Source organism: Dietzia cercidiphylli (genome assembly GCF_039531545.1).
GTDB lineage: Bacteria > Actinomycetota > Actinomycetes > Mycobacteriales > Mycobacteriaceae > Dietzia > Dietzia natronolimnaea.
Window position 1 is genome coordinate 1 of sequence record NZ_BAAAQG010000022.1, and the last position, 51978, is coordinate 51978.

Consider the following 51978-nt stretch of genomic DNA (forward strand, 5'->3'; position numbering starts at 1 on the left):
TTACGCGAAAACAAGCCCGCCGTCACCCGACAGCAGCAGTCACACCGGCCCGTGAATCAGCGGGGCTAGCAAGGGCTCGACCGGTCGATCGCCAGTGCTCTCGTGGTGGATACGCCACGCCTCATCGGAGGACTTTAGGTCCTCGACTGCCAGGGCGAGCATCGTGTTGTCGGCAGATTGCGACTCGCCGAGACTGCGCAGCAGGATGCGGTCCTTGAGCAGGCCCGATTCGCGAACGTCCCCAGCCTTAACCTCGACCAGCCGCATGGTGCGGTCCGCGGCCTGCATGGCAGCGTGGAATCTATCTGGCGTCGCCGAGATGCCGAGCACTACCGGTGCTGGCGGCTGGAAAGTGCCGATGTTCGTGATGCCGCCGCCAACGATGGTGCCGGCGATCGATTTACGGTCGGTGTTCTTAGTACCCGATCCACGATGCGCCTCGTCCCAAATGACCAGGAAGTCTTCGCCGCGTTCTCGGACGGTGTTGGCGATCATGTCCCAGGCGCCATGGGTGCGCTTGTCGTTTTGGGTGCCGTCTGGTCGGACGGCGTGCAACGTGGAGTTCTTTTGCATTGCCTGGATGTGGACGAAATAGATGTGACCAGGTTCAAGCGTGCGGTGGTCAACCTCGCTGATTAGGCGAATACGGTTGATGTCGATTGATCCGCCTGAAGCCTGGGTGATCTTTGAGATCGTCTGCGCGTTGAGCGAACGGTCGTCGGTAATCCACAGAACTGTCATGTTCGGGTTCGGAGTTCGCGAAGGCGTGCCCTTGTAAATCCCCTCGAGCACCGCTGTAGCGATCACAGTCTTGCCAGCCCCAGTAGGTGCCGTCAGACCGACAGCGGTGCGCTCTCGATCGTCGAGGTAGCCGGCTCGGGCCTTGGCTAGGTTGGTGAGCACCGATTCGACCGCAGTGCTCTGGTACGGCTCCAGAGTGAACTTCATCGCACACCACCGGTGACGTTGATGGTGTAGTTCGACAAGTAGTCCTCGTAGAGCTGGACAGTGTCGATCCCGACTGGGAGCCGCTCGACGGCCTGTTGATACTCGGCATCGGAATCGGTGATAACGAAAACGACCGACGGCGGGGTGCCGGTGGTCGCGGCGTTCGTAACCGCCTCGGCGAACGCCGTCAGCGTGTCGACGTCGAACAGAACGCCGTACGAATCAGTCAACGCCCACCCTTCGTCGGGAATCTCGTCAATGCGGGGACCGCGGGCGCCTCCTTCGAGCCACATTAGGGGGGCCACGGATTCGAACTCGTGGCCACGGCGAACCATGCCGGGATCGAGATAAGTGAGGTCGAACATCTCGACGTTAGCGAGCAGCCCGTCCGAGTACTTCGAACCATCGGGGCGCTTGCCGGTGACCACGGTAGATATACGAGGTCGGCAGACGTACTCAAAGACTCCGGAAGCCTCCCACTTGGCGTCCCCCGGGTGGAGCCCGGACTTTCGGAGCTTCTTGGCTTCGGCCACGCCAACCTCGTTGTTGGTTACGAGGATCGATTGGCGGGTGCCACCATCTTCGGCATTTAGCTGCATGGCAGCTTCAGTCGTAGTGCCAGACCCACCGAAGTAGTCGAGAATGACGGCATCCTTGGGAGCTGCCATGCGGAACCAGCGCATGAGCACCTCATGGTCCTTGGGAAAGGGAAAGCGCTTGTCGCCCAACAGAGCTGCGAGGCGGTTTGTTCCAGTGCGGCGGTCGCGGTAGAAGGAGGGGCTCGGCAACGAGTGCATCTGTTCTCGGAGCAGGCGCTTTCTGGTCGGGATACGGTCGCCGTCGAAAATGATGCGTCCGTCCGCGATTAGTTCGGCCATCATTTCGCGGCCTACGGACCATCCGTTCTTGGGCGGTTGATACTCGCGACCTGTCACAGGATCTGTAAGTACATACCTGAGGTTCGGTCGATAAAGCGAGTTTGCGAGGTCGCCCTCCAAGAAGACTTCACCTTCATCGTCAACCCGGTTGAACCGGCGAACGCCAGGCGGTAGATCCTTGCCCTCAGTACGAATGAACTTGCGCAGTGTTTGCTGCGCTTCCTCTGCGGACTTCCCCGCCTGAACGGCCTCACGCGCCACCCGCAACATCTCGGGTGCGAGAGGCTTCGGGTCGAGGAACTGGCCCACTTTGCTGGCGTCTCGACCGTAGACCAACATGTAGTCGAGGCCGCCGCCATGATGCTTGCTCAACGCGGAAACGCCGCCTTGCCAAGAGATGTTGACAATGAAGTTCTGGTCGCCAAGCACTTGATCCAGAAGCATTCTCAATCGGTGATGTTCGTCGTCACCGATCGACACAATGATTACGCCTGTGGGTTTCAGGAGGTCGCGAGCGATCAGAAGACGACGTTCCATGAATGACAACCACTTCGACGACTTGGCACGGTCGTTCTGGTCAACATATCGATCGTTATATATCCAGCTGCCATTTCCGGTGTTGTAGGGCGGGTCGATGTAGATCAGATCTACATTTCCACGGTGCGTGGACCGCAGTGCTTGCAGAGCGTGAAAGTTCTCGCCGTTGATGACGACATGACATGGTGCATCAGCGGACCCGCGTTCTATGCGCTCGACTGACCGGAGGCCCGGGTAAACCGGCTCGCCGAACTCGCGGACCACAATCAGCTCGGAAGTATGTCGCTCACCACCGTCGCCGCTGAGGGCAGCGATTTCGCGTGTGCGGTCGGTGAAGCTGTCTACGACCCAGGTTTCAGAAGACGATTCATCGCGCAACGCGACGCGAATCCCCTTACGGATGGGATGGTCGGGCAGACGAACGGACTCGGGCAGGTGCCTATCGAAGACGAGGCCGAAGCGACGAGATCCACGTAGGAGGTCGACCTCGTGAGCGAGTCGGGCTCGCAGCGTCTCGTCCTCGACGCGGGAAACCAACTGATCCAGCACGTTCGATTCGTCGCTCACATTGCTCCCTGCCGTGCCCTGGCCAACTAATACGCAAGAAGCCTATGAGGTCGTAGCGGCCTGCTCATCGCTGGCCTAGCGCACGAGTGACTAGCAGGGTCTTGTTGCCATAGCTTGTGGTCATAAGTGCTGGTCAGAGCGTCCTCTCTTGCGATCACTGTTAGTGTCACAGCATGTGTGGTCGGTACTCGGTAGCGGTGTCTGGCGCCGCCTTGGTCGATGTTCTTGACCTGGACGGGACGGAACCGGGGTTCGAGTGGGAGCCGGCCTACTCGGTTGCTCCTCGCACGCGGGCGCCGGTGATCCGGGATCGTCTGATCGGCGAACAGCGGGTGAGTGAGGCGTTTATGCCTACGTGGGGGTTGCGTCCGTCGTGGGCGAAGGAAAAGGGTCCGCGGCCGATTAACGCCCGGCTGGAGACTGCTGCGACCAATGGCATGTTTCGTTCGGCGTTCGCCTCTGCGCGGGCCCTGGTTCCGATGACCGGGTACTACGAGTGGCAGGAAGCTCTCGAGGCCGGGAAGAAGGTCAAGAACCCCAGCTATGTGCATGCCCCGGGTGACGAGCTGCTGCTCGCTGCGGGGCTGTTGGCCTTCCACCGCCAGGACGGTGATGAGCAGTGGCGGACGACGTTCACGATCATCACGCGGACGGGTGAGGATGCGGCTGGCGAGGTGCACGACCGCATGCCGGTCTTTGTGACCCCTGCCTCGTGGGACACCTGGTTGGCCCCGGAGAAGCTCGAGAAGGACCAGGTAGGAGACGTGCTGGATCTGCTGGACGTCGAGTCGCGGGCGGTGGCGTCGACTCTTCGAACCCGTCCAGTGTCACGGGCGGTCAACAACGTCCGTACCTTGGACCGCCGCGATGCCGGCCTGATCGAGGCGGTTACTCGCGGTGGTGGTGATCGCTGACGGTTCGCCCCTGGCGGTATCGAGGTTTGCCGTCGGCGCCGTTGCGATAGCGGCGGGGGTTGCGGGCGAGTCTGCGCAGGTCGCGCAGTAGCTCGATTGTGCGCGCCTCCCCCAGCTCGGTGATGGCGTCTCGGTAGGCGCCCTGCTTGGTGGGGTCGACATCTGGGAGGCCGGCCACGACGAGGTGCCACCGTAGGAGTTCGAGGAACTGGTCTTCGCCTGCTTGCTCGGCTGCTCGGCGCAGTGGGCCCAGCAGTTCGTCCATGTGGCGCACCCTAGGTGTCGCCTCCGACAAGGGTCGGTTAGTGCAGGTCCCTTGCGGCGATGAGTCCGGTGATGAAGTCGGTGACGCGGTCGGCCTCGGCATCGGTGAGATCAAACCGTTGGCCCCCGACGATGGTGCGGGCGGGGCCGAGTGGTTCGAGCCCGTAGAGGACTCGAGTGGCGGCAGACAGTGCGGCTCGGTTGGCGATGGATTCGATGGTGCAGTCCAAGGCGTCGGCGATTGCGGTGAGCTGGTCCCGGCTGATGACGGCGGGCGGCGTGGCCTGTCGGTAGGCGGTGGGTTGGGATTGGCCGCGTTCCCAGGCGCTGATCCAGGGGGATTTCACTCCGATGGCCACGGCCAGTTTGAGCTGGGTGAGTCCGGCCGCCATGCGTGCAGCGCGGATGGCGCGGCCGAGTGATCGGGCTTCGTCTGGGGTCACCGGGGCTCCTTGTCTGTGGTGTCGGTGTTGAGGGTGGCCAGGACGGCCCAGTGTCCGTCGCTGCAGGTGACGTCGAGGACGGGGACGGCCGGAGTCGTCCCAGGCTGGATGGTGGCGGTGATGCGGTGGTCGAGGTCGATGTGGGCGTGCAGCTCGGTGGGGCCTGTCCCGACAATGAACGTCATGCCTCCCCCTCTCCCCCACTGGTCGGTCCGTCGGTGAGGTCGGCGCGGCGCGTGGTTTCGCGGCGCATGGCGCGGCCTTGGTCAAGGAGGATCTCGAAGAGGTCGTCGGTGGGCGCTTCGGTGCTGGCACGGGTCAGCTCAGCGGCGGTGCGGGCGAATCGGCGGCGGTAGGCGGCGTCGAGGACGTCGGCCGCGAGGGTGCGCACTCCGATGGCGGGGGTTCCGAGTAGTGCGACGACCTGGAGGGCGTCGGCGAGGAGCCGTCCGTGGTGGCCGGCCATGCGGCCGGCGTTGGTGAGTGCGGCGAGCACTCGCGGGGCGTGGTGGGGTTCGCTTGCCGCGATGAGGTCGGCAATGACCTGGAAAAGGTCGCCGTATCGGGGGTTGAGGAAGTCGCTTGCCTCGAGGTGGCGGGTGATGTGGCGAGCTTCGGTGATGTCGTTGGTGTGCAGCAGGGCGCAGAGGAGTGCGGCTTCGGGGTCGAGTTCGGGGACGGTGGGTGCGTCGTCGGTGGCGGCGAGGTCGTCGACGTCGACCGGGTCGGCGGTGGCCAGCGGGTCCTCGGCGGTCATGGTGTGCATTGTGTGTCCCCTCCCCTACTGGCGGGTGATTCAGGCGGCGGTGCGGCCGAGGTCCTTGATGCGGTCGGGTCGGAATCCGGCCCAGTGGTCGGTGCCGGCGACGACTACGGGGGCCTGGAGGTGGCCGAGAGCCATGACGTAGTCGCGGGCTTCGGTGTCGGTGGTGATGTCGACGAGCTCGTAGTCCAGGCCGGCCTTCTCGAGCGCCTTGATGGTGGCGCCGCACTGCACGCACTGGGGCTTGGTGTACACGGTGATGGCCATGGCGGTGGTCCTTTCGGTCGTGGTGTCCGTCTGCCTCGCGGCGATGGGCGGGGGTTGTGGGTCAGGCGGCGTAGATCGCGCGGCGGATGGTGCCGACGATCTCGGTGTCGTCTTCGTCGGCGACGACGGTGACCCGGTCCTCGTGAACGGTGAGCGGGTTGACCGAGAGGTCGAGGACTGTGGCGAGCGTGGCGGCGGCCTCCCAGGGCTCGGTCGCGGTGACGGAGTAGGTGATGCGGGCCATGGCTGGCTCCTTTCGGGTTCGGGGTGAGTGGCCTTGTGGCCTGCTCTGCTTCTAGTGTACACGCATCATGCGTGTATGGTACGTCTATGGCGCGTTAATGTGCTCTCACCTGCGGGTTTTTCGCGCCACCGCCTCGGCTGTGCCGTTCGCGCATGGCCCCCCTTTCCCTGACACCTGCCGATCTGGTGTGTAGCGAACGGAGTCAAGGAAGGGCACCCGGGCGGCGGTGAAGAATCTGCCCCGAAATAAGCGCAGCGCGGGGCAGATTGTTTGCCGACGACCGGGCGGCGGCGAAGCCGACGCCGACCTTGACACCGGTAGTGGAGCACCAAGACTCGCAGTGGCAGGGAAAGAGGGCTGACCACCGACTACCCGTGGTGGAAGGTCTTGCCCCCGCCCGTCGGGTGGGGCTTGCTAAGCCAGCCGCAGAACGTCTGACCGTGCAATCGAGTTCGCGCGTTGTGACTCGAGCTGCAGGCGGCGAGGGTCGGCCATGAATGCTTTGAGGGCGTTGGCGCTTGGGAAGTCGATTCGTTGAATCTCGATCGGATCGGTAGTTGCTTGGCGTTCGACTTGATCGCGCGAACAGAGTCTTCCGCCGTGATCGGCGATAAGCGGAAGGACTTCGTCCTCGTAGAGGCGAAGGGCGTCCTCCCGGCCGGGGTACGGCCACAGCAGAACGCAGAGCCTGACAGTCACGGACCAATACTATGCGTGTGCTGCGTTTTCACGCCAGGGCCATTTGGCATCGCGCGACGGAAGCCCCCGTGGTGGATCTCGACCCGGTTGCCGCGTTGGGGGCTACGTCGCGGGAGTCACCAGGCGGTGTTGCACGCGGGAGCTGGCCCCAGTCGACTCGCGGCGGTGCGGAAGATAGTGCTCTTAGTGGGTGAGGGTGCGGGTTGCTCGGAGGGTGGCGAGGAGGTCGGTGCGTCCGGTTGGGGTGATGCGGGGTGCGATGACGGCGTGGGGTTCGTCGCCGAGGGCGATGAGATGAGCGTGATGTTGGCCGGTGTTGGCGGCGTGGATGTCGATGGTGGTGGCTGCGGCGTGGTGTGCGGCGAGGTCGAGGGCTTCGGCGTGGCTGCCGGTGGTGGCCAGGGTGTCCTGGTGGAGGAGTTGGCCGGTGGGGGTGGTCGTGGTGATGGTGACGATGTGCATGGGTCTACCTCTTGTAGGTGGTGCGGCCGCCGGCGCGGAAGGGGCTGGTGTCGGAGTGGTAGGGCTTGCCGTCGTTGTATTCGGCGTCGAGGCGGTCGAGCAGCTCCTCGAAGGCGCGGACGGTGAAGGCGACGGCGCTGGGCAGGTCCTCGTCCTTGTCGAGGGCTTCGCAGGTGCCCCAGATGCGTTCGACCAGGTCGGCTGGCAGGCGCATGTTCCAGTTGCGGTATTCGGGGGCGTCGGCCGGCCGTGGGGTGCCCTCCCCTGCTGCGGCTTGGGCGACGAGGCTGTCGGTGGTCTTGCGCTTGCGGACGGGCGGTGTGGCGGCCATGGGTTCAGGTCCTTTCGGCGGTCAGGGTGGTGAGCAGCTCGTGGAAGCTGTCGCGGACGGTGACGGCGGCGATGTCGCGGAGCTCGTCGAGTCCTTGACCGTTGGCGGCGGCTTCGGCGATGAAGGCGCGGCGTGGGATGTCGTGGGGGTGGACGGTGTAGCCGGATTGGGTGGCCCAGTCGCGGATCTCGGTGGCGACGCGGCCGTGGGTGGCGGTGCGGGTGGTGTCGCGCAGGTTGATGAGGATGTCGGGGTCGGGCAGGGGCCGGCTGGGGCGGAGGTCTTCGTTGATCTCGTCGACGAGCTCGCCGGTGTCGCTGATGCCGTTGAAGGAGTCGTTTTCGGGTTCGGTGACCAGGAGGACCCGGTCGGCTGAGTAGAGGGCGTTGATGGTTCCCAGGGACAGGCCGCGGTCGCAGTCGATGATGACGAGGTCGTAGTTGTCGCGGACGGTGTCGAGGGCTTTGTGTAGGACTTTTCCGGGGGCCACTCCCCCGAGCGCCTGCAGGGCTGCGGCGAGTTTGCCGCGGCCGGAGGGGACGATGTCCAGGCCGGGGCGGCGGGTGGTGTGGGTGGCGCCGGCGAGGGTGACGCCTGGGGTGCGGGCGTAGATGTCGGCGAGGGTGTGTCCGTCGGGGTCGCGGTTTCCGAGGATGCGCAGGGCTACTCCCCCTTGGGCGTCGTGGTCGATGACTAGGACGCGCTTGCCGCCTGCGACGGCGGTGTGGGCGAGCATGAGGGCGGTGGTGGTCTTGCCGACGCCGCCCTTGTGGTTGGCGATCGCGATGACCGTGGTCATTGGTGCTTTCCCTTCGTTATGCGTGCATGGTGCGAGTATATCGGCGCATGGTGCGGGTATGTCGCACGTGTGATGCTTGGGTGCGGGGCGTGTCGTGGGTGATGTGCGGGATGGGTGGCCGGCGGGGGGGCGTGGTGCTTAGCGGAGCGGCGCCACGCCCGACCGCCCCGCCGGCCTAGCCGGCGGCCTCCTCGTCCTGGTCTTCGTCGGTGAGGGCGTCGGCGATGAGGTGGACGGCCTCCTGGACCCGGACGGCGGTGGCCTTGATGGTGTCGGCCTGTCCCCCGCTCCAGCTGGCGAGGTAGCCGACGCTGTAATCGCTCGTGTCGAGGTCGTGCAGTGCGGCCACGACGTAGGCGACGGATTCGGCCTCGAGTTCGCGGGTGGCCTGGTCGGGCTCGTTGGTGAGCTTGCCCTCTTCGTCGGTGTGCAAGATCGCGTGCGCGGCCTCGTGGATGGCAGTCTTGGCGGCGTGGGCGTCGGACAGGTCCGCGTCTACGACGATGCGGCGGGTTCCGTCGACGGTGCAGTAGCCGTTGGACTCGCCGGGGATCTGCTCGCGGGTGACGGTCCAGCCCTGGCCGGTCATCCACTCGCTGATGCGCTCGTAGAGGGCGGCGTGGTCGTCGCCCTGGAGCTGGGCGACGGGGGCGGTGAGCTGCTCGACTCCCTCGATGGGGTCGGTCTGGGAGATGTCGAACACGCTGACCACGGGCGGTGGGCACTTAATGGCCTTGCGGGTGGTCTCTCCGGTGGCCTCGTCGGTCTCGGAGACGAGGCGGAACGGCTTGCCGAAGATCCGGATCCCCTTCTCACCTTTGCGGACCTGGCGGCCCTTGGCCTGCCACGCCTTGAATCCGGCGACCTGGGTCGCGTGCGGACACTGCACCTGGATCAGCATCGTGTTGTTGAAGCTGTAGCGGTGGAACGATCCGAGGAAGTCCAGCCACCTGAGCCACTGGCCGGACTGCATGAGGGCGTCGACGGCGGCGGACAGCTCGTCGTGCATCTGCTCGACCTTCTCGGCGCGGGCCGCGCGGGCGGCCTCTTTCTGCTGCGGGGTGTAGGTCTTGCGGGCCATGGCTGGCTCCTTTCGGGTGCGAGGTGAGCGGGTGGTCCCGGCTCTGTCTTCTATTGTACACGCATCATGCGTGCATGGTACGTCTATGGTGCGTTAATGTGCTCTCACCTGCTGCGGGTCCGCCGGGCCCGGCCCGCCGATTGGCGGGCCGGGGACTATGGCTAGAGGTGCAGCTGGTCGGTGCACCCGGTGCAGCGGCTGCCGCTCTGGCCGGAGGTGATGACCTCGGCGCAGTTGGTGCAGCGGCGGGCGGGGTGGACGAACGCGGCGCGGCCGTTCTCGTAGTGCCACAGCACTTCGGTGCCGTCGGGATTGGTCACGAGCCGGATTTCGGCCGCGATAGTGCGGCCCTCGTCCGGGACCTCGAGATCGAAGGTCTCGAGCAGGGTGCCTGGCTTGGTCATGGTGGTCCTTTCGGGTGCGGGGTGAGCGGGTGGTCCCGGCTCTGTCTTCTATTGTACACGCGTCATGCGTGTATGGTACGTCTATGGTGCGTTAATGTGCTCTCACCTGCGGGTTTTTCGCGCCACCGCCTCGGCTGTGCCATTCGCGCAGTGTCCCCCTTTCCCTGACACCTGCCGATTTTCGTGCGCAGCGAACGGGGTCAAGAGAGGGCACCCGGACTGCTGCGACGAATCCGCCCCGAAATAAGCGCAGCGCGGGGCGGATTGGTCGTGGCCGGCCGGGCGACGGCGAAGCCGGCGCCGACCTTGACCCCGGAAGTGGAGCACGCACAATCGCGGTGGCAGGGAAAGAGGGCCGCCCACCAGTGCCCACCCAGAGGCCGGGCCACCGTCGCTTGGACGGTAGCCCGGCATCGGGAGGGGTCTTACAGCTCGTCGGTGTCGACGTGGTCGCCGCAGGCGCGGCGCTCGACGGGGGACAGGGCGTAGCCCTGGTCCTCGATGAACCGGAGGTAGGCCACAGTGCGGCGGTCGATGTGTCGCCAGGAGCCCTTGTGGGTGTTGACCTCGTGGGCGATCAGGCACATGGCCAGGCTGGTCATGGTGGCTTTAGCGGTGGTCATCGCCTCGGTGTCCGGGACCGTCAGGTAGGTCTCGCGCTCGCCTCGCAGTCGGTCCGCGGAGAGCAGGTGCGGGCTGGTGGTAATGGTGGCGGCGACGAACGCGGCGCTGTTCTTCGGCGCGGCCTTGCGGGCGCAGAAGGTCTTGAGCCAGTCGCGGCGGACCTGCTCGGCGGCAAGCCACGCCTTGTTTGCGGCGATGACGTCGCGTCGTTCGGCCCGCTTCTGCTCGCGCTCTTCCTCAGTCGGTTCGCCCTGGGACGCGGTGCTCCACGGGGTTTTCCACCCTCGGGCGGCGAGGTCGTCGCAGTACCAGCGGGCCTGGACTACCAGCGCTTCGTGGACCTGGCTCCGGATGATCGCGTCCTCGGGCCGGTCCTCCTCGTCGTCCTCGTAGATCTCGTACGGGTCGACCGGCTCCCCGGTGGCCGTGAGGACGGTGGTGAAGTCGGCATCAAGCCGGACGGCGAGGTGGTCGCCAGGGTTGTCGGGGTCGATGGTGACCTTCTCACCGGTCTCGACGTCGACCAGCCTGTCGACCCACTCGCCCTTGGAGTCGTAGGCGGGCCAGCCCTCGAGGACGGGCACACCCTTGGTCTCCCACTGGGCGCGGGCCTCGGCCAGGGCGGCGGCGATCTGCCGCTGCTGACGCAGGCGAGCGGCCTGGTGCTCGAACTGGCCGGTGGCGGCGGCACGGACGAGGCTGTCGACGGCGCGGTCATCGTCGGCGAACTCGGCAACGACGGCGGCTTGGGTGATGGTCAGGTCGTAGCGGTCGAGAGTGTCGGTGTCGGGCATGGTGGTGGCCGCGTCGACGGTGGAGCGGTCGACGCGCAGGCGCTTGCTGATCTGGGCGGGGGAGATGCCAAAGGCGGCGAGCTGGGCGATGGTCTCGGCCTGCTCGCGGGTGGTGAGGTTCTGTCGCTGCTGGTTCTCGTCCCACTGGGCCGCGATCAGGTCAGTCTTGCCGTCTAGGTCGTCTGCCGGGGCAGAGGTGACGATGACGGGGACCTGGTCGAGTTCGGCAGCCACGGCGGCGAGGGTGCGGCGGTGGCCGTGCTTGACGACCAGGTCGTTGTTGTCGTCGCGGTAGGCGTTGATCGGCTCAAGGAGGCCGTGTTCGCGGACGCTGGCGACCAGGTCGTCGGAGGCTTTGGCGTCGCGGATGTTCGAGACGAGGGTCAGCTCGGAGGGGCTGACGTGGATGAGGTTCATCGTGGTGTCCACGGTGGTCCTTTCGGGTACGGGGTGAGCGGCCTTGTGGCTGCTCTGCTTCTAGTATACACGCGCCATGCGTGTATGGTACGTCTGAGGTGCGTTAATGTGCTTTCACCTGCGGTTATGGCGCTGGGGCGTAGACGATGTGGGGGACTCCTTGGTGGGTGTAGTAGCCCTCGGTGTAGGTGCCGGTGTCGGAGGGTTCGTCGTGTCCGATCGCCCACACTTGGGCGGCGAGGTCTGCGGCGTCGAGCTCGCCGTCGGGTGAGTGGTGGGGGGTGACGATTCCGCTTCGGGGGCCGATGGTGACGCGGCGGGCGCGGTGTTCTCCGGCACGGGCGAGGTTGACGGTGTCGCGCATGAGTTCGCGCAGGTTGGTCGAGCGCAGTGGTTCGGCGGTGGTCATGCGGCCAGAGTGGCACGGTTCGTGGGCGTCGGCGGCTTCGGTGGACACCTGGGCGCGGGTGTTGTGGGGGAGGGGTGGGGTGTGAAATGCGCTGGAGGGGGTCGCCAGGCGGGCGACCCCCTCCAGCGGCCGGTTAGGGCATCAGGACGTCGAAGTGGGTGAGGCGGACGCCGTTCTTGCCGTTGCTGGTGAACCGTGCGGAGATCGCGCGGGCGCGGGGGCCGATGGTGAGGACTGCGGCGACGTAGTGCACGGCCATATGCGGCGTGACCTGAACGGTATCGACCCGGGGTTCGATGAGGGTTGCGCGGTCGGTGTCGTTGGTGCGGGCCTGGCGGGCGACTGCGGCGCGGTTGATCGCTGCGGCTCCTGCCTCGGTGGCGATCTGGTCGAGGTTGGTTACGCGGCTGCGCTGGCGGTTGTAGACGGCGACGGCGACGTTGATGGCGCGGTCGATCTCGCGGCGGACGCGAGCGTCGACGGTGACGGGGCGCTCGGCGGGTGCGCCGTGGTTGCGGTCGACCTGCTGGGCGATGTCCTGGTGGGCGGTGGCCTCGATCTGCTCGGTGAGCCAGTCACTGGCCACGAGCGGGGTGACGCCGTAGTGGCGCATCTCGGCGTAGGCGGCGGCGATCCCCTCGGCGCCGGGGACGGTGAACGTGGGCGACGTGAGCATGGTCGCTCCTTTCGGGTTCGGGGTGAGTGGCCTTGTGGCCTGCTCTGCTTCTAGTGTACACGCATCATGCGTGTATGGTACGTCTATGGCGCGTTAATGTGCTCTCACCTGCGGGTTTTTCGCGCCACCGCCTCGGCTGTGCCGTTCGCGCAGGGCCCCCCTTTCCCTGACACCTGCCGATCGTGTGGGCCGCGAACCGGAGTCAAGAGAGGGCACCCGGACGGACGCGGGGAATCTGCGGCGAAATAAGCGAGCGCAGCGAGCGCGTCGCAGATTGGTCGTGGCCGGCCGGGCGACGGCGAAGCCGGCGCCGACCTTGACGCAGGGAGCGGAACACAAAGACTCGCAGTGGCAGGGAAAGAGGGCCACCCACCGGTTCGCCCCACCACCGGGCAGTGCCGGCGTCCACGGCCAGGGATCTACGCCTCGGGAGTCTGCGGGCGGTGTTGCACGCGGGAGCTGGCCCCAGTCGACCCGCGGCGGCCGGGCAGATAGTGCTCTTAGGTGGTGACGGGCAGTGCTTCGGATCGGATGCTGATGCCGATGTTGCGGGCTTTGGCGCCGCTGAGTTGGGGGTGGTTCTGGCCGTGGCTGTCGGTGTAGATGGTGGCGGCCAGGTCGTGTTCGTCGGCGTCGATGATGACGTCGTCGCCGATGGTGAGGCTGGTGTGGGCGTTCTCGGCGAGTTGTTTGCGTAGCTCGACGTCGTAGACGACCTCGCCGGTGAAGGTGCGGGCGGTGGGGTTGTAGGCGCGGTGTCGCACTTTGATGGTGAGCACGCTGCTGCCGGATTTGAGCTGGTTGAGGGTGCCGATTTCGATGACGTTGCCGTCGATGACCATGGCTGGTCCTTTCGAGTGTGGGGTGACTGTTCGTCTGCGACTCAGCTTAGCTGGGCCCGTACCTGGTGGTGATTGTCCTGATGTGTTCAGGCCGGTAGCCGCACCACTGGAGTTCTGGGGTGATGATGACTGGCAGGGCGGTCACCCAGTCCTGCTCGGTGAGTCCCTCGAGTGCGTCCGGGTCTTCGTCGATGTCCACGTACAAGAACGCAACACCGGCTTGATCCAGGAGCTTTTTGGTCCTTATGCACGGCGGACAGGACTCGCGTCCGTAGAGCGTGACGAGCAAGCCGGTCATGGCTGGGACAGCACCCCCGACGTAGTCGTAGTGCGGCACTCGGACAGTTCAGGAGAGGCCGTGTGCATGGGGCAAGAGTACGACCGCTCGGAGTCAGTGGACGCTGGTGACATCACAGTGGGGGAGCAGACCGAGGGGCGTGGCTAGGCCGGCGCTCTCGCGCTGGCGTCGCGGCGGTCGGGCCCACCGGAGGGGAGTGGCGACCGCGGGGGGCTGCTCGACGAGGAGGACGAGGATGGGTGCGGTGCCGCGGAGCAGGGTGTGGGCGAGGGCGCTGCCCGCGAGCCTCAGCGTGAGTGAGACGTGCGCGAAGAACGTGGAGCCCGCGGAGAGTCCGCGCTGTCTCTGCGTGGCTCTCGGCGTGCCAGCAGGCGCGCTCACCGCAGATGCGGGCGGCCAGCTCCTGGGCCCTCGTCAGCGCACCTGTACGACGGGACGCGGCGTCCAGGTCCAGAGTGGAGGCGGCGGACCAGAGCGTTCCGCGGCCGGTGCCCGCCCGGGTAGCGAGCCCGGCGTCCTCGAGCTGCCGGAGGAGGTGGAGGACCCCGTGGGTGGCGTCCCCGGGAGGGAGGCCCAGGAGAGCAGCGAGTTGGCGGGTGGGGGAGGCGGGGTGGCGTAGCAGGGTGAGGAGGGTTCGCCGGCTGGTGTGGCGGAGGAGTCCCCAGAGGGGGTGCTGCAAGGGCACCGCAGGGCTTGTGACGTCATGGTCGGTTTCCCCCCGGTAAGTGGTCGCGGGGACCGCGAGGTCATACCGGGTGGCTTCCCGCGGGGTGGTGGAGCTCCACGGGTGGCTCACGACAAGCAGCCCTCGCTTAACCAGGGCCGCGAGCCTGTCGGACGCTGCGCCGTCGGACAGGTGGAGTGCGAGCTGCAGATCTCGGCGAGCGATCGGCCGGCTCGCCAGTCCGTACCCGTCGCTGAACCGGTCGATGACCACGGCGGCAGCTGCCTGGAGGTCGGCATCACCCCACCAGCGGATCTCCTCGCGTGCTGCGTCGAGGGTGCGGCGGTCTGACTCGGGGATCTCAGGGCGGAATGCTCGCGCACGCCGAGCGATCGCAGCCCAGTGCTGCCGACAGGCGGACCAGTCAGAAGTCCGGTCGTCCCGGCGGGACACCTCGTCACGTTGACGAAACTTCCCGAAAGCAGCAGTGCGCTGGTACCACCACAGCGCGGCGGTCGCCGAGCGGATGCCGTGACGCCAAAGAACCCACGCGGCGTCCGTGGCGGCCGCTGACCGGTCGCGGCGGGTGTCGTCGTTGAGGATCGCCCAATCCTCGGGCGTGAACTGTGCGCGCCGGCGCCACGCTCGAGGTGCTTCGGTCACCAGGCGCGTGCCGTCGTCAACCGGCAACGGCAGGGGAATGGCTGAGGGAGCCGGCTGTCGACGACGCAGCCGCTGTGGCGCGGATCCCCGCGCGTCGCGAGGAAGCGATGCCTGGACAGCTCGGATTACCGTGCGAACGTCAGTCGCTTTCCCGGTCTCGAGGTCGACGAGCTGCGCGGGACGCCCCTCGGGTTTGAGGCTTACGCTGCCCGGCAGTCGAATGGCCTTGCCCTCACGGTGGTCGATCGCCGCGGCCGGCAGCCGATGGTGCTCACGGATGAGAGCGACACGTCGCAGGAGCTCGTCGCGGCCGTGCCTGGTCGCCGGAATACACCAGAGGTGGAGACAGTCGTCGCGCCCGGAGGCGACCGCGGCGACGACCACGGTCGCAGTATCCGCAGCCGCCTGACGAATCTCGGGGACTACTAGTTCGGCGCACTCGTCGATGTCGAGGGCGACCAGCTCTGGACGTGGCTGGGCGACGATGGCCCATGTTGCGGCTTCAGTGCCGAGGCGAGCGCGGCGCACGAGCTGGTCGGCGTTGCCGCTACCGACCTGGATCGCTTGGTTGTCGCCCTGGGTCGGAGCGAGAGCCCATGCGCGGACGGTTGAGTCCGCCAGGAGAGCTGCGAGCTCCGCGAGGGCCGCAGTATCGACGACGGTAATGGTGGTTGGAGGGTCTGGCTCAGTCGAGACGAGTTCCGGCGCGGCGGTGCTGGACACGTCCACAGGGTGTGAGCTACCCTCAGAACAGCTTCGCACGCAGTTCTGCCTTTCAGGTGGGGCACCAAAAACCGGTTCGAGCTGGTAACTCTTTCCGGTCACACTCTCAAGATCGCCCTTCGGTTGCCTCCGGGGGGCGATCGCTTTTGTGTGGGTGCGCTATGCAGTTGATCGTGTGCGCGTGTTCTGTGCGCTAAGCGATGTCTGCGAGCGGCGGCTCCTCTAATTGGTGGCGTGGGAACAGGGCATCAGCGGGGGTCTCTCGGATCTCGTCAGTCCGGCCGACGTGCGCGGCCAGGACATCTGCGACGTACTGGGATACCGATGTGCCAGCGTCGGCAGCCCGACGCTGAACCTCATCGTGGACGTCGCGCGCGAGACGCGTACCGACGAGTCGTCGATCACCCTTGTGTGGCTGTGCCATGACCGCATTCCTACCGGTATCTGTAACTGTTATGGCGGACGACACGCCGCTGATGGCCATGGCGACACTATAAACCGGTGTCGGCGTTTCTCGCATACCCTGCTTGGGTGCGAATCTTCATTGACACTGACTGCGGCGTTGACGACGCCCTGGCCCTGGCCGTGCTGGTGAGCCGTCCCGAGGTCGAGATCATCGGCGTGACCACGACTTCGGGGAACACCTCAGCCGTGCAAGCGGCGAAGAATGTTGCCGACGTGCTCGCGGTGATGCGACACCATATACCGGTGATTGCCGGTCCTGTGCCGGGTCCCACCTTCACGCCCCGCCTGGTCCACGGCCCTGATGGGCTGGGCGGCCACGGTTCAAGGCCGGATCGACCAGGCGATCCGCACGCCGCGCCCAAGGCGATCCTCGAGTTCTGCGAATCGGCGGGGTCGGAGGATGTCCTGCTCTGTCTAGGTCCGATGACCAATCTAGCTGCGGCAAAGCCGCAATCGAGCCCGCGCATTGTTGCTGTCGGTGGCGCCGGCATCGTCGGAGAGTCGGACCCGGGCCGAGATCCCAACTCGGAGGTAGACATTGCCGCGAGTACATGGGTCGTCGAGAATCTCGGCGTGGATTGGGTGACGATCAACGCTGGGGAGCACATATGGCTCAGAGAGTCGGAGTTCGGTTCGACCACGGCCAGCGGGCGCTTTCAGCGGTCGATTCACGAGGCCTACGGGTGGCATTGTGCGCAGCGGGCAGGGCGGCAGGTGTGGTCTCCGTCGGCTTACGACACGATTGCCGCTCTTGCTGCGGTCGGATCTGAGTTGGGGAAATGGGAGTGGGTGACCCCCACCTTCGTCGGCTCCTCAATGTGGGGAACGCCAGGGGGCGATCACCGGATGCTGACGGTTCCAGCCGATGAGTCCTGTGCTGGGGTCGTTCGGTCCGCCGTATCGAAAGCGCTGGCATGAACAGACGCGAGCTGTTCATGGCTCGTCGTCGAGCGCGGCGGGCACTGCGCGGCATTCGCTGCGCGCGGCCGTGGACTCGAGAGTCCTTGCTGGGGGAGATCTCTCGACAGCGGGGGAGACCCGTGACAGTCGAGCAGATGGAGGGAGCGCTGAGTACGGAGGCGTGCGGCCTGCTGGTCCAGTTCGATTCTGCGGACCACATCATTCTTGGTGCCGGCACACCGCAGTGGCACCAAGACGCCGTGACGGCCCACGAGATCGCCCACCTGCTCCTGGGGCATCGGGGAGACCTCGCCACGCCGGACGCGGCCCACGGAATGGACGCGTACTTTCCGGATCTGGACTTGAGCGAGGTTCACCGCCTGCTTAAACGCGAGAACCACTCTTCGCTAGAGGAGTACGAAGCGGAGTTCCTCGGCACACTCATCCTTGCGCGTATGACCACCGGGATCGAGGTCGAGAGGCAGTTGCGCCAAGCCCAGGAAACGTCTGGTGGGCGGGAGCTATGGCGCGCCTTTGGGGTGGATAACCATGCGTAATCTGCTGCCAGCCTGGCTCGATTTCACGCTACTTGCGATCACCTGGGCGGCGATCTTGTGGCGGGTGTACACGGCACGCAGCGGTGGAGCACCCCGGCGAATAACCGAATCACTGGCCGCGGGGGCTGTGGCCCTGACATTGAAGGTGGGCCCGATCTACGACGTCGTTGAACCGCTCCTTGGGGCAGCGATCCTGCGCGCACTAATTCATGGAGCGTGCCTCGTGGCGGTGGCTGGCGTGATCTTGCTCTGGTTTGCCACGCAGGGCGACGTCAAACACCCACGGCTGGTGCCTGTCCTCTACGCCATTAGCGGCGGGCTGACGGTGCTACTGGTCATCACTGCCGCTGTAGCCCCACGCGCCGGTGACCAAATGGAGTCTGCTCCAAGCGGCTGGGCGTTGTGGTACTTCGCCATCTTCTGTCTTCCCACGTTGGTCGGATTGTTTCTGCTGGTCAAACAGCTCATCGGCTCCTGGGGACTAAGCCGGTCGCGGCTAGTCGGCGCGGTGGTGACGCTGGTCTACGCCTTCCTGGTCATCGACAACTTCACCGTGTTTGTGGCCGTGGGGTTCAGCGCTCTTCGAGATGATCACAGTCTCCTAGACGGCCGCGGTGTACCAAATGGGGTCGTCTTCGCAGTTCTTCTGACAATTGGTGCCGTCATTTCGGCACTGGTGGCCAACCGTGGAGCGGAAGATAGCTGGGTCGATCCGATGACGGCTATGTGGCTGGACCTGAGAACGGCGTGCCCTGAGGTGGCTCTCAGTGATCCGTGGAGTCTGCGCGGCAAGGAGCAGCGCCTCCGAGCCATCGTGGAGAGCGTCGACGCTCTTGCTCATCTGGCGCCCCTGGTGAACGACCGTCATATGCGCGCAGCTCGCAAAGTAAGCGCCGAACCTCCGGCACTGGTCCTCGCACTCGCAATTCAGGACGCGGCGATGCAGCGCGACAGGCGAACAGACCACCTCGGTGACGAGGGTCTGCTTGCCGTCGACGCCGTCGGCCAGGCGGGGGAGCTGTCGGTGCAGTGGCAGCGAGCCAAGCAACTACGACACACGGCGGGACACGGCAGCGAGAAGGGCTTTTCGCGTGGTGTCGACCGGTTTGCCCCGCAGTCGGACTGACCTTGCACCTGCATTCACCAGGTGCCTGAGCAGCTCCAGCTGCTCATGAATATTCTCGTCCCCATCGCTGAGGTAGCGACCGGGGACCTTGAAGAACGCAGCGACAGCCTCGCATTGGGCTTCGGTGAGCACTGTCTTCCCCGCGAGAACGTCTCCCAACAGCTCGGGAGTAACGCCAACCGTCGGTGGCGTGTGCGCAGCAATTTCCTCGACGGTGCGGATCCCGCCAGAGGGGTCACGCCATACACACATGAGTTGCTGAAGTCGGTCCGCTTGCGTCATGCGTCCTCCCCGCGATCACGTTTGGCGTCCGGCATCGCCAGCCATCTACGCAGCGCAGCGCCTTCGTCGAGTTCGGAGTCCGCACGCTCGGCCAGCAGCGGAGCTACTGCGTCAACGACAATATCGCTACCAAGTCCGTGGGTATTCGCGGCCAGTAACTCCGTGATGAACTGACCATATAGCGGGGCCACAGCCTGGGCGAGGTCCTCGATAGCCTCGACCAGGTCGGAATCCTGGGCGCGGTCACTGGAAAGCTGCTGTAACCGGAATGTGGCGGCGGTGAGAGCAGCGACCTCGCCGTGGGAGATCGTGACCCCCGACGGTGCAAACTGCACTTCCGCCGTCTCTCGGGGAGTGGGAGTGCCTCCTTCAAGAGTGCTCGCAGCGCTACCGATCGTCCACTCCAGCGACCGGTCAAGAGCGTCGAGGATCTCGGGGGTTATCACCTCGGTGTCTCCGCGTTCGATTCTCACCATGATGGGCGCCCGCGGGCCGCCCCGGTCCCGGACTTGAATCAGGTTGAGCGAGAGCTCGGCGCGCCTCTTCCGTACCGCGTCGGCAAGTCGAGCTGTCATGTCCACAAGCCTAGGCCGGACACCTGTCAAGTTCGTTGTGGACAGGCCCAAAAGCAGTTAACCGCCCTGCCCGCCCTCACCTGCGGCAGCGATGACCTCGTCCGGGGTGATTCCCAGAGCATCAGCGAGATGGGGAACACTATGCGCCGCCAAGGGGCTGTCTCCACGCTCAATCGCCCCATAATGCGAGGTGGAGAGGCCAGCGCGTCGCGCGGCTTCACCTTGGGTCAAGGCTCGGAGCACACGCCAGTCAGCGAGAGTTCTGCCGGTATCGGGAATGTCGACCAGGTCGGCAACGGTAACGGTGCTCGAGAGCGCCGCACTCAACAGTTCTGCCAACCGGCCCAACATATCCGCCTGAGGGATCTTCCGACCCCGCTCCCAAGCACGGACTGAGCCCGAACTCACCCCCAGTGCATCACCCAGCGCAGCCTGCGAAAGACCCGCACTGCGACGCAAATCGACAAGAACCTCGGGGGAGAAGGCATGGGCTGAGGCCCTTCCCATGTGCACTCCTCCGTCGCCGTCCTGATGTTTCCCCACGACTTTACGGTTGCGTCCTATAGTGACGTTGACATGCGCCCCGGAGGGGTTAGGGTGTCACTATAAAACGGCGACAGGGGTAGGCCATGCACCATTCTCGGACCGCGCTCAGGGGAGCGCTCATCGGAACCACCGCAGCGATTGTCGCGTTCGGAGGCGTCACCCTCGCCCTGGCCGGCACGCAGGCAGGTGTCACCGAGGCTCAGAAGCCAGCGAAGGCGACGACGGCTCAGGCCGGGGTCGTGGAGGGTCAGGCGTCGACCACTCGGGCCACGGCTCGTGCGACACCCGCTCCCGCAACAGCGCGGGCGAAGCCGGTGGCGCAGCAAGCCGGCATTTCCGCCGCCACCGAGGTCAAGAAGGCGAAGAAGGAAGACAATCCCGACCCTCGTCGAGAGCGAGCATCGGAGGCTGCCACCCCGGAGGCTCCCGCGGTCCAGCAGGCGGAGGCGCCGGCGCCGGCGGTCGCGCCCGTGCAGCAGGCTCCAGCTCCGGTGCGTCAGGTGCCCGTGCAGCAGGCCCCGGCACCGGTGCGTCAGGCACCCGTGCAGCAGGCCCCGGCACCGGTCCGTCAGGCACCCGCTCCAGCGCCAGCTCCGGCGCCCGCTCCTGCGCCGGTCCAGCAGGCCCCGGCCCCCGCACCGGGACTCACGATCGACCTGGGCGGCCGTGGCGCGGTGACGCCCCAGGCCCCCATCGCCCCCAAGCAGCTCCACATCGGCTGACGGTCGACCGACCGCCAGTGCTCACTCACACACCGAAGGAGAACCACCATGGATCCGATCTCGCTCCTCATCGCCGGAATGATCGCTAACACCGCCATCCCGGCCGCGGCCGCGTCTGCGGCACCCGCCGTGGCCGGTGCCGCCGCGGCGGTTGCCACCGCGCCCGCATGGGCAGTTCCCGCAGGAATCGTCGGCACCGGTGTCGCCGCCGGCGGAGGGTCGGCAGCGCTCGGCCTGGGCGGCGCGGTGGCGAGCAACCCCCATGCTGCAACGGGCGTCGAGAACGCGTTCCACGACGGCATGAACAACGCCAAGGACGCGGCCGCCGGGTCGATCAACGGCCTGGCCATCCCGGGCGTCCCGCCGGTCCACTTCAACTGACCGACATCGAGCAGGGGAGAGGGGCTAGTGGTGAGTGCAGACGACGATCAGCCCGAGTGGTTCTCAGGCGTAGAGCCGTCAGATTCTGCTGACGATCGGGAGGAGGCCCGTCATCTGGAGGCAGTCCCCACCGGCCCTTCCTCCACTGACGAGCAGTGGTTCGACCTACCCGACCCGATCCCGGCTGCCGACCAGACCACGCCAGGTCGGGCCGACAACCGGGGGCGCGTCAGATTGCTGTTCGTAGGCGTCATCGCGGCAGTGCTGGTGGTAATCGGCGCCGGCGCCTGGGTGATGTCCTCCCTGCTGTCGGGTCCGGAGACGTCGGCCTCTCCGACGTTGAAGCTTCCGCCGACTGCGGTGGCAGGCGAGGGCGGGGCGGTGGCCGAGTCGGAGTGTGAGACCTCCGAGTCGGCCACCGCCGTCTCGGGCAACGGCAAAGGCGATCAAAAGTCGGTTGCCGGTGTCGTACTGGCCTTCCAACACGCCTACTACGTCGCGAGAGACGCCGACGAGATGAAGCCGCTGTTGGCAAAGGACTCCCAGATCACCGATCTTGATGCGCTCCAGGAGGGCATCGACTCCGTGGCCCGGGGTACAACGCACTGCCTTCGGGTCGCGAGCGACGGCGACGATGCGGCGTTGGTCGAGCTGACCGAGACCGCACCCGATGGCACAGAAACCACCTACAACCAGCGCGTAAAGACCACCCGCACAGACGGCAAGGTCCAAATCGTGTCGATCGAAGAGCACTCCGAAGGAGCCCGGGAATGAAGTCGAGGAATGCAGCCAGAATCGGCGCCGTGGTCACTGCGTCCTCGTTGGTGGCAGTCATGCAATCCGGGGCGGTTCACGCCCAAAGTACGTCGACCACCACTCCGACCAGCACCACAACCAGCCCGCTGACCTCGACGGTATCCGTACCGTCGTCGGCTGGTGGGACCTCGCAGGTGGAACTTCCCGAAGGCGACGAGTGCCCCTTGGTGCAGCTCGTTGCGGTGAACGGGACGACGGAGTCGTCGAAGAACTCCGAGACCGACGCAGACACCGGTTGGATGGCCCGGGTGGTCAGTCCCACCGTGCGGGCGGCAAACGCTGACGGCGAGACGCGGATGAGCCGCACGTACGTGCCGTATCCGGCGTCGTTCGGCGGGTTTGTTCCGTCGGAGGACCAGTCGAGCTATGCCGAGAGCGTCACGGTCGGGATCGAGAACGGCAAGAGGCTCATCAAGGAGACGATCGAGCGGTGCCCTGAGACCAAGATCTTCGTCTCGGGCTATAGCCAGGGCGCTCAGGTCGCTTCGGCGATTGCTCGAGACATCGGGGCCGGTTCCGGACCGGTCGATCCGGAGCAGTTCGCCGGGGCGGCGCTGATGAGTGATCCCACCCGCGCGCAGGGGGCGCCGGTGTTCCAGGAGGGCCCGACCCGCACCAGTCCGGGAGTGGTCCCGGGAACTGAGGGAACCGCGGTGTCGTCGATCAGCCTCGGCCAGGGGGTGCCGACCCCTGAGGGGCGCGGGATCTCGCCCAACACCTCCGCCCCGGATTTCGGTGCGGTGGCCGATCGTGTCGCGTCGTTCTGTGTCCCGGGGGATCTGGCCTGCGATACCCCGCCGGATTCGGACCTGTTTCAGGTCGTGGCGAACATCGCCGGGCAGAGCGAAACCGGGGGAGATCCGGTGCAGGCATTGGTGAATGTGGCCCAGGTGACTGGTCAATCGGTGCTGTTCACGGCGGCAGAGACCATCGCGGAGGACGTGGAGTACTCCGAGGGCAGCGGTTTCACGATTGCCCCGGCCAGCCGGGGCAACACGACGCTGTCTCGGATGGCGCGGTATAGCGACCCCACTCAGATCCAGACCCCAACCGATCCGACCGCGATGCTGGTGGAGGCCGGGACCAAGCTCGCCGGCATGGCGCTGGCGGCGTCCATCACCGTGGCCAAGAAGACGCTGACGCCGCAGAACATTGCGCAGATCGCGTTGGCGGGGGCTGCGAATCCAGCAGCCGGAGCGGCGGTGCTGGTCGGCCAGCTCGCAGTGTCCGCGGCGGAGGTCATCACTCCGGCGACGGTGGATTCGGGGCTGCGGCGAGTGGTCGGGGAGATCGAGCACACGGTCACCGACACCACGGGTCTGGTGGAAATGGCCACCGAGACCCAGACCTGGAACGCGATCGACGCACACGGCATGTACGACCGCACCCCGTTCTCGGCGTCGGGTCAGTCCCCGGCCGCGATCACCCAGCAGTGGGCGATCGCGGCGGCCAACGACATCGCGATCTCGCGGGGCCTCGAGCCGGTGAACCAGCAGCCAGGGTCCACGTCGACTGGTCTGGATCGCAGGGAGCTAGTTCGATCCGGGGCCGGGGAAGACCAGCTGGCGCAGCTCGCAGCGTCTGCGCAGACCGCCGACCGCTCGGCCCTGTCCGAGGCGCTGGCCTCTGTGACTGCGTGAGCCGGGCGGCAGACGAAGACAAGGAGGCGAGCATGACCAGCGCGCACAAGCTTCCCAGCGACCGGTCGTCAAATTCTGTGCCGGGGTGGTTGGCGGCCCCCACTGAAGGGGACCGGTCCCCGGTGTGGGATACGCCAGTGCCGCGTCCGGCAGGGCGGGCGCCGGTGATCTGGCTACTGGGCGCTCACGGCGGGGCCGGGGTGTCCACCTTGGAGTCGATGTGGGCACCTGCCGCGGACAGTCGGCGTGGGTGGCCCGCCGCTGATGCCGCGCCGTTCGTGGTCGTCGTCGCTCGGATGCACGCCGCGGGCCTGGACGCCGCGCACCGGTTGTGTCTCCAACACCAGGCCGGGGCGGTCGGCGGATGCTCACTACTGGGCCTTGTGACCGTCGCGGCGACCCCCGACAAACCGGCACTGTCGCTGTCGCGCCGCCGCGAGCTCGTCGCCGCTGCGGCGGGCGCGAGCTGGCACATCGACTGGATTCCCGAACTGCTGACCACCACACCGCCCGAGCTGGCGACGTGGACGCCCAACTACACCGCCCCGGTGGTGAAGCGGTTTGCCCGCCCACCAGCACCCACCGACGCGGTCCCGCCGTCGGTGGCCACCGCCGCTGCTGAGGTCTTCGGCGCCGCCGCCGAGCGGTGGCGCGGCCGCACCACAAAGTCCTGACCCCAAGCTCATCCGTGGGCACCAGACCACAAGGAGAACTCCATGTTTGTCGAGACGATTCACGCCGCCGCCCCGGTGGCCGAGCACATCATCGCCGTCGGGGAGAACCTGTCCCCACAGGAAATCCCCGGAGCGGGCGTGAAGGTCGACACCGCGCTGTCGTACTTCATGTGGGGCTGCATCGCGATCGGGATCATGGGCGTAATGGCCGCCGGCGCCTACTTCATCATGGCCCGCTCGTCGGGCCGTGGCGACGAGGTCCAGGCCACGGTCGCCCGCATCATCGGTGGCTGCCTGCTCATCATGCTGGCCGGCCCCATCGTCAACGCGCTGGTCTCCTAGAGCCGTGCTCGCCGACGTGGTGACCGTCCTGGCACAGGATCCGGGCGCGGTGCTGCCCCCGACCAGTCCTGTTGGGCCACCGGCCGAGGCGATGACCCGCTTCACCCAGGCAGTCGGCTGGGTGAAGTGGGGCGCCACCGCCGTCCTGGTCGCCGGGGTGATGGCGATCGGCGCGCTGCTGACGATCGACAACCGCCTGATCGACCAGTACGGGCCCTCGATCCAGGCGATCACCATCAAGGTCATCGTCGGGTGTTTGATCGTGGCCTCCGCCGGCCACATCGCCGACGTTTTCATCTAGAAGGAGAGATAGCTGTGCGACGGGTTCTCATCACTGCGGCGATAGCGCTGCTGCTACCCATCTCAGCCTGCTCAACAGATGAGCAGACTGAGGCCCCGGCCGTCGACGTCGCCGCTGCGCCTGCCGATCTCACCTGGCGAAACGTCGCAGGGCTCAAGGTTCCCACCTCCCGTGCCGACGGCCCGGCAAGGACGTCCCCGCCCCAGGGCTACAGCCACACGCCGCAGGGTGCGGCGCTGGCGGCGGCGAACGGTCAGGCGGCCTTGGCCACGGCCCCGGATGCCACCTGGCCCGAGGTGGTGCGCACGGTGACGGCTCCCGGCCCGGGGCGTGACCAGTGGGCGCAAGCCCGGGTGCTGATGAGCGTGTCCGGAGCAGTTGACCCGGCGGTGGCGACGACGTTCTCCGGCTTCAAGGTCACCGACTACTCACCCGAGCGGGCGATCGTGTTGCTGGCTACCTCCACTCCACCGTCCGCCGACGAGCCAGAGCCCCTCCTGGCTGCTTACCCGGTGCAGCTCGCCTGGACCGGGGCGGACTGGAAGGTCGTTCTGCCCACGCAGGCCGACAACATCGACGCCGCCGAGATCCAGACGCTGGACGGGTTCACGACCTGGGACGAGGACAACCAATGACGAAGAAGACGTGGATCACCGCCGCTGCAGTACTGGTTGTGTCGCTGGTGGTGTTGGTCTTGGTCATCGCCATGACCGGACGGGACGAAGAAACCGGCCAAGCGGCGCCTGCACCGGAGCCGACCTCGGCGCCTGTCGTCTCAACGCCCGCAGTCCAGCCGGGGCGAGTGGTAAGTGACCTCGTGGGTCGGCAAGTCACGGTCGTGGAGGTCCCCGGAGGACAACCCCTAGGGCAGAGCGAAGAGGCTGGATCTTTCCCCGCCGGCACCGAACAGGTGGCCGCACCATCAGGCCTGACACTGCAGCGCGTTCCGAGCGGGACCACCTTGATGGTGTCCACCTCGGACGGCCCCACCGACGTCGAGGAAGACGTCATGACTGGCTACGCCCGTTCACCAGGCGGAGCAGCCCTGCTCACCGCCAACTACATCGGCCTGGGCCTGGAGATGGGGCCGGTGTACGCCGACTTCATGCAGCGCTATGCCCCCGAGCTCGTCGCGGAGGAGCCCGGGTTGCTTGAGGAGCTCCGGAACCGCGGGACGGCGGCACAGGGGCAAGCACTTCGGGCCGCCGAGGGCTTTCAAGCTCCCCGGTGGTTCCGCTTCAGCCACTGCTCTCCCGAGTTTTGCACCGTCGATGCGGCGATGCCGTCGGTGGCGGACGCAGTCGGCCAGGTCGACACCATCGACGTGAGCGCTACCGAGCATCCAGTCGTTCGCGTGTCTGTTGCCTGGACCGGCGAACAGTGGGAGATCGTCTCTGGGCGGTCTTTGCCGGCGCTCGAGGAGCTGGATCGGTCGTGGGTGCTGTGGATCTGAGACGCCTCACGCAGCTGGCAGTCGCCCTCCTGGCCGCTGTGTTGGCCTCGGTCGCGGTGGCGGCGCCAGCCGCCGCCCAGAACACTGATCAGAACGAGTTCCAGTCGTTCTACGAGGAGTGCCGAGACGGCGAGGTCGGCGGCGGGTTCCTTGACGGCGGTCTGCTCTCCGATACGGGGGCACACGATTGGATGAGGGAGTCTGCCCATGCCGGCGGACTGCGAGAGACACTCACGGCCCCGGTCCGGGGTGTTCAGTCGGCCGCCTGCAACACCGTCGGCGCGGCACTCAATCCAACCGATGCGGCCGAGGCGATTGCCTCTGGATTCTGGGGCGATCCGATTGGCGATTTCGTCAAATCGCTTCTTGAGGGCAACGCGCAGTCGTTGGCGCTGATCATGACGATGTGGATCAAGGAGTCGCCGTTCTCGGGCGCTGACTTCGCCTCCTCTGTCGAGGGGATATTCAATCTGACCCTGTGGGCGCAGGCGTTGCTGTTCGTGGTGTCGCTGATCGTGGCAGGCACTCGGATGGCGATCGCTCGTAATCGCGGCCTGGGTGATGGTTTCGAGGACGTCGGCCAGCTCGTGTTCAACTTCATTCTGGCCGGCGCCGCCCTGCCGGTGGTGATCTTGTCCCTGCATTTGGCCACGGATGCGGTGTCGGCTCAGTGGCTCACCGATGGATTGGGCGGGGATCCCGCGGCGGCGATCAATGCGGTGGCTCTGATCGACGAGGAGACCGGCCTTGGTCCGGCGGCGGTGCTGATTCTCGTGGTGTTCGCCCTGTTGGGAGCGCTGGCGCAGATGGTCGCTCTAGTGGTCCGAGAGGGTCTGCTGGTGGTGGTGGTAGGTCTGCTGCCGCTCGCGGCGGCATCGTTTGCGATGAACACAGGCAAGCAGGCATTCAAGTCGATGATCGGTTTCGTGGTGGCGGCGCTGCTGTTCAAGCCGGTAGCAACCCTGCTGTACCTGGCGGCGTTCTGGATGTCCTCGGGGACCGAGGCGCCGTCGGTGATGGAGGCGGTGTCGTCGATGCTGCTGCTGGCTGCTGCAGGCCTGGTTCTCCCGGCACTGATGCGGGTGGTCGCCCCGGCGGTGTCCGCCTCAGTGGCTGGCGGCAGTGCGGCCGGCATGGGTGCGGTCGCCGCTGGCGCGACCGGCGCTGTCGCAGGAGCCGCGGGGGCGGCGCTGGGCAGTGCTTCGCAGAGCATGGCGGGTGCGGCCTCCCCGGCGGCGTCGGGGGCAGGTGGCCAGGGCGCAGCGAACGGGGCGGCGTACCTCGGGCCGCACTCGTCAGGTTCGTCGTCGACCCCGCCGTCAGGTGGGGGCCCCGGCCCCACCCCGGCGGCGCCAGCGGGGGCGGGCTCACCGGCAGGCGCAAGCCCGGCGGGGGGCGGCAACTCAAGCGGTGGCGGCGCGGCCGCCAAGCCTCAGGGCGGAGTTGCTGGTGCGGTGGCCGGCGCGGGGCGCGGCGCCAGTGCTGTTGCAGGCCTGGCGGGTGCGGGAGTTGGCGCGGTGGCTTCGGCGGCGCATGGCGCAGCACGCATGAGCCAGTCCACCGAGCAGATGCTCGACGGTGCTCTGGCCGCGCACCCGACTCCCCATCACTACCGATAGAAGAGCGCGCAAGGAGACAGCTGGTGTCTATGACAGGCGAGCAGGCGGACCTGCGGCTCTACACGCTGGGCGAGAAGTCGCAGCGCACGGGCATGTTCGGCCTGCCGTTGCGGGCGACGATCATCGCCGGGATCGCGTTCATCGTCGCGATGTTGGTCCTGATGCAGGGCGGGTTGGGCGCGGGGGCGCTCATTGCGGTGCTGGCGGTGGGGTACCTGGCCCCGGCGGTACTGCGTATCGGAAATCGAACTCTCTACGAGGTGGCACAAATGAGATGGCAGTTCTGGCGGGCGCAGGCAGCTGGGTCGACGGTGTACCGGTCCGGGCCCAACTCACGAGTGCCGGGGGGTCGATACCGGCTACCGGGAGCACTGGCCAAGACCGAGCTCCACGTCGGCCGAGACGTGGCCGGCAATGACTTCGCGCTGATCCGAGACCGAGCACTGAACCAGTACACGGTCCTACTCAACGCGTCCTCGCGTGGGCAGGAGCCGCTGACGGTTGCCAACCGCAACGACATGACGGCCGAATGGGGAGCCTGGCTGGCCGACCTCTCGCTCAACGACGACGTGGTGGCCGCCACGGTGACAGTCGAGTCCTACCCGACCACCGGCCAGGACCTCATGGCGGCGGTGAAGAACTCGGTAGACGAGTCCACGCCCGAGATCGCCCGCAGGATTCAGGCCGAATCAGCGGTGGAGTTCGCTCGCGGCAAGCTCGTGACCCGCTCGTGGATCGCGATCACGTTCAAGGCCGCTACAGCGATGCAGCGCAAGGACCCCGAGGCGATGGCCACGGACCTGGGGTTCCGACTTCCGGGCCTGTATCAGCGGCTCGAGTATGCCGGGGTGTCGGCCACGCCGATGAGCCCGGAGGCCGCGGTGGGTCTGGCAATGCGCTGCTATCGCCCAGACCTCGAGGAGGTCATCAACAGGGCACGCCTGGCGTCCGAACCGCTGGGAGTGGACTGGGAGGATGCCGGTCCAGCCACGGCAGTGGCCAAATGGAACCACTACCGGCACGAAGACTGGGTCTCGCGCAGTTTCGAGATGGCCGCCCCGCCGGCAGCAGCCTTCCCGGACCACGTTCTGCGGCCGCTGCTGGAGCCGAAAACGGACATCCCGCGTAAGCGGATCACGCTGGTGTACCGGCCGATCGCCGCCGGTGACGGGCAGCGGCAGGTGGAGAAAGAGCACACTGACGCGGTCAACGCCGCGAACAAGACCCGCTCGATCGGTAAGGCCACGGCGGGCCTACGTCTGGAACGCACCGAGGCCGCCCGGCAAGCGCTGGCCCGAGGTGGGCAGCTGGGGGAGTACTCGCTGCTGGTGACCCTGACCCTGCGGGACACAGAGCTGCTCGACCAAGGGGCGGCGATCATCGGCCAACTTGGCAACCGATCGCAGCTACGGCTGCACTCGACCAACGGCCAGCAGGATGCAGCGTTCGCCGCGGGCCTGGGCCTGGGCGTTCTGCTCGATCAGAAGTCCACGATCTCGAGTTTTGCGAGGGCCGAGTAATGGCGCGCCGGTCGAAGACCCCGATCGGGCCGGCCGAGCTCGAGGAGCTGCACTCGCGCGTCACTGCGGGTGACGCGCCGCCTCCGTGGGTGGTGACTCCGACAGGTCGGGCGTACAAGCGATGGTGCGATGAGCACCCGGAGCGCGCCGAGCAGGTGCGCACCGCGCGACAGGTGCCTCAGGTCCGCTACCGCAAGCCCCGTTTCACCAGTCGATACGGCTCGGTCGACGGTCGCGGGTTCAAGGGCGCGTTCTCGGGCCGTATGGCTGTGGCCTCTGCTCCTGGTGCAACGCAGACCTCGACGAACTACGGCTGTGGGTTCAACCCCTGGGTGGTGGGGGCGACCGCCCCGGCAGTGGGTGTGCCGTTGGGAGTCCACGCCCAAACGGGGCAGGACGTCTCGGGGGACGTGCTGTCGTGGTTCAAGGCGGGGATCATCGGCAACCCCTCGGCCTTTGTGCTGTCGCTACCCGGTCTGGGCAAGTCGACACTCATTCGCAAGCAGTTCATCGGCGCGGTCGCCCAAGGGCATGTGCCGATCGTCGCTGGTGACATCAAGGGCGAGTACGTGGCGGTGACCGACGCGATGGTCACCCCGGCCGGAAAGCGCGGACAGGTGATCCGGCTGGGCCACGGTCACGGGCACCTGAACCCGCTGGCCGCGGGAGCGCTAGGGGAGGCGATCCCGGTGATGCGGGCTCATCTGGAGGAACTGCACGCCCGGGGCGAGGACAACACCAGGCTGGCCGAGGCGATCACCGAGACCGAGGAGTCGGTGCACTCCCGGCAGGTGACGATGGTGATGGCTCTGGCCGAGCTGATCCGCGGCCAGGCCCTGGCCGACTTCGAGGGGTTGGTGATCTCCGCGTCGTTGCGGTCCATGCGAGAGTCCGGGCAGTTCTCGTTCTCCTCGCCACCGCTGTTGCGCGATCTGATCGACTTCATTCGGTCGGGTAGCGACGGGCTACGCCGCGCGCTGTTCGTGGCCGACGAGACCGAGTATCGCCGCACCGTGCAGACCCTCGTACAGACCCTGGAGTCACTGACTGACGGGGTGATGGGACAGGTCTTCGCCGAGCACACCACCACCAAGATCGACCTCGACGCCCCCGCGATCTGTATCGACGTCTCGGCCATCTCGCGCGGTGACCAGTCCCTCAAGGCAGGGGTGTTGCTGGCGTGCTGGTCGGATGCCTACGGGGCGATGGAGGCCGCGCACGTGCTGGCCGACTGCGGCCTGGCCAATCAGCGCTACTTCCTGGCGATCCTGGATGAGATGTGGGCGACCCTCGGAGCCGGCGCGGGGATGGTGCAGCGAGTAGACGAACTCACCAGGCTCAACCGCACCGATGGCACGGGACTGCTGATGATCACCCACACAGGACGCGACCTGGAAACGCTGCCCAATGAGGTCGACGTCAAGACCGCGATGGGGTTCATCGAGCGGGCCGGCATGGTCATCTGTGGCGGTCTGCCCGCCGGAGAGCTGGACCGCCTCAAGGGCGTACTCCAGTTCAGCGATGCGGAAGCGGCCATGATCACCGCGTGGTCCAAGGGCGCTCCGATCGAGCGCACGCAGCTACGCCAAGAGAAGAAGCGTCCGCTGGGCCAGGGCATGTTCATGCTCAAACCGTCCAAAGACGGAACCCACGGGATCCCGATCCACGTGCAGCTGACCCATACCGAGCGGGCGACCAACATCCACGACACCAACACTCGGCTGCGGGAGTTCCTCGACGCCGCGCCCTCGTCCCAGCAGGCGGCGATCGCATGAACGCCTCACCGTACGACGACGCCTTCCGCAACCAGGTCGTAGAGCGGCTGGTCGACCTGGAGCCCGGGTTCCCCTCAACCTCCGCCGCGGCAGAGGTCGTCGCCCGCGAGTTCGGCATCAGCCGCGACTCCGTGCGCCGCTGGGCGGTCGCAGCCGGGGCATGGATGGCCCACAACTCCTCCACCCTGCGGGCACTGCAAGCCGAGAACGCCGCACTGCGGGCACAGCTGGGCCGGTAGTGACGATGCGTCCGGTCAAGCTCGTCGTCGGCCTGGTCATCGGTGTCATCCTGCTGGCGCTGGTGATCGTGGTGATCCTCGGGCCGACCAGTGACGACCGGTGCCTCCCCGACGGCGGCATCACCGGAGGCGGCGGCGTGCCCGCCGGCGAGCTCAGCCTGCCGGTCGCCGAGGGCGACTACGTCGTGTCCTCGACGTATAAGAGCGCGGACCGGCCCGATCACCGGGGCATCGACCTGGCCGCCCCCGATGGCACCCCGATGTACGCGATGGCTGGGGGAGTGGTGACAGCCGCCGGCCCCGCCTCCGGGTTCGGGAACTGGATCATCATCGACCACACGATCGACGGCAAGCCCTACTCGACCGTCTACGGGCACATGTGGGACGACGGGGTCGCAGTGCAAGTGGGCGACACCGTCACCGCAGGACAGCACATCGGCAAAGTGGGCAACAACGGCCAGTCCACCGGCGCGCACCTGCACTTTGAGGTGTGGGAGGGCGGAAGGCTGGCGGGGGGAGGCGAAACCGACCCGCAGCCATGGCTCGACAGGGCAGTCAACCCGGGCTCCGGCGGGAGCGAACCAGACGACCAGGACAGCAGCAGGACCCCGGCCCCGTCCTCGCCGAAGCGGCCAGCTCCGCCGTCTGGCGGGGAGCTGCCCGATTCGGACAAGATCCAGTCCAAGGAGAACCTGCAGGTCGACTCGATCCGCGTCGCCCGGGCCGTCGCACAGCGGTTCCCGTCAGTGCAGACCATCGGTGGTTGGCGCCCGGTCGATGCCTACCCGGACCACCCCTCGGGGCGGGCGGTGGACATCATGATCCCGGACTACGAATCGGGCGAGGGCCGTGAGCTGGGAAATCGCATCAAGAACTACCTGCTCACACACCGCGAGTTCTTCCATCTCGAGTACATGATCTGGCGGCAGATGTACATCCCCGCCGAAGGCCAGCCCAACCAGATGCCGGACCGGGGCACCCCGACCGAGAACCACTTCGACCACGTCCACGTCACCGTCGTCGGCGGCGGGAAGCCGACGGACGACCAGCGCTACGGATCGGCCCCGACCGACGGAGCTGACGACTCCTCGGAGACCAGCGGCGCCGCAGGCGGCGAGGACTGCGCCCCGGACTTTGGGCACCGGAGCCTGAACACCGGTGAGATTCCCGAGGAGCTGCGCAGGTGGATCGACCTGGGCGGCCAGGTGTGCCGCGAGGTCGATTCGCCGCTATTGGCCGGGTTGCTCTACCACGAGTCGGTGGGGTTTCAGGCCACCGCGGTGTCACCGGCCGGCGCCCAGGGCTACGGGCAGTTCATGCCTGGCACGTGGGCATCCAAGGGCGCGAAGGTCGACGACAACGGTCAGGTGGCCGGACCGCCCGGCTCGGGATCCCCGTCCGATCCGGCCGATGCAACGATGGCCGCCGCCCGCTACCTGTGCGAGATCGCCGAGGGCCAGCGAGAGGGCATCGCCTCCGGCCAACTCAGCGGGGATCCGCAGGCACTGATGCTGGCCGGGTACAACGCTGGCCCGGGAGCGGTGCAGCAGTACGGAGGGGTTCCGCCCTACGCCGAGACCCAGAAATACGTGGTCATCGTGCCTCAAGAGGCCGAGCGGTTCGGACGCGCATGAACGAGATGAGGGATCAAGCGATGAGCAGAATGAAACTAGGTCTACTAGCGGCACTAGTGATCGCCGTAGCGGTGGCTGCCGTGGCGGTAGCGATCACGCTGGGCCGCGAGGACGAACCCGGCACCGACGCACACGTGCACATCGACCCGATCACCACGGCAGACGAGGTGGCAGTCGCGGTGATGTCCGGGGTCCACACGTGGACCCCGGCTCAGCAGCAGTCCCCGTGGGATGCGATGCACGCGATCGCCGACCAGCTGACCGGACCGATGGCCACCGCAGCGGCGACTCGTCCCGATCCCGATCCCACGCCCCGGCAGTGGCCGGCCTGGGCCAGGTCCGGTGACCGCGTGATCGGAGCTGCCAGCCTGGCCGGCGAGCAGGACCCGGTCGCAGGCGACGCTGTCACCGCGCAGCGGGTGGTGCAGGTCCAGCAGAAGGTGCTGCACACCGACGGAGCGACCACCCCACTCGAGCAGATCACCGTGACCGTCGAGCTGGAGCTCGCCGGCGACCACTGGAAAGTCTCCGGCTACCAGTACAGATCCGTCGGCGACTAGACCAGCGCGAACACCACATTAAGGAGCAGTCATGGCAGGCAAAGACGTCGCAAGAAAGTCGCAGACGCGCGAACCCGGACCGACAATCGCACTGGCCACCATGGGTCTCATCGCGGCCGCGGTGCTCGGCGTGTGGGCGTGCGTCACACTCGGGGAGAAGCTCACGGCCAGCGGCCAGGACGTCCCCGGCAACCCGGTAGTCGCGGTGATCGACCTGGCGCAAGGACAGATCGAGTGGACCACCGGCGCCACCATCGTCGCGGTCGCCCTGGTGCTCATCGCCGGCGCCCTGCTGGGCGGCGTCGCAGGTGCACTGGGGCGCCGGCAGGCCCGCAAGACTCGCGTGGACGACGTGAGCCAGCACCTCGCCGGCCGCGCGGACGTGAAATCACTGTCTGCCAAGAGCGTGACTCGCGCGAACCTCAGCCGGGGCGAGGCCACCAGCGTCCCCGGGGTGTACATCGGCAAGGAGGTCTCCACCGGGCAAGACCTCTGGGGCGGTTGGGAGGACCTGCACCTGGATCTGTGGGGTCCCAGGCAGGGAAAGACCTCCAGCCGGATCATCCCGATGATCCGGCGAGCGCCGGGCATCTGCATCTCCACCTCATGCAAGCGCGATGTCATCGAGGCGACCATGCCGTTTCGGCAGCAGGTCGGCCGGGTCTGGGTGCTCGACCCGCAGGACAAGGCCGTCGGTCTGGACACCTCGAGGTGGTACTTCGATCCCCTGGACTTCGTGCGCCGCGATCAGTGGTGGGACGGCAATGCCGAGGAGCTCGCCGAGATCTTCAACGCTGCCACCGCCCGCGGGGAGGCCGGCAGTGACCCGAACGCCTACTTCTACAGCCAGGCTGTCGACCTGCTCGCCTCGCTGTTCCTGGCGGCAGCGATGGAGGGACGGCCCATCACCGACGTCTACGGCTGGGTGTCCAACCTGGAGGACTCCACCCCGGTCGAGATCCTCTCGGGCAGTCAATGGGGGCCGCAGGCCGCAGACCTGGCCAGTAAGTACCGCGCCGAGCCCCGCACCCGCTCCAACGTCTTCTCCGCGGCCAAGAACATGATCTCTTGCCTGGGACGACGCCAGATCGTTCGGTGGTTGACCCCGCAGGCCGGCGCAGAGCGATTCGACCCGGTCGCGTTCGCAAGCTCCAACGCCGACACCCTGTATCTGGTCTCCGATGAGGAGAACCCGATCGGTCGGCCGGTGACGTCGATCTTGACCGTGGCCGTGTTCAAGGCCCTGGTCGACCGCGCCGACACCTGCCCTGGCTCGCGTCTGCCGGTCCCCGTGACCGCGGCGCTGGACGAGATCGCCAACATCGTGCGCTGGCCCCGCCTACCCGACTACTACTCCACGTTCGGCTCTCGCGGCATCATCTGCGACACCGTGCTCCAGTCCTACGCCCAGGGCGTCGAGGTCTGGGGGGAGCAGGGCATGAAGAAACTGTGGTCGGCCGCGTCGATCGTGGTCATCGGCCCCGGTCACAAGGACTACCGCTTCCTCGATGAGTTGGCCCACCTCATTGGCACCCACACCGAACAACAGCGGTCGGTCTCCCACGGCGGCGGCGATCGCGGTAGGTCCGTGTCTACACAGATCGTCGAGAGGCAGACCCTCAATGCCGCAGAGCTAGCGGCACTGCCCTTTGGACGAATGATCGTCCTGGCCACCGGCCGTCGGCCGATTCTGGCCCGAATGGTGCGCTGGGATCACCAGGACCTGCCCCCGGCGCCGAAGAACAAGGAGACGGCGGCGTGAGCCACTTATTCGACGAGCAGATCGTCAAGGCGTTCAGCGCCACCATCGGTGAGGTCGCTAAGACCGCGCTGCCCGCAGCAGTACAGGACGTGCTGGCGACACCGCGCCTCGCGGATCACCTCGCTCGCACCATCGAGCGAGAGGTGGAGCAGTTCGCGGAGACCGAACTAGGTGTGCCGCCATCCCTGCGGTTCACGGACGAATTCGCGTTCTTCGACGACTACCTCCGTCTGGCCTACGAGTCGGGAGGGATGAGCCAGAAGTGGTGCTCGCGGTGGTGGGCCCACGGCTCAGTGCGGTTTCGCATCCGCTCGATGTGGCTTGCCTACGAGGCGCTCGCCCGCAAAGACCCGGCCACATGTGACGAGCTGTTTCTTCGCACCATCGGGGACCACCACATGACCCTGCTAACAGGGGAACGTTCCCCGATGCTCGCCTGCGACACCAGCCATCAACCAGGAAAACCACTCAAATCTGATCCAGTCGAAGGAGGCGCATCATGAGCCCCCATCCCAGCGACCCCGTGGTTGCCAATCTGATCCGCCACGCCCGCGTGGGCGCGTCGGTTAGTCCGTACCCGACACGGACACGCTCGATCGGAGAACACTCCGTCCGCCAGCACTCGGTGGGATCTCTGATAGTTGAGACCGCTCGCGCCGATGCAGGGGTGTCCGAGGTGATCGCCCAGGCCCGACGAGAGGTGATCGCCGGCGAACTAGAGCGGCGGAGAATGGTCGAAGCTGCCGACGAGGCCCGCAGACGCGCCGAAGTCGACCGTGCGCAGGCCGAACGCGACCGAGATGAGTCAGTGGATCGTGCCCGTCGACAGGGCGGACCTGACCCCGATTTCCTCACTCTCGCCTTGATCGCCGCGGTGACACTCGAAGTGTCCGACACCGACCTGGTCGGTGTACTCGACGCCGCACTCACCGATACTCCCGATCTATCAGCAGCCGATACCGCCGCACTAGCCGGCGACCGTCGAGTCGGGCTGAGCCCTGATCAACTGTCGGATGAGCTGACCGCTACAGGCGTCTCCCCGTCGGTCGTAGATGGGTTGGTCAGCACAGGAGTTGGGACGACCGCGCCGGCTGAACTGATCATGCAGTCCGAGAGTTCCGCGCAGCAGACCCTTGCCCCCCACACCAGTACCCCAACTATCGAGGCATCTCCGGAGGTCGAGGAACCATGACCGCAAGCGCCTCCAGCTCCGACGAGCTGCACGCATACCTGACTGAGGTGTTGGCGGCAGCGAACTCGCCGTTGACTGTCGTACCGCCGTCCCCAGCCGAGAACCCCTGGAAGATTCACTTTCGAGACTCACGGCTCGACACGACCAGGCACCTCAGGCGCGACCAGCTCCACACGCTGCTCGATACCCGACCGGCCGCTGCAGTCGTCACCGCATTGGAACACTGGTCGGCGGCCCCCGAGATCGTCATGGCCATCACAGATACGCACTTCCGCCCCGATGAGATCCGCATCGGGAATGTCGAGAGTGACGCCCTGTTCCAGGGCGTCATCAACGTGGAATCTGAGCGTGACGAGATGACGATTGCTGTACCAATCGACTCCATCTCACTCGATCCGCCCGAGTTGATCGGACCTAGTGCGCTACAGGCGATTGAGTCCACACTCGATCGCCTCACCGGCACCTCGGTGGACGAACGCCTCGACATGATCACCCCGATAGGCGTCCAGATTTCCACCGGCACGCTCACCCCGCCGGCCTGGTCGCCCCCCGTTGCACCCAGCACCACCTCGCGCCCCAGTGCTGCGAAGGAGGCAGCTACTGCGGTCAGTTCGTTCATCGGGTCCTATCTGACCCATCGGGGACGCCAAGACCCGGCCAGTAGCTCAGGCCCAACCGACTTCACGCCAAGCTCACACCTGAGCCGACAGTCCGACCCCGGGCCACAGTTCTAACGCCGGCTCGAGGGCACCCGGCAGGGTCATCAGAGGTCAGCTGACGAACCCGGCCCCGTAGCCGGACCCCAGTCCACAGACGGTCCGGTCGTCTTCCCGACGGCCGGGCCGTTTGCTCTGTCTGCGGCCCGGTGCGCGAGGTAGGAGGCCGCGAAGGGGTCCAGATCCTCGTCTTCCTGTTCGGGGGTCTCCTGGATGGGCGCGTGGGTAAGTCTGGTGTGCTCGGCCAGGGTTGCGGCTGCGTAGTCGGCCAGCTCGGTGTCCATGCCGGGGTGTCGAGAGGGCAGGGGGGCCAGGTGGCCGAGGTCGGTGTCGGTGTCGACCTCGTAGCCCGATAGCCAGCCGGTGGCCGAGGCGAGCGGGTCGTCCGAGGCGTCGACCTCGTGGTGCCACTGCGCGATCGCGGCGGCGACGTCGACGCCGCGGGCCAACGCGCTATCAACCGCCGAGCGCAGAGGCGCCGCTTCGGCCGCAGGCACCTCACCGACGGTCATGGAGCCCACCAGGTGGGTGGTGTAGTCGCGCACGAGCAGATCGCGGGCGGCGGCGTAGCCGGCGGCCATGCGGTCCGGGTCGTCTGCGGCGGACAGAGCCTCGCGCAGTTGCTCGGTGGCGGTGGTGTGTCCGTCGTCCCGGGCCAGGGCCGCGGTCAGAACGCCGCGGGCTGTGGTGAGCCGGTCGTCGACCTCGGGGGGCAGGTGTGGCTTCTCGGTCTCCACATCCAGGGGAGAGTCTGTGACGGCGTAGGCGTGGTTCTCGGCCCGGCCGCGGGACAGGGCGACATAGAGCCCGCGGCGGTTGGTCGCCTCATCGACGACGGTGCGGGAGACGTCGACGGTGATGCCCTGCGCGCGGTGGATAGTGCTCGCGTAACCCAGCTCGGTACAGCCGGCGACGTAGTCGGCATCGAGGGTGACCCGGCCCCGGTGCCCAAGGTGCCTCACGGTCAGCGACCCGTCGCGGGCGACCTTCTCCACGCGCCAGCGGTCACCGTTCTGCACGCGGGAGCCGGGCCTGGTCCCACCCTTGGTGCGTAGCTCCCCGTTGTTGGTGCGGGTGACGACGATGTCGCCGCGGCCGGCGGTCAGATCGTCGGCCAGGTCGACCAGACGGCGCGCCTGAGCGGCTCCGGTGTCACGGTGACGATTCTGGATCTGGGTGTTGAGCTCACGCACCGTGGCGGTGGTGGAGGCCAGGACGATCCCGTCGCGACCGGCGTCAGTGTCGGCGAAGTGATCGGCCACTGCGGCGGCGATCATCTCCTCACAGTCGCCACCGTGGACCCAGCCTTTGTCGGCGTGGAATTGCAGGGCGCCGGCGTCGCCGGAGCGGATGCCGATGGAGGCGCGGGCCTGCGCGGTGTCGTCGCCGAAGCGGACGACGTCGGTCAGTTCGGGGGCGTTGGTCTCGGAGGCCACCAGGCGCATGAGTCCGCCGGACTCGACGGCGTCGAGCTGCGCGGGATCTCCAACCATGCGCACCACCGCGCCGCGATCGCGGGCGATCTCCACGAGCGCCGCGACGTCCTTGGTGGAGGCCATGGCGGCCTCATCGAGCAGCAGCATCGCACCCGGTTCGATAGCGATCGGCAGCCCTTCGGGGTTACGCGGCGCGTAGCCCATGTACTCCATTTTTCCGCGCCAGCGGTAGGTCAGCGAGGCCAGCGTGCGGCCTTCGGCGCCGATCTCCTCACCGAGAGTGTCGGCGGCGACCGCGGACGGCGCCAGGGCGATGACCTGTCGGCCGGAAGCTTGCCAGGCGGCGGTGACGGCCTTCATGGAGGTGGTCTTGCCCGTGCCGGCGGGACCGACGCCGGCGGCGACGAGCCCGCCGGATAGGCAGAAGTGTTCGGCCAGCGCGCGTTGTCCGGGGTTGAGGACGCGACCACTCGCGGACTCTTGCACGGCGATAACCGCTCGCAGTTGCTCGCCGGTGGTGAACACCGCCACGGGCGTCTGTGCGGCGGCGACGACCTGGCCCTCGGCGTCGAGCATGGCGGTTGAGGTGTGGAGCAGCTCGCCGTGGCGCTCGAGGACACTGAGCCCGTCGGAGTCGCGCCGCAATGCGGTCGGCGCCTCCAGCGTCTCGGGCGTCGACAGGGCCACCGACCCGCGTCCCAGGGCGTGGTCGACCACGGTAGTCACCGCGTGGTCCCGCTCGGTGGGTGAGGTGAACGCGACGTTGGTCAGCTGGGTCTCGACCACGGCCCGCACGTGCGCGTGGGTCCACGTCGCGCGGGCATCGGACACGGCCTCGATGACGCGGGCGGACTCGACCTCGACGGCATCCATCTGCCGCACCGAGGGGTTCATCTCGCGCGCCTGACTGTCCGGAGTTTCGGGGTTCAGTGCACGGGAGACCATAGCGTCGACGGCGGCTTCTGACCCGAGGTGACGGGCGGCCAATCGGCGCCAGGTCGACTGGTGATCGGCCAGCGACCGGGACTCCTGCTTGCCTTCCCGGGTGTCTAGCGTGGCTTGCTGCAGAAGCGCGTACTGGACCGCCTGAGTCGGTGCCCGGCCGTGGGTGGCCCGGTACTCGGCGAGGAGCTCGTCGCGGCGAGCCTCGACCATCTGACGGCGTGAGGAGAACGCCCGGCACAGCGTCTGATCAATGCCGGCGACCTCCCAGACGGGTTGCCTGTCGCGTGTGGGATAGCGGGCCTCGAACGCCACGCCCATCTCCCGGCGAAGGCGATCAACGATCGCCGCGTTGTAGCGCTGGGACGCGGCCACGGCGTGCTTGTGTAGCGCCGCTCCATCGAGGGCGGACCACTTGCCGTCGACGCCCAACACCTTGTTCGACACCGCGCAGTGGGTGTGGAGGTTCGGGTCGCCGGCGCGGGTGTCGTAGTGGTCGAACTGAGCCACGATCAGACCGTGGGTGTCGATCTGCCGCTCGCTGCGATCACCGCGGCGGGTGAAGGCGGCCTCGCGCTCGATCCACGCCAGGGAGTCGTTGACGCACTCGCGGTGGATGCGTTCGATCTCCCGCCGAGTGTCGGTGTCCGCCAGGGCCCACAGGGTGCTGACGGACTTCTGCGGAGTGAACACCAGATCCATGCCGGCGACCGGCTGACGCACGTTGCTGCGCTGCGCGGCGGCCCAGGACAGCAGCTCCCGCTCCGTGGGTGGCTGGTGTCCGAACTTGGCGCGGTAGTGCTTGTCTGCCAGCGTCCGCCAGAGGTCCGAGGTGGTGGCCTTGTCGATCGTGTGGCCCTCCTCGGCCAGCTCCCGGAGCGTGGACTTGTACTCCTCCACGAGCGGGATCTCGTTCTTGAACTCGGGGAACTTCCGACCGAGCGCGGTCTCTTTGAGGTCGGTGCCGGCCTCGAGCATCTGGTCGGTGTTGGGGTGCCGGCCCTCGCCGAACAGCGCCTTCATCTGCTCCTCGGACACCGTGCCGGACACCGGGCTGATCTCTGAGAGGGCTTCCAAGCCAGCGCCGTGCCAGCGGCCGGGAGGGGTGCCGTTGGCGGTGTAGTAGTCGGTCAGCTCCTGGCCACGTTCGCGCAGCCGGTCAGCAGTAGCTACCTGACGTGTCAGGTAGCTGTAGCCGTCCCCGGCGTGCAGCACGTGGAGGGTCATCACGACGCCCACTCTAACCCCACGTCAGCGCCCGGTCACGGACGAAGTCTGAAAATCAGCAAGAGGTGTGTGGGTTCTCGGGGGCTGAGGGAAGCGAAGTACAAGCGTGGAACGAAGTGACACGTCCGGATGGGGCACTGGTGGGGGACCGGGGGCATAGCAGGCTCTGGTGTGCGATCGTCGGCAGCATTAGAGTTGGGTGGCGAGAACAGGCCCAGCTCGACTACAGGGAAGCGACTACCGTGGCTAAGACCTCCGACAAGACCAGCGCCCGCAACCGCGCCAGGCAGGCGCTCGCCGAGAAGCAGCGCAAGCGCCGGGAGCGCGACGAGCGCATCGAGGCAGCGGCCACCCGCTATTTCACCGCCGCCGACGCGATCGCCAAGGCTCGCCTCGATGCCGGAGAGGCGATCAAGGCTCTCATCGACGAGGGCGAACCGCGCGGCGAGATCGCCGAACTCCTCGGCATCTCCACTCGCGACATCAAGACGACCCTCGACACACTGGGTGACGACCGACAGGAGCAGGTTGCCTCGGCGCAGGACACGCACGATGAGGCCCCGGCGGAGGCCACTGGGGACCGCAACGTGGCGTGAGCGCCTCGGGCCCGATCGCCCTGCCGGGGTCGAAGGATGGACTCCTGCCCCGCTGCGACAGTGTCTTTACCCCTCGGCGCCTCGGGCAGGGCGGGGGAGTCTAAGCGGGGAGCTGTTACCGGGCCTGCTCCACAACGCGCTCTTTAGAGTGCGCCCGGCGTCTTGCCGCCGGGCGCACCCACCAGCGGACACTGCGCAACCGTGCGGGCCCGGCCATCGCCGACGCTGTCGTAGCTGACACCTATCCTCGCCCCACCCGGTAACAGTTCCCTCAACACCCTCGAGGCCCCGATGACCGCAGCACTGTTCCCTCTACCGGCCGCACCGGACACGCAGCAGCTCTCTCTGCTCGGCGATCCCCGGCCGGTGCGCACCCCGGCGACACTGTGGCGCATCTGGCTCACCGACCCCGCCACCCGGCAACGGTTTGAGAACAAGCGCTACCGCCGCGGCCCCGACCAGTGCTGGCCCTGGATCGGCGCGATCTCCTCCACCGGACACGGTTCCTTCCGCGCCGCCAGCCTGCCTGGGCTCTCCCGCCGCGGCACCGTCCCCGCGCACCTGTACGCCTACCAACTCGCGCACGGCATCATCGACCGACTCGGCTGGAGCGCCCTGACCGACCCCATCCTGTGCCACCGCTGCGACTACGCCGGCTGCACCAACCCGAACCATCTACGGCTAGGCACCGCCGGCGACAACCGCGCCGACTACCTCACGCGACGACACAGCGCGAACAGTCCCCTCGGTGACACCCGCGGTCCAGCCGGCCTCTCCCGCGCAATCGCAGAGGCGATCCGCACCGCAATCGCCGCAGACGAGCCAGCGCACACTATTGATCACCGCATCGACGACGCCATCGCCACCGGGCAACCGTGGAGCCTCTGGTAGTCCGCCAACTGACCTACGGGGAGGCCAACTCCAGGACGATGGGTACGACACCGAGTGACAACCGGTGATCCACCGACCCCTACCGAGGATCAACAATGCCCGTTCTCCCACTTGCCACCACCACGCTTCCGCAAGACGCCTCGCAGATCACCATTCCGGCGGCGTACGACATCGCATGGAGCGCGGCGATGGTAAGCGTGATCGTCCTGGATGTCCTCGCCCTCATTCACCTGGCAAGACACCGACGGACTACATATGACTGGGCCTGGGCGCTCGTCATCCTCGCACTCCCGCTTCTCGGAGTGCTCCTGTACGCGCTACTCGGTCCTCGCCGCCGCAGCAGCGACAACACCGTCCGCGACACGGTCACCTCGCCCCGGTGATCGACAAGGCCGTAGCACCATCCAGTAAAAGCACCCCACCGCAATAGCGACCGGCACCCGATCATCCCCTGGGCGGCCGGGCGGCTTGGGCCGCACCGCACGCGCACACCGCATGGCACGTCTCATCGCCGAACGAACCGGGGCGACCGTGTGACCGGCGACCAGGAACATCCGACCACCCCGGTCCGCCGGGGGAGCGGCGCCCTCCGAGCCTGATCCTGCCCCCACCTATGGCTGCCACTTCTCGGCACTCGGGGCCGCTTGGTGGGGAGCCAGCTGCGCTCACGGCTTAGGGGCCGGGCCTGCCTCGCGAGGTCCATCACGTAGTGAGTCCAACACTTCACGCAGCGTGTCCGAGGTCGCCTCGGCGCGTACCCGGGCCCGATCGGCCTCCTCGGCCTTGGCGCGCGCGAGGCTGGCGTCCTGGCGCACTGTCTCGAGCTGGCCACGCAGCTGCTCGAGCTCGGCCCGCAACGCCTTGACCTCTTCGGCTGCGCCATCGAGCGCGACGACAACCTCGTCTTTCTCCGCGACAGCGCGCTCCGCCGCGGTCAAAGCGTCAGCCTCGCCCGCGCGCGCGGCATCGAGTGCCACCGCGGTCGCCTCATCCGCCTGCTCCGCGGCCCGCTTCCACGCCGCGGCCCACACCGATTGCACCATCGCCGACATCGCCTCCGACAGGTCCGGAGCCTCTGGCACATCACCGGTGGCCGCGGCCGCGTGCTCACGCATCCACGCGGCCACCTCGCCGATCCGCACCCCCGCTTCGCGCTGCACGCTGCGGACAGTGATCTTGTCTCCCCGCGCGACAAGCACCCCATACGCCCTGGCGATCTTCTCCGACGTCGACATCGCACTCTCCCCACACTCGGTAACAGGTAACCGGTATCGTTTCTTGTTACCTATGTTACCCCACGCACGTCCGCCGGGATAGCGGCACGCACTCTTGCGCTGAAATCCGGCCCGAGACTCCTCCTCGACACACTCTTCCCGGCCGCCGAGCCGCGCCCCACCGCGAGAGAGGCGGCAGCGGGGCCCTCCTGCCCGCTCTGCGGCTAGGGCCGACGCGCCCATGCCGGGGGCGAGCTCGCTGCCGGATTCGGTATCGCAATGCCCGCCACGCGTCGGCACCCCGACGGCGCACCAACAGCCCGCGGATCGGCCCTTCGGGAGTAGCGCCGTCAGCTGCGAGGGAAGCGATTGCGTCGCACGCTCGCGCTACGTACACTTTTACGTACAGGAGGTTCGACATGAAGACCATGAGTTACACCGAGTCCCGGGCGCGCTACGCCGAGGTCCTCGACGGAGTCACCAACGACCGCGAGGAGGTTGTCATCACCCGTGCCGGTCACGAACCCGTGGTGATGGTCTCCCTCGACGATTACGAGTCCCTGCGCGAGACCGCCCACCTGATGCGATCCCCGGCCAACGCCCGTCGGCTCCTGGATGCGATGGAAAGGCTCGAGGATGGCCGTGGCCAGGCTCGCGACCTGCTCGACGCCGAGGCTAGCGACCTGCTTGGCGCGGACTGACGTGCTGCTGGTCTGGGACGACAACGCCTGGCAGGACTACCTCTGGTGGCAACAACAGGACCGCAAGATCCTCAAACGGATCAACCTGCTCCTGCAGGACATCACCCGCAACGGCAATGAAGGAATCGGCAAACCCGAACCCCTCAAATACGACTTCGCCGGCTACTGGTCCAGACGCATCACCGACGAACACCGACTCGTCTACAAAGTGACCGAAACGGAAGTCCGTATCGCCACCTGCCGCTACCACTACGGGTAACGCACCCGACCCAGCCGGAAACGCACGTCTCCATCGACCTGGCAAGTGCAGGTAGACAGCCCAATGTGCCGGGATCGTGGGCCCTCCTACATCCGGGTCATCATCGTCCACTAGATCCCCGGGGCTGCCGATTAGGCCTGAGCGCGCTGGGGCGTGCTGATGCTGTTCGGTGAGCTTGGCGGGATGGTGTGCGTGGGGAGTCCGCTTGGGGCTCGTCGGTCGGGCTTGAGTCCGTGCTCGATTCCCCACGCCACGGCCTGGGCCCGGGTGCTCACGCCCATTTTCCGATATGCGGACCGGATGAAGGTTTTGATCGAATTGGTCGACAGGTAGCACTGCGCGGCGATGTCCTTGTTGGATAGTCCCTGGACAATGAGACCGATCACTTCCGCCTCCCTGGGAGACAGGCCCGCCTCTTTGGCCGGCCACTGGTCCGATCGCATCACCGATAGGCCGGGTCCGACCATGGTCACCCGCTGACCTGCGGCGATGTTCTCGATTCCCTCAACCAGCTCGAGCGCTGACAGGGACTTCGCCAAGAATCCATGGGCTCCTTGGGCCAGGCTGTCATCGATCGCCCGTTCATCCACGGCGAAGGAGTAGACGGCAACCGACCCGATCAACGGGTCCTGCAGTAGCGATTCCAGGCGCGCGTGCTTGCCCACCGGTGCGGCGAAAGTGTCATAGAGCGCGACGTCCACGGGGGCCGATCCACTGGTGACGGTGTGCCGTTCGACAACTTCAACTCGGTCCGCATACGGCGCCAGCAGTGCGTTAACTCCCGCCACTACGACGAGATAGTCGTTGACCACAGTCACCCTGATCGCTTTGCCGCTCACCGTGGTAATCGTAGGCGCAGGTGGACCCCTCTCCACTTCACCCCTGAGGGTGAAGCCATGGCCGCTGTGGCCCGAGAGAATGAGATGTCCACTTGGCGCGCGATGCTTGACGAAGGGCAGGAAATATCTGTTGACCCACATCATCGCCACGGCTCTCGATGACCGGTGGGCATGGGCCGATCGCGGTAACTGCCAAGGGCAGGCAGAGCTGTTCTATAACGACGAGCAGGACCTCAAAGGGGTTCGGCGCCGTAAAGAGGAGGCAGCCAAAGTCCTCTGCGAGCAATGCCCGGTGATAGTGGAATGCCGCCAGTACGCGATGAAGGCGCGGGAGCTCTACGGCGTCTGGGGAGGCCTGACCGAAATGGAACGCCACAAGCTGGCAGGCCGCCTGCGCTCCGGCTGACCCTTCTTCCGCGCCGCATTCCTTGCACCCGCGTCCCGACAGTTCTGCCCTGCCAGAGCTGTTCCTCTCGCCTTGCGGGGATCTACTTCACTGACGACGCAGGAAGCGTTCTCGGACTCCAGGGAACAATGTTCCCAGCAACTGGGGTTCGATAAGACTTGCCGGCTCCGGCAAGAGTAGGTGTCTAATACCTCTAGGAAACGGCCTGCGAACGTCTGGAGCAAGGAACCTGGGCGTCTCCACCCTGCACCAGGCTCGGTCCCGTCCTTTCTGCAGGCCAATGGCGATCCCCTGGCTGACCGGTCTTCGTCCACCATGCCTCCCCACCGATCGGCGGCGCTTGCACCACGACGCCCAAAAATGGCATCGGATCGGCGGCGACAACGAGACCGTCGGCGATCACGTCCACCGTGTCTGATGGCGGAAAATCTCGGCATCGAAGTCACCCAACCGCCCCACTACAGCGTCACCCTTAAGGGTGAAGAACTGCCCGCGGGGGACCGAGATAATAGGGGGTGAAGACAACGATCGGATAGTTAGGTGCCGGTTCGTGGTCGAGGTCGCTTTGTTCCCTACTGCAAGGAGTTCGAAACATGACCGACAATTCGTTTGATCGTCTGGCTAATGCCACTGTTTACGACAATTCCGGAGACAAGATCGGCAAGCTCGGGATGTTGTATGTCGACAATGACAGCGGCCAGCCCTCGTTCGCCACCGTTTCCACGGGTCTGTTCGGGATGTCGGAGAGCTTCGTGCCGCTTCAGGGCGCGCAACTGGGTGACGACGAAGTGCGGGTGGCGTACACCAAGGATCAGGTCAAGGACGCTCCCCGTATCGATGCCGGTGGAGATCTTTCTCCGGCTGAAGAGGACCGGCTCTACAGCCACTACGGACTCACCGGCGGTGGGGCGGCCACCGGCCGTACCGACCGCGCGACGGTGTCTGATGATGACGTCGATGCCCGCGTGAAGGCTGGCACCACCGGGCAGTCGCGTGAGGGTGGCCATGAGGCCACCGACACCGTGACCGCGCACGAGGAGCGCCTCAACGTCGGCACGCGCACCGAGGAGACCGGCCGGGTGCGGCTGCGCAAGTACACGACCACGGAGACCGAGAACGTCGAGGTTCCCGTCTCCAAGGAAAAGCTCGTCGTCGAGCGCGAGGACGCCGGCGGCACGGTCCGCAAGGGTGGCCTCGACGAGGTCAGTGACGGTGAGCACGTCGAGGAGATCACTCTTCGTGAAGAGCGTCCGGTGGTGGAGAAGGAGACGGTCGAGCGCGAGCGCCTTCGTGTGGGCAAGGAAAAGGTCACCGACACCGAGACCGTGTCGGAGGAGGTCCGCACCGAGCACATCGACATCGACGGTGACACCGACCAGACCACGCGGCGCTAGCCCGACTCAGGCCCTGTGACAGGCGCCGCCCGGCACCCAGCCAGCGGCGCCTGTCAGGCCAATAACGACGTGCACGTCACCACCAAGCTCGCCGGGTAGGCGAGCCGACTCGCAAGAAGGGCACCGACGATGACATCGAACTCACAGGGCGCCGACTCACCCCCCGACGCCGCTCGCGAGCAGGCCTCCCAGATCACCGATCAGGCCAAGGGCGCCGCCGGGCAGATGGCGGGCACCGCCCGCCAGGAAGCGTCCCAGGTCACCAACGAAGCACGTGATCATGCCAAGTCCCTGGCCTCCTCGGCACGCGATGAGGCCCTGTCCCAGGCTGCCACCCAGCAGCAGCGCTTGGCCGAGCAGGCCCGTGTGGCCACCGATGATCTCCAGCGCCTGGCCCGCGGCGAACAGCCGGAATCGGACCTGGTGGGTCAGGTCATCTCCACCGTGGCCGATCGCGCCCACCAGCTCACCTCCGCGCTGGAGACCAAGTCGCCCGAGGATCTGTTGACGGGCGTGCGCCGTTTCGCCGCCCGGCGCCCCGGCACCTTTCTGGCCGTGGCCGCTGGTGTCGGCCTGGTTGCCGGGCGCCTGACCCGGGGGCTGGCCGACAGTGACGATGCTCCCGCGGCCGCCACCTCACCGGATGTCCCGACCCCTGCGCATCCAATGCCGGCCCCGGCCGACCCCACGTTCGACTTTCCCGAGCGCGTGGACCCCGTCCCTGCCATCGATCCGCTCAGCACTCCGCTGTTCGGGCAGGGCCCCAGCGGCGCCGACACCATCGATCCGGGTGGCCGTTGATGACCGGGTCCTCGCCAGTTCCCGAACCCGAAGCCGAGCAAAGGGCCCGCAGCGAGTCGCTGGGGGAGATGTTCTCCAGCTTCGCCGACAACCTCTCCACCCTGGTCCGTAAAGAAATCGAGCTCGCCAAAGCCGAAGCCACCCAATCCGCTAAACAGGCCGGCGCCGGGGTGGGGATGCTCGCCGGGGCAGCACTTGGCGGGTTCTTCGTCCTGATGTTTCTCTCCCTTGCTCTGGCGTGGGCGCTGGGCAACGTCATGGACCTGGGGTGGGCCGCCCTGATCGTGGCCCTGTGTTGGGCCGTTATCGCTGCCGTGCTCGCGGTGCTGGGCAGGGCGCGAATGACCAAGGTCAAGGGGTTGCCCCAGACCCAACGGACCATGCAAGAGATTCCGCCCACCCTCAACCCCAGCAAGGAGACGCCATGAGTACCCCCGAGGAGATTCGGGCCGACATCGAGCGCACCCGCGCCGATCTGGGCCACGATGTGGACGCGCTGGCCGAGAAAGTGGACCCCGCCAAGGCCGCCAGCCGTCAGACCGACAAGGTCAAAGACCGGTTCAGCAGCATCCGGGAGTCTGTGATGGGCGCCGTGGACCACACCGCGTCCTCGGGCCAGGACACCGCGGCCCAGGCGCGGGACCAGGCTTCGGTTCTGGCCTCGGAGGCTGGGCACGCTGCCAAGCAAGCGCCCACCCAGATCAAGAACCGCACTCGCGGCAATCCGCTCGCCGCGGGCCTGATCGCCCTGGGCGCCGGATGGCTTCTCGGGTCCCTGCTACCGGCCAGTGACGCTGAGAAGAACGCGGCCACCACCGTGAAAGACGGGGCCGAACCGCTGGTCGATGAGGTCAAGGGCGTGGCTCAGGACATGACCGAGAGCCTTAAACCGCAGGCCCAGGACGCGGCCGAATCACTCAAGGACACCGCTAGCGCAGCGGCGGAGACGGTCACCAGCGAAGGCAAGCACCACGCCTCCGAGCTCAAGCAGAACTCCCAGCAGGCCGCGCAGAACGTCAAGGACCACGCGCAGGACTCCTAAAGCTCGAACCAACCGACACACCGGAAAAAAGGGGGCGCGGGGATCGAGGCTCGCCAGCAGCCAACTCGATCCCCGCGCCCGCCTATCCAGCCGACAAGGTTCAACCCTCAAAGGAGCTCTACCCATGACCTCTGCAGACGATCGAGAGGACGCCAGAGCCGGCCGCGGCCGGACCCCGGACACCACCGGACCCCACCGGCGGTCAGAAACAGCGGGATTCGCCGCCGGGCACGGCCCCACGCACGGCTCATCTGCGCCACTGGCCCCCGAGCAGCACGACGACACCGCGCGAGATTCTCTCATCGGCACCGATCGAGGCCACCGCACCGCCAACACGTCGTGGGGTGCGATCTTCGCCGGCACCGTGACGTTTCTGGCCATCCTGGTGGTCTTCGCCCTGGCCAGTGCCGCACTGGGCCTATCAGAGGCCAGCAGTATTGCCGTGAGCATCTGGGGCGTGGTGGCGCTGGTGGTAGCGCTCGCCGTCGCCGGGTACATCGCCGGTGCCCTGGCCGTGCGCAGTGGCCTGCTCCACGGGCTGGTGACCTGGGCCACCTCACTGGTAGCGATGCTGGTGCTGGTCGGATGGCTGGGCACGAGCATCCTGGGCACCATCGGGGGAGCGCTCGGCACCCTCGCCCAGACCGCGGGCAGCGCGACCACCATCTCCGCCGACCAGGCCAGCCAGGCGGCGCAGAACGCCGACATCGACCAGCAGGATGTCGACCAAGTACAGCAGCAAGCCGACCAGGCCGCCCAGGACGCACAAAACCAGTTCGAGCAGAACCGCGACGAGATAGCGACCGGGGCGTGGTGGGCCGTAGGCGGCCTACTGCTCGGCGCCCTCGTCACCGCACTGGGCGGCGCCGCCGGTGCCCGAAGCACCCACACCACACGCGCAGACGACTACCGCAGCACCAGAGGCCGATAACACGCCACTTATCGGTGACCGACCAGGTGACCACCACAATCCAGTGGTGGTCACCTGGCTGTCGGTATGACCCGGGCCGATCGATTGCCCGTTGAGCTCAGGATGGGACGGCGCGCTGGCCGGCCTTGAACCAGACAGAGAAGTCCTCTGCGGCCTGCCGGACCATGTCGTAGTCGGCCCCACTGGTGAGATCCGTGAAGCTATCTCTGAGCCCCTCGATCCCGGTTGGCCGCGTGTCCTTGGGGATGGCGAACCCCATTTTCCAGTCTGCGAAACTGCGCTCAGCTACCCGTTCGACCACAAGCACCCGCACACGGCTATGCCTGTCATCGCACGAGATGCGGTCCATGAGCGCATCCACTTCCAAAGCGGGGCCCTCGAGGAACTGAATAAAAACATTGCCCCTATACAGGAGCAGTCCGGTTATCCCGGCGTCCAGATTCCGTCTCCTGGAGGTGAACAAAATCGATTCGAGATCGTCGGGAAGCATCTTTCGCGTGGCCACACTGGTGTACACCAGATACTTCAGCTCGCCCGACTGAGATGTGCTGGCGGCGTCATTGTTCACAGTCATTGTCGACCCCGATCTCCCGCAGTGGCGAAGAACAGTGCATCGAGGCACGCCATCGATTCCTCCAAACTGCTGGCCTCGCCCCGCAGTGTCGACATACTGTCGAATGATCTGAAACCGCCATCGGGGCCCTTGTCGATGTAACCAACGAAATTCCCCCGATAGTTTCCAACGTAGAACGCCTCTTCCACCTGCGACCAGCGGACCGCCCGAGGGCCCTCGTCGACGACCTGACTCCTCGCCACCTTCTCGTTCGTTGCGTGCACGCGGCGACCACGGGCCCGCACACCGGGGCATTGCGCAAGTAGCCCCACCCTTGATGCCCGCCACAGTTAAGCGCGCGCGGCCACAGCACCTAAACCGCGCACTGGCGACGATCACGGCGCAGCAGTCAAGCGCGACCTGACTGTGCCAAAAGAAATCCGCCAGTGCCACCGCAAACGAACCCAAAAGGCCAGAAAACTAGGACGAATTACGGCTGGCCCAAGACGAGCTGGACCAGCATGCATTCGCCCGGAGGCGATACGCAAGCACGGACGAGCCCCCGACAACTGCCGCCACCGCCTTCCTGAGGCCCCGCCGATAACCGAGGCACCAGGGCGAAGTGATGCCTCTCATGATGACGGGCATGACTTCTCCACCGTAGGCATACTTGATAGAGCAGCAAACAGAAGGGGTAACCATGGTTCAGCAATTCCAGGTGCACTACATCGACGACCTCGACGGGACCGACCTCGGCGAGACGTCGAACACCATCTCCTTTGTCTTTGACGGCAAGGAATACTCCATCGACCTGAGCGACGATAATGCCGAGGCGTTTCGCCAGGTCGTAGCGCCGTACATTGAGGCCGGCCATCGGGTAACCGGAAACAGGACCAGAACTGCCCGCAAGGCCACGACCACGTCCGGGAACACCAGAGCGATTCGAGACTGGGCCCGCGCCAATGGTTACGACGTCTCAGACCGCGGACGCATCCCCGCCAACGTGATGCAGGCCTACGCAGCGGCAAACTAGCTCGACAGCCGGGCTCCAACCACGCGAGAACCAGCCCTGCCGCAACAGGCGCATGGCCGGCCATGGGTGGTTGACCCGTGCGGAAAACGCTCTGACCAGCGGCAAAGTTAACGCCGATAATTATCGTTATGACAAGTAAAAGCTGCTGAGTTGTAGATCCTGCGAACTCGACACCTCCACCGAATCGCCCCTCGCCCACATTGCC

The 51978-nt window shown here is 66.7% G+C and carries 62 protein-coding genes; 37 read left to right on the plus strand and 25 right to left on the minus strand.

The genetic code is table 11. From position 1 onward, the window contains the following. Positions 1 to 39: 39 nt before the first annotated feature. On the minus strand, positions 40 to 948 hold the full coding sequence (locus tag ABD250_RS16390) for a DEAD/DEAH box helicase family protein (RefSeq protein WP_241730564.1): 909 nt from the start codon (positions 946 to 948) through the stop codon (positions 40 to 42). Beyond that, complete coding sequence (locus ABD250_RS16395; RefSeq protein WP_182658268.1) at positions 945 to 2930, minus strand: DNA methyltransferase; 1986 nt, start codon at positions 2928 to 2930, stop codon at positions 945 to 947. The genes ABD250_RS16390 and ABD250_RS16395 overlap by 4 nt, the downstream gene beginning before the upstream one ends. 173 nt (positions 2931 to 3103) lie before the next feature. Here ABD250_RS16395 and ABD250_RS16400 point away from each other — a divergent pair, with 173 nt between their 5' ends. Then, a complete protein-coding gene (locus tag ABD250_RS16400) occupies positions 3104 to 3844 on the plus strand; it encodes an SOS response-associated peptidase (RefSeq protein ID WP_182658269.1) in 741 nt (246 codons plus the stop codon). On the opposite strand, the gene ABD250_RS16405 is transcribed toward ABD250_RS16400, so the two are convergent. The 17 genes from ABD250_RS16405 to ABD250_RS16485 all read right to left on the minus strand — a co-directional run bounded on the left by ABD250_RS16405 (position 3819) and on the right by ABD250_RS16485 (position 13661). Next, positions 3819 to 4109 carry a hypothetical protein gene (locus ABD250_RS16405; protein WP_182658270.1) on the minus strand — a complete coding sequence of 97 codons (291 nt, stop codon included), beginning with the start codon at positions 4107 to 4109 and terminating at the stop codon, positions 3819 to 3821. The two genes, ABD250_RS16400 and ABD250_RS16405, sit on opposite strands and share 26 nt — an antisense overlap. A gap of 37 nt (positions 4110 to 4146) precedes the next feature. Beyond that, positions 4147 to 4551, minus strand: a complete 405-nt coding sequence (locus ABD250_RS16410; RefSeq protein ID WP_344393352.1) for a helix-turn-helix transcriptional regulator — start codon at positions 4549 to 4551, stop codon at positions 4147 to 4149. Further along, positions 4548 to 4736, minus strand: a complete 189-nt coding sequence (locus tag ABD250_RS16415) for a hypothetical protein (protein ID WP_182659573.1) — start codon at positions 4734 to 4736, stop codon at positions 4548 to 4550. Before ABD250_RS16415 ends, ABD250_RS16410 begins: the two co-directional genes overlap by 4 nt. Next, positions 4733 to 5308, minus strand: coding sequence for a DnaB-like helicase N-terminal domain-containing protein (locus ABD250_RS16420; RefSeq protein ID WP_182659572.1), 576 nt, complete (start codon positions 5306 to 5308; stop codon positions 4733 to 4735). Before ABD250_RS16420 ends, ABD250_RS16415 begins: the two co-directional genes overlap by 4 nt. Before the next feature lie 39 nt (positions 5309 to 5347). After that, positions 5348 to 5581, minus strand: a complete 234-nt coding sequence (nrdH, locus tag ABD250_RS16425; protein ID WP_017838629.1) for a glutaredoxin-like protein NrdH — start codon at positions 5579 to 5581, stop codon at positions 5348 to 5350. A 61-nt stretch (positions 5582 to 5642) separates the two neighbouring features. After that, positions 5643 to 5825 carry a hypothetical protein gene (locus ABD250_RS16430; RefSeq protein ID WP_017838630.1) on the minus strand — a complete coding sequence of 61 codons (183 nt, stop codon included), beginning with the start codon at positions 5823 to 5825 and terminating at the stop codon, positions 5643 to 5645. Positions 5826 to 6239: 414 nt separating this feature from the next. Next, the gene (locus ABD250_RS16435; RefSeq protein ID WP_156776066.1) at positions 6240 to 6524 is read right to left on the minus strand and encodes a hypothetical protein; all 285 of its coding nucleotides are present in this window, start codon (positions 6522 to 6524) and stop codon (positions 6240 to 6242) included. Positions 6525 to 6707: 183 nt separating this feature from the next. Then, positions 6708 to 6986: a hypothetical protein gene (locus tag ABD250_RS16440; RefSeq protein WP_182659571.1), complete on the minus strand. Its 279-nt coding sequence runs from the start codon at positions 6984 to 6986 to the stop codon at positions 6708 to 6710. Between the two features lie 4 nt (positions 6987 to 6990). Beyond that, positions 6991 to 7317: a hypothetical protein gene (locus tag ABD250_RS16445; protein ID WP_017836510.1), complete on the minus strand. Its 327-nt coding sequence runs from the start codon at positions 7315 to 7317 to the stop codon at positions 6991 to 6993. A gap of 4 nt (positions 7318 to 7321) precedes the next feature. Beyond that, positions 7322 to 8116 carry a ParA family protein gene (locus ABD250_RS16450; RefSeq protein WP_067715302.1) on the minus strand — a complete coding sequence of 265 codons (795 nt, stop codon included), beginning with the start codon at positions 8114 to 8116 and terminating at the stop codon, positions 7322 to 7324. Between the two features lie 175 nt (positions 8117 to 8291). Continuing rightward, complete coding sequence (locus ABD250_RS16455; RefSeq protein ID WP_182659570.1) at positions 8292 to 9197, minus strand: ArdC-like ssDNA-binding domain-containing protein; 906 nt, start codon at positions 9195 to 9197, stop codon at positions 8292 to 8294. A 161-nt stretch (positions 9198 to 9358) separates the two neighbouring features. After that, positions 9359 to 9601: a hypothetical protein gene (locus ABD250_RS16460; protein ID WP_069388970.1), complete on the minus strand. Its 243-nt coding sequence runs from the start codon at positions 9599 to 9601 to the stop codon at positions 9359 to 9361. Between the two features lie 425 nt (positions 9602 to 10026). Then, positions 10027 to 11448, minus strand: coding sequence for a ParB N-terminal domain-containing protein (locus ABD250_RS16465; protein WP_182659569.1), 1422 nt, complete (start codon positions 11446 to 11448; stop codon positions 10027 to 10029). Between the two features lie 112 nt (positions 11449 to 11560). Further along, positions 11561 to 11845 (minus strand): hypothetical protein, encoded by a 285-nt coding sequence (locus ABD250_RS16470; protein WP_182659568.1) that lies wholly within the window; start codon positions 11843 to 11845, stop codon positions 11561 to 11563. 133 nt (positions 11846 to 11978) lie between these two features. Then, positions 11979 to 12521 carry a hypothetical protein gene (locus tag ABD250_RS16475; RefSeq protein WP_182659567.1) on the minus strand — a complete coding sequence of 181 codons (543 nt, stop codon included), beginning with the start codon at positions 12519 to 12521 and terminating at the stop codon, positions 11979 to 11981. A 500-nt stretch (positions 12522 to 13021) separates the two neighbouring features. Next, complete coding sequence (locus ABD250_RS16480; protein ID WP_107749306.1) at positions 13022 to 13363, minus strand: hypothetical protein; 342 nt, start codon at positions 13361 to 13363, stop codon at positions 13022 to 13024. Between the two features lie 46 nt (positions 13364 to 13409). Then, entirely contained in the window at positions 13410 to 13661 is a 252-nt protein-coding gene (locus ABD250_RS16485) for a glutaredoxin family protein (protein ID WP_083249576.1), read from the minus strand. A 361-nt stretch (positions 13662 to 14022) separates the two neighbouring features. Here ABD250_RS16485 and ABD250_RS16490 point away from each other — a divergent pair, with 361 nt between their 5' ends. From ABD250_RS16490 to ABD250_RS16510, 5 genes are all read left to right on the plus strand, one after another. After that, the gene (locus ABD250_RS16490; protein WP_268099998.1) at positions 14023 to 14280 is read left to right on the plus strand and encodes a hypothetical protein; all 258 of its coding nucleotides are present in this window, start codon (positions 14023 to 14025) and stop codon (positions 14278 to 14280) included. Positions 14281 to 14448: 168 nt separating this feature from the next. Beyond that, positions 14449 to 14676 carry a hypothetical protein gene (locus tag ABD250_RS16495; protein WP_069388974.1) on the plus strand — a complete coding sequence of 76 codons (228 nt, stop codon included), beginning with the start codon at positions 14449 to 14451 and terminating at the stop codon, positions 14674 to 14676. A gap of 1566 nt (positions 14677 to 16242) precedes the next feature. After that, on the plus strand, positions 16243 to 17094 hold the full coding sequence (locus tag ABD250_RS16500) for a nucleoside hydrolase (RefSeq protein WP_162845754.1): 852 nt from the start codon (positions 16243 to 16245) through the stop codon (positions 17092 to 17094). 122 nt (positions 17095 to 17216) lie between these two features. Further along, positions 17217 to 17633: a hypothetical protein gene (locus ABD250_RS16505; protein WP_067715278.1), complete on the plus strand. Its 417-nt coding sequence runs from the start codon at positions 17217 to 17219 to the stop codon at positions 17631 to 17633. Next, positions 17626 to 18759 carry a hypothetical protein gene (locus ABD250_RS16510; RefSeq protein WP_182659566.1) on the plus strand — a complete coding sequence of 378 codons (1134 nt, stop codon included), beginning with the start codon at positions 17626 to 17628 and terminating at the stop codon, positions 18757 to 18759. The genes ABD250_RS16505 and ABD250_RS16510 overlap by 8 nt, the downstream gene beginning before the upstream one ends. 278 nt (positions 18760 to 19037) lie before the next feature. Here the strand turns inward: ABD250_RS16510 and ABD250_RS16515 are convergent, their stop codons facing one another. Both ABD250_RS16515 and ABD250_RS18135 read right to left on the minus strand, forming a co-directional pair. Next, the gene (locus tag ABD250_RS16515) at positions 19038 to 19616 is read right to left on the minus strand and encodes a hypothetical protein (protein ID WP_146166392.1); all 579 of its coding nucleotides are present in this window, start codon (positions 19614 to 19616) and stop codon (positions 19038 to 19040) included. A 57-nt stretch (positions 19617 to 19673) separates the two neighbouring features. Beyond that, positions 19674 to 20123 carry a helix-turn-helix domain-containing protein gene (locus ABD250_RS18135; RefSeq protein ID WP_081615145.1) on the minus strand — a complete coding sequence of 150 codons (450 nt, stop codon included), beginning with the start codon at positions 20121 to 20123 and terminating at the stop codon, positions 19674 to 19676. A gap of 122 nt (positions 20124 to 20245) precedes the next feature. Between ABD250_RS18135 and ABD250_RS16520 the strand changes: the two genes are divergently transcribed. The 19 genes from ABD250_RS16520 (at position 20246) to ABD250_RS16610 (ending at position 37526) form a co-directional block, all read left to right on the plus strand. After that, positions 20246 to 20884 (plus strand): hypothetical protein, encoded by a 639-nt coding sequence (locus ABD250_RS16520; RefSeq protein WP_211310867.1) that lies wholly within the window; start codon positions 20246 to 20248, stop codon positions 20882 to 20884. 48 nt (positions 20885 to 20932) lie between these two features. After that, positions 20933 to 21265 carry a hypothetical protein gene (locus ABD250_RS16525; protein WP_095719243.1) on the plus strand — a complete coding sequence of 111 codons (333 nt, stop codon included), beginning with the start codon at positions 20933 to 20935 and terminating at the stop codon, positions 21263 to 21265. Between the two features lie 30 nt (positions 21266 to 21295). Then, a complete protein-coding gene (locus tag ABD250_RS16530) occupies positions 21296 to 22039 on the plus strand; it encodes a DUF8176 domain-containing protein (RefSeq protein WP_182658282.1) in 744 nt (247 codons plus the stop codon). A gap of 176 nt (positions 22040 to 22215) precedes the next feature. After that, a complete protein-coding gene (locus tag ABD250_RS16535; protein WP_182658283.1) occupies positions 22216 to 23721 on the plus strand; it encodes a cutinase family protein in 1506 nt (501 codons plus the stop codon). A 32-nt stretch (positions 23722 to 23753) separates the two neighbouring features. Next, positions 23754 to 24395, plus strand: coding sequence for a DUF6668 family protein (locus ABD250_RS16540; protein ID WP_338404155.1), 642 nt, complete (start codon positions 23754 to 23756; stop codon positions 24393 to 24395). A gap of 42 nt (positions 24396 to 24437) precedes the next feature. Next, the gene (locus ABD250_RS16545) at positions 24438 to 24737 is read left to right on the plus strand and encodes a hypothetical protein (protein WP_017838657.1); all 300 of its coding nucleotides are present in this window, start codon (positions 24438 to 24440) and stop codon (positions 24735 to 24737) included. 4 nt (positions 24738 to 24741) lie between these two features. Continuing rightward, on the plus strand, positions 24742 to 25038 hold the full coding sequence (locus tag ABD250_RS16550) for a hypothetical protein (protein ID WP_017838656.1): 297 nt from the start codon (positions 24742 to 24744) through the stop codon (positions 25036 to 25038). A gap of 14 nt (positions 25039 to 25052) precedes the next feature. Further along, a complete protein-coding gene (locus ABD250_RS16555) occupies positions 25053 to 25673 on the plus strand; it encodes a DUF8175 domain-containg protein (protein WP_308161416.1) in 621 nt (206 codons plus the stop codon). Then, complete coding sequence (locus ABD250_RS16560) at positions 25670 to 26491, plus strand: DUF8175 domain-containg protein (protein ID WP_182658285.1); 822 nt, start codon at positions 25670 to 25672, stop codon at positions 26489 to 26491. Before ABD250_RS16555 ends, ABD250_RS16560 begins: the two co-directional genes overlap by 4 nt. Next, positions 26473 to 28110: a hypothetical protein gene (locus tag ABD250_RS16565; RefSeq protein WP_344393378.1), complete on the plus strand. Its 1638-nt coding sequence runs from the start codon at positions 26473 to 26475 to the stop codon at positions 28108 to 28110. The genes ABD250_RS16560 and ABD250_RS16565 overlap by 19 nt, the downstream gene beginning before the upstream one ends. A gap of 29 nt (positions 28111 to 28139) precedes the next feature. Further along, the gene (locus ABD250_RS16570) at positions 28140 to 29630 is read left to right on the plus strand and encodes an SCO6880 family protein (RefSeq protein WP_338404252.1); all 1491 of its coding nucleotides are present in this window, start codon (positions 28140 to 28142) and stop codon (positions 29628 to 29630) included. After that, a complete protein-coding gene (locus ABD250_RS16575) occupies positions 29630 to 31405 on the plus strand; it encodes an ATP-binding protein (RefSeq protein ID WP_241730816.1) in 1776 nt (591 codons plus the stop codon). Before ABD250_RS16570 ends, ABD250_RS16575 begins: the two co-directional genes overlap by 1 nt. After that, the gene (locus tag ABD250_RS16580; protein WP_017836505.1) at positions 31402 to 31644 is read left to right on the plus strand and encodes a transposase; all 243 of its coding nucleotides are present in this window, start codon (positions 31402 to 31404) and stop codon (positions 31642 to 31644) included. Before ABD250_RS16575 ends, ABD250_RS16580 begins: the two co-directional genes overlap by 4 nt. A 5-nt stretch (positions 31645 to 31649) precedes the next feature. Further along, a complete protein-coding gene (locus ABD250_RS16585) occupies positions 31650 to 33278 on the plus strand; it encodes a peptidoglycan DD-metalloendopeptidase family protein (protein WP_194307071.1) in 1629 nt (542 codons plus the stop codon). Positions 33279 to 33358: 80 nt separating this feature from the next. Then, on the plus strand, positions 33359 to 33838 hold the full coding sequence (locus ABD250_RS16590) for a hypothetical protein (protein WP_338404251.1): 480 nt from the start codon (positions 33359 to 33361) through the stop codon (positions 33836 to 33838). 31 nt (positions 33839 to 33869) lie between these two features. Then, on the plus strand, positions 33870 to 35600 hold the full coding sequence (locus ABD250_RS16595) for a type IV secretory system conjugative DNA transfer family protein (RefSeq protein ID WP_182659409.1): 1731 nt from the start codon (positions 33870 to 33872) through the stop codon (positions 35598 to 35600). Beyond that, positions 35597 to 36103 (plus strand): DUF4913 domain-containing protein, encoded by a 507-nt coding sequence (locus tag ABD250_RS16600; RefSeq protein ID WP_182659408.1) that lies wholly within the window; start codon positions 35597 to 35599, stop codon positions 36101 to 36103. Before ABD250_RS16595 ends, ABD250_RS16600 begins: the two co-directional genes overlap by 4 nt. Then, entirely contained in the window at positions 36100 to 36792 is a 693-nt protein-coding gene (locus ABD250_RS16605; protein ID WP_182659407.1) for a hypothetical protein, read from the plus strand. Before ABD250_RS16600 ends, ABD250_RS16605 begins: the two co-directional genes overlap by 4 nt. Continuing rightward, positions 36789 to 37526: a hypothetical protein gene (locus ABD250_RS16610; protein WP_182659406.1), complete on the plus strand. Its 738-nt coding sequence runs from the start codon at positions 36789 to 36791 to the stop codon at positions 37524 to 37526. The genes ABD250_RS16605 and ABD250_RS16610 overlap by 4 nt, the downstream gene beginning before the upstream one ends. 29 nt (positions 37527 to 37555) lie before the next feature. Here ABD250_RS16610 and mobF read toward each other — a convergent pair whose 3' ends face one another. Beyond that, positions 37556 to 41113, minus strand: a complete 3558-nt coding sequence (gene mobF, locus ABD250_RS16615; RefSeq protein ID WP_241730818.1) for a MobF family relaxase — start codon at positions 41111 to 41113, stop codon at positions 37556 to 37558. A 242-nt stretch (positions 41114 to 41355) separates the two neighbouring features. On the opposite strand from mobF, the gene ABD250_RS16620 reads away from it, so the two are divergent. The 3 genes from ABD250_RS16620 to ABD250_RS16630 all read left to right on the plus strand — a co-directional run bounded on the left by ABD250_RS16620 (position 41356) and on the right by ABD250_RS16630 (position 42983). Next, the gene (locus ABD250_RS16620; protein ID WP_182659404.1) at positions 41356 to 41709 is read left to right on the plus strand and encodes a hypothetical protein; all 354 of its coding nucleotides are present in this window, start codon (positions 41356 to 41358) and stop codon (positions 41707 to 41709) included. A 291-nt stretch (positions 41710 to 42000) separates the two neighbouring features. After that, positions 42001 to 42600, plus strand: a complete 600-nt coding sequence (locus ABD250_RS16625; RefSeq protein WP_017836479.1) for a hypothetical protein — start codon at positions 42001 to 42003, stop codon at positions 42598 to 42600. A 95-nt stretch (positions 42601 to 42695) separates the two neighbouring features. Beyond that, positions 42696 to 42983: a PLDc N-terminal domain-containing protein gene (locus tag ABD250_RS16630; protein ID WP_182659403.1), complete on the plus strand. Its 288-nt coding sequence runs from the start codon at positions 42696 to 42698 to the stop codon at positions 42981 to 42983. Positions 42984 to 43265: 282 nt separating this feature from the next. Here the strand turns inward: ABD250_RS16630 and ABD250_RS16635 are convergent, their stop codons facing one another. Beyond that, entirely contained in the window at positions 43266 to 43835 is a 570-nt protein-coding gene (locus ABD250_RS16635) for a DNA-binding protein (RefSeq protein ID WP_107749286.1), read from the minus strand. Positions 43836 to 44233: 398 nt separating this feature from the next. Between ABD250_RS16635 and ABD250_RS16640 the strand changes: the two genes are divergently transcribed. Both ABD250_RS16640 and ABD250_RS16645 read left to right on the plus strand, forming a co-directional pair. After that, positions 44234 to 44515: a type II toxin-antitoxin system Phd/YefM family antitoxin gene (locus tag ABD250_RS16640; RefSeq protein WP_069388805.1), complete on the plus strand. Its 282-nt coding sequence runs from the start codon at positions 44234 to 44236 to the stop codon at positions 44513 to 44515. Between the two features lies 1 nt (position 44516). Then, positions 44517 to 44774, plus strand: a complete 258-nt coding sequence (locus ABD250_RS16645) for a Txe/YoeB family addiction module toxin (RefSeq protein ID WP_017836491.1) — start codon at positions 44517 to 44519, stop codon at positions 44772 to 44774. Positions 44775 to 44905: 131 nt separating this feature from the next. Here the strand turns inward: ABD250_RS16645 and ABD250_RS16650 are convergent, their stop codons facing one another. Further along, entirely contained in the window at positions 44906 to 45613 is a 708-nt protein-coding gene (locus ABD250_RS16650; protein WP_249033657.1) for a response regulator transcription factor, read from the minus strand. A 130-nt stretch (positions 45614 to 45743) separates the two neighbouring features. Between ABD250_RS16650 and ABD250_RS16655 the strand changes: the two genes are divergently transcribed. The 6 genes from ABD250_RS16655 to ABD250_RS16680 all read left to right on the plus strand — a co-directional run bounded on the left by ABD250_RS16655 (position 45744) and on the right by ABD250_RS16680 (position 50187). Next, positions 45744 to 46019 carry a WhiB family transcriptional regulator gene (locus ABD250_RS16655; RefSeq protein ID WP_107749285.1) on the plus strand — a complete coding sequence of 92 codons (276 nt, stop codon included), beginning with the start codon at positions 45744 to 45746 and terminating at the stop codon, positions 46017 to 46019. Positions 46020 to 46612: 593 nt separating this feature from the next. Next, a complete protein-coding gene (locus tag ABD250_RS16660) occupies positions 46613 to 47413 on the plus strand; it encodes a DUF2382 domain-containing protein (protein WP_182659402.1) in 801 nt (266 codons plus the stop codon). A 129-nt stretch (positions 47414 to 47542) separates the two neighbouring features. After that, positions 47543 to 48214 (plus strand): ATP synthase subunit B family protein, encoded by a 672-nt coding sequence (locus ABD250_RS16665; protein WP_182659401.1) that lies wholly within the window; start codon positions 47543 to 47545, stop codon positions 48212 to 48214. Continuing rightward, positions 48214 to 48642, plus strand: coding sequence for a phage holin family protein (locus ABD250_RS16670; RefSeq protein ID WP_063935704.1), 429 nt, complete (start codon positions 48214 to 48216; stop codon positions 48640 to 48642). The genes ABD250_RS16665 and ABD250_RS16670 overlap by 1 nt, the downstream gene beginning before the upstream one ends. After that, complete coding sequence (locus ABD250_RS16675) at positions 48639 to 49256, plus strand: DUF3618 domain-containing protein (RefSeq protein WP_063935705.1); 618 nt, start codon at positions 48639 to 48641, stop codon at positions 49254 to 49256. The genes ABD250_RS16670 and ABD250_RS16675 overlap by 4 nt, the downstream gene beginning before the upstream one ends. Positions 49257 to 49380: 124 nt before the next feature. Continuing rightward, a complete protein-coding gene (locus tag ABD250_RS16680; protein ID WP_182659400.1) occupies positions 49381 to 50187 on the plus strand; it encodes a hypothetical protein in 807 nt (268 codons plus the stop codon). Between the two features lie 97 nt (positions 50188 to 50284). Here the strand turns inward: ABD250_RS16680 and ABD250_RS16685 are convergent, their stop codons facing one another. Continuing rightward, positions 50285 to 50761: a BLUF domain-containing protein gene (locus ABD250_RS16685; RefSeq protein WP_182659399.1), complete on the minus strand. Its 477-nt coding sequence runs from the start codon at positions 50759 to 50761 to the stop codon at positions 50285 to 50287. Between the two features lie 679 nt (positions 50762 to 51440). On the opposite strand from ABD250_RS16685, the gene ABD250_RS16690 reads away from it, so the two are divergent. Continuing rightward, positions 51441 to 51773 (plus strand): histone-like nucleoid-structuring protein Lsr2, encoded by a 333-nt coding sequence (locus ABD250_RS16690; protein ID WP_182659398.1) that lies wholly within the window; start codon positions 51441 to 51443, stop codon positions 51771 to 51773. The last annotated feature ends 205 nt before the right edge of the window (positions 51774 to 51978 follow it).

What these genes read in the sequence shown, in the direction of transcription:
- ABD250_RS16390 (WP_241730564.1), bottom strand. Translation starts at nt 948, where the DNA reads ATGAAGTTCACTCTGGAGCCGTACCAGAGCACTGCGGTCGAATCGGTG.
- ABD250_RS16400 (WP_182658269.1), top strand. Translation starts at nt 3,104, where the DNA reads ATGTGTGGTCGGTACTCGGTAGCGGTGTCTGGCGCCGCCTTGGTCGAT.
- ABD250_RS16405 (WP_182658270.1), bottom strand. Translation starts at nt 4,109, where the DNA reads ATGGACGAACTGCTGGGCCCACTGCGCCGAGCAGCCGAGCAAGCAGGC.
- ABD250_RS16415 (WP_182659573.1), bottom strand. Translation starts at nt 4,736, where the DNA reads ATGACGTTCATTGTCGGGACAGGCCCCACCGAGCTGCACGCCCACATC.
- ABD250_RS16420 (WP_182659572.1), bottom strand. Translation starts at nt 5,308, where the DNA reads ATGACCGCCGAGGACCCGCTGGCCACCGCCGACCCGGTCGACGTCGAC.
- nrdH (WP_017838629.1), bottom strand. Translation starts at nt 5,581, where the DNA reads ATGGCCATCACCGTGTACACCAAGCCCCAGTGCGTGCAGTGCGGCGCC.
- ABD250_RS16430 (WP_017838630.1), bottom strand. Translation starts at nt 5,825, where the DNA reads ATGGCCCGCATCACCTACTCCGTCACCGCGACCGAGCCCTGGGAGGCC.
- ABD250_RS16440 (WP_182659571.1), bottom strand. Translation starts at nt 6,986, where the DNA reads ATGCACATCGTCACCATCACCACGACCACCCCCACCGGCCAACTCCTC.
- ABD250_RS16445 (WP_017836510.1), bottom strand. Translation starts at nt 7,317, where the DNA reads ATGGCCGCCACACCGCCCGTCCGCAAGCGCAAGACCACCGACAGCCTC.
- ABD250_RS16450 (WP_067715302.1), bottom strand. Translation starts at nt 8,116, where the DNA reads ATGACCACGGTCATCGCGATCGCCAACCACAAGGGCGGCGTCGGCAAG.
- ABD250_RS16455 (WP_182659570.1), bottom strand. Translation starts at nt 9,197, where the DNA reads ATGGCCCGCAAGACCTACACCCCGCAGCAGAAAGAGGCCGCCCGCGCG.
- ABD250_RS16460 (WP_069388970.1), bottom strand. Translation starts at nt 9,601, where the DNA reads ATGACCAAGCCAGGCACCCTGCTCGAGACCTTCGATCTCGAGGTCCCG.
- ABD250_RS16470 (WP_182659568.1), bottom strand. Translation starts at nt 11,845, where the DNA reads ATGACCACCGCCGAACCACTGCGCTCGACCAACCTGCGCGAACTCATG.
- ABD250_RS16475 (WP_182659567.1), bottom strand. Translation starts at nt 12,521, where the DNA reads ATGCTCACGTCGCCCACGTTCACCGTCCCCGGCGCCGAGGGGATCGCC.
- ABD250_RS16480 (WP_107749306.1), bottom strand. Translation starts at nt 13,363, where the DNA reads ATGGTCATCGACGGCAACGTCATCGAAATCGGCACCCTCAACCAGCTC.
- ABD250_RS16485 (WP_083249576.1), bottom strand. Translation starts at nt 13,661, where the DNA reads ATGACCGGCTTGCTCGTCACGCTCTACGGACGCGAGTCCTGTCCGCCG.
- ABD250_RS16510 (WP_182659566.1), top strand. Translation starts at nt 17,626, where the DNA reads ATGCGTAATCTGCTGCCAGCCTGGCTCGATTTCACGCTACTTGCGATC.
- ABD250_RS16515 (WP_146166392.1), bottom strand. Translation starts at nt 19,616, where the DNA reads ATGACAGCTCGACTTGCCGACGCGGTACGGAAGAGGCGCGCCGAGCTC.
- ABD250_RS18135 (WP_081615145.1), bottom strand. Translation starts at nt 20,123, where the DNA reads ATGGGAAGGGCCTCAGCCCATGCCTTCTCCCCCGAGGTTCTTGTCGAT.
- ABD250_RS16520 (WP_211310867.1), top strand. Translation starts at nt 20,246, where the DNA reads ATGCACCATTCTCGGACCGCGCTCAGGGGAGCGCTCATCGGAACCACC.
- ABD250_RS16525 (WP_095719243.1), top strand. Translation starts at nt 20,933, where the DNA reads ATGGATCCGATCTCGCTCCTCATCGCCGGAATGATCGCTAACACCGCC.
- ABD250_RS16540 (WP_338404155.1), top strand. Translation starts at nt 23,754, where the DNA reads ATGACCAGCGCGCACAAGCTTCCCAGCGACCGGTCGTCAAATTCTGTG.
- ABD250_RS16545 (WP_017838657.1), top strand. Translation starts at nt 24,438, where the DNA reads ATGTTTGTCGAGACGATTCACGCCGCCGCCCCGGTGGCCGAGCACATC.
- ABD250_RS16560 (WP_182658285.1), top strand. Translation starts at nt 25,670, where the DNA reads ATGACGAAGAAGACGTGGATCACCGCCGCTGCAGTACTGGTTGTGTCG.
- ABD250_RS16570 (WP_338404252.1), top strand. Translation starts at nt 28,140, where the DNA reads ATGACAGGCGAGCAGGCGGACCTGCGGCTCTACACGCTGGGCGAGAAG.
- ABD250_RS16575 (WP_241730816.1), top strand. Translation starts at nt 29,630, where the DNA reads ATGGCGCGCCGGTCGAAGACCCCGATCGGGCCGGCCGAGCTCGAGGAG.
- ABD250_RS16580 (WP_017836505.1), top strand. Translation starts at nt 31,402, where the DNA reads ATGAACGCCTCACCGTACGACGACGCCTTCCGCAACCAGGTCGTAGAG.
- ABD250_RS16585 (WP_194307071.1), top strand. Translation starts at nt 31,650, where the DNA reads ATGCGTCCGGTCAAGCTCGTCGTCGGCCTGGTCATCGGTGTCATCCTG.
- ABD250_RS16595 (WP_182659409.1), top strand. Translation starts at nt 33,870, where the DNA reads ATGGCAGGCAAAGACGTCGCAAGAAAGTCGCAGACGCGCGAACCCGGA.
- ABD250_RS16605 (WP_182659407.1), top strand. Translation starts at nt 36,100, where the DNA reads ATGAGCCCCCATCCCAGCGACCCCGTGGTTGCCAATCTGATCCGCCAC.
- ABD250_RS16610 (WP_182659406.1), top strand. Translation starts at nt 36,789, where the DNA reads ATGACCGCAAGCGCCTCCAGCTCCGACGAGCTGCACGCATACCTGACT.
- mobF (WP_241730818.1), bottom strand. Translation starts at nt 41,113, where the DNA reads ATGACCCTCCACGTGCTGCACGCCGGGGACGGCTACAGCTACCTGACA.
- ABD250_RS16625 (WP_017836479.1), top strand. Translation starts at nt 42,001, where the DNA reads ATGACCGCAGCACTGTTCCCTCTACCGGCCGCACCGGACACGCAGCAG.
- ABD250_RS16630 (WP_182659403.1), top strand. Translation starts at nt 42,696, where the DNA reads ATGCCCGTTCTCCCACTTGCCACCACCACGCTTCCGCAAGACGCCTCG.
- ABD250_RS16635 (WP_107749286.1), bottom strand. Translation starts at nt 43,835, where the DNA reads ATGTCGACGTCGGAGAAGATCGCCAGGGCGTATGGGGTGCTTGTCGCG.
- ABD250_RS16640 (WP_069388805.1), top strand. Translation starts at nt 44,234, where the DNA reads ATGAAGACCATGAGTTACACCGAGTCCCGGGCGCGCTACGCCGAGGTC.
- ABD250_RS16660 (WP_182659402.1), top strand. Translation starts at nt 46,613, where the DNA reads ATGACCGACAATTCGTTTGATCGTCTGGCTAATGCCACTGTTTACGAC.
- ABD250_RS16665 (WP_182659401.1), top strand. Translation starts at nt 47,543, where the DNA reads ATGACATCGAACTCACAGGGCGCCGACTCACCCCCCGACGCCGCTCGC.
- ABD250_RS16670 (WP_063935704.1), top strand. Translation starts at nt 48,214, where the DNA reads ATGACCGGGTCCTCGCCAGTTCCCGAACCCGAAGCCGAGCAAAGGGCC.
- ABD250_RS16675 (WP_063935705.1), top strand. Translation starts at nt 48,639, where the DNA reads ATGAGTACCCCCGAGGAGATTCGGGCCGACATCGAGCGCACCCGCGCC.
- ABD250_RS16680 (WP_182659400.1), top strand. Translation starts at nt 49,381, where the DNA reads ATGACCTCTGCAGACGATCGAGAGGACGCCAGAGCCGGCCGCGGCCGG.
- ABD250_RS16685 (WP_182659399.1), bottom strand. Translation starts at nt 50,761, where the DNA reads ATGACTGTGAACAATGACGCCGCCAGCACATCTCAGTCGGGCGAGCTG.
- ABD250_RS16690 (WP_182659398.1), top strand. Translation starts at nt 51,441, where the DNA reads ATGGTTCAGCAATTCCAGGTGCACTACATCGACGACCTCGACGGGACC.